Origin of the sequence: Chryseobacterium urinae, assembly GCF_030518295.1 — a bacterium.
GTDB lineage: Bacteria > Bacteroidota > Bacteroidia > Flavobacteriales > Weeksellaceae > Chryseobacterium > Chryseobacterium mucoviscidosis.
Genome location: NZ_JAULSJ010000024.1, coordinates 1 through 57671 on the forward strand (window position 1 = coordinate 1; position 57671 = coordinate 57671).

Here is a 57671-nt window from a genome sequence, read left to right on the forward strand (position 1 = left end):
GTTTAGAACATTAAATTCCCAGACTTTCTCTCACTCTTTTCATCGTTTCCGTAGCAATCACTCTCGTTTTTGCTGCACCTTCCTGAAGTTTTGCTTCAAGTTCATCAAGATTGTTCATATAATAAGAAAAAAGTTCTCTTTCTTTTTCAAATCTTGTTAAAATAAGATCCAGAAGTTCTTTTTTCGCATGACCGTAACCAAAGTTTCCTGCTAAATATTTCGTTCTCAGTTCCTCAGTCTGTTCCAGAGTGGCAATTAACTGATAGATGGCAAAAGTTTTATCCGTTTCCGGATCTTTAGGCTCTTCTAAAGTTTTAGAATCTGATTCGATGCTCATTACCTGCTTTTTCAGTTCCTTTTCAGGCAGGAAAATATTGATGATGTTTCCTCGCGATTTAGACATCTTGTGTCCGTCAACTCCGGGAACGTATTTCGTGTTTTCCTGAAGCTCAGATTGTGGCAAAACAAAAACTTCACCCATCTGATTATTAAATCTGGAAGCGACATCACGCGCAATTTCCAAATGCTGAAGCTGGTCTTTTCCTACCGGAACAATTTCCGCATCGTATAATAAAATATCTGCAGCCATTAAAATAGGGTACGTAAACAAACCTGCATTCACATCCTGCAAACGGTCTGCTTTATCCTTGAATGAATGCGCTAAAGTTAATCTCTGATAAGGAAAAAAACATGATAAATGCCAAGAAAGTTCACAGGTTTCAGGGATATCGCTCTGTCTGTAAAAAAATGTTTTTTCGGTATCTAATCCACAAGCAAGCCAAGCCGCAGCAATCTCGTAGGTATTCTGTTTCAGTTCTTTCGCGTCTTTAATCTGCGTTAAGGAATGCAGATTCGCGATGAATAAAAATGATTCGTTTCCTTCCTGTTTCGATAATTCTATCGCAGGAATAATTGCACCCAACAAGTTTCCCAAGTGTGGTGTTCCGGTGGCTTGAATGCCGGTAAGAATTCTTGACATTGTTTAAAATTTATATTTAAAAATTAATGAACTGCAAATTTAATTAATTCTCCCTCAGATTCCATGAATTTACAGAGATGTTTATGTTTTATTGTTTGTGGTATTCGTGAAAACATTAGTGTTATTTTGTGTTTGGAAAATTTAAACGCAAAGATTTTATTCAAAAGCTATTATTTTTAGAAGGTAAAGGCAAATAAATTTGCTGCACGAAGCTTGAAAACGGAGCTTCATCAAATCAACTTGTTGATGCTTCTTTGCACACTTAGAAAAGTAATTATTATCAAATTAAAAACTTTGCGTTAAAAATCTGCAAGAAAAAAACATTAAGGAATCAAAATCTTATCCCCGCCAAACTTCGGTTCAACTCCTAAAAGAAGATCCAGATACGCTTTTGCTTTCGCCAGATATTCTCTCAGATTCGTCTTCAGACCTGCGTATTTATTCACGTCGGAAGCATTGTATCCGAAAGCTTCCATGCCGTTTTGTTGGGCTAAAAATACCGCCCTTTCATTATGGAATTTCTGTGAAACAATAATTAATTGATTTTGCCCGAAAATCTCCTTCGCGCGTACAACAGAATCCAGTGTTCTGAAACCGGCAAAATCAAGAAAAATATTATCCTTTGGAACTCCGTATTCCATCAATGCCATTTGCATATCTTCAGGTTCATTATAGTTTTTCTGGCTGTTATCACCGCTTACAATAATGTATTTTACCTTTCCGCTTTTATAAAGATCTGCTGCCGCCTGAATTCTGTTATAAAAATAAGCATTCGGTTTTCCGTTGCTCAGTGTTTTTCCTGTTCCCAGAAGCAATGCCGTTTTCATATTCGGAACCTCTGAGATATTGTATGATATATAGGCTTCGCTGTCTTTTTTAATGCTGTAATTCGCCCAGGCAATAAAAATAATTCCTGCCACAAAAAGAAGCAGGAAAATTTTAAAAATGTTTTTAATTAATTTTTTCATCAACAGTATATTCTTTTAAAATTCCAGACCGTTCGGAAATGCTTTTTTTCTGAAAATCAATAATAAAGCAGCTCCCACTGTAATTGCCGAATCGGCTACGTTGAAAATATATTTAAAAAATTCTATATGTTTTCCTCCGATTAAAGGCCAGCTTTCAGGAACGTTCCAGTCTACCAGCGGAAAATGCAGCATATCAACTACACAGCCTTTCATGAAAGTAGAATATCCTTCCCCGAAACTGGTGAATTTCGAAATTCCTCCGTATCCGATCCATCTGTTGATGCTCTCATCGTAAACTGTTCCGCTGTCAAAAATAAGTCCGTAGAACATTCCGTCGATAAGATTTCCTATTGCTCCGGCAAAAATCATTGCCATCGGAATCAGAAGATAATTGGATTCTCCTTTCTGTAACCATTTTTTAAACAAATAGATCATTCCGCCGATCAGGATGATTCTTACCAGAACCAGAAAATATTTCCCGATAATGCCTCCGAAATGAAGTCCGTAAGCCATTCCCGGGTTTTCTACAAACGTTAATTTAAACCCCGGAAGTACAGAAATACTGTCATCAAGATTAAAATGCGTTTTTACATAAATTTTTGAAGCCTGATCTATCAATAAAATAAGCAAGGTTACAAATGCTATCTTCTTCATTATAATCCTTTTGGTTTGTAAGGTTTTCCTATCTTTTCGTTTCTTTTGTCAACGATCTTCTTTACCGTTTTCTCGTTGTGATGGGTATTCTTGGTATGGAATTTTTCGAACTTAATGTTCATTTCTTTCAAAACACTTTTCAGGGCAGTAAGCTCCATTGCGTTTTTGGTGTGGACTATTATGGATTCCATTTTTTTTAATTTAAATTTTACTTTTTAGACAATTCGTCAAGTCTTTTTCTGTCTTTTGCCGACAGATCATTCACTCCGTTTTTTCCCATCTTGCTCAGAAGACGGTCGATCTCTTTTTCCCTTTCCCGTTTATCAGAATTAAACTGATCGTCAATCGTATAATTGCGCTTTTCATCCGGAAAGAACCTGTTTTTAATCCGGTCTCTGTTGAAAAATGCCAATACGACGGCAACGATAATTCCTAAAATTAATAATTCGCTCATGGGTAGATATTAAAAATTAGGTTTATAAAGTATTCCTCGAAATACGATATAAACCCAAATTTATTGTAGCTAACCTTGTGGTTATTTCTGCATATTTTTCGCTTCGATGCTCAGCGTAGCATGAGGAACCGCCAACAGTCTTTCCTTCGGAATAAGTTTACCCGTTACTCTGCACACACCGTAAGTTTTGTTTTCAATTCTTATCAAAGCGTTCTTCAGGTCACGTACGAATTTCTCCTGTCTTCCGGCCAAAATAGAATTCTGTTCTTTACTCAACGTTTCAGCGCCTTCCTCAAATGCTTTGAAAGTAGGGGAAGTGTCATCCGTCCCGTTATTCTGGTCGTTGATAAAGCTCTCTCTGATCAGTTGTAAATCCTTTTCAGCCTTTTCTATTTTTTCCTTAATGATTGCTTTAAACTCTTGTAAATCAGCATCACTGTATCTTACTCTTTCGTCTGACATGTTCGTTTCTCTTTTTTAATAAAATTATGAAATGGAATTTGAAAAACAATAACTATAAGTTAATTTTTTTCAACATTTATCTTAAAATTAACCTCATCTATTTCGATTTCGTTAAAATTTGAAAGTGAAGATACAATTTCTATTTTATTTGACAAGACTTCGGATGAAATATATTCTTCATTTTTCTTGATGTCATCAATGAAAGGAGCATTTTCTTCCAAAGAGATCGTAATTCTGTCCGTCAAATCGAAATCTTTCTCTTTTCGCAGGTTCTGAACTCTGTTGATGAATTCTCTTGCGATACCTTCAGATTTTAATTCATCTGTTAGCGTCAAATCTAATGCCACAGTGGTTTTTCCGTCGGAAGTTACCGTCCATCCCGGAATATCTTTTGTGGAAATTTCCACATCTTCCGGTGTAATTTCGTAACCCTGCACATCAATTTTTCCTTCTTTTTCCAAAGTGGAGATCTGTTCTGCGGTGAAATTGGTAATTTCTCCACCCACCATTTTCATGTCTTTTCCTAATTTTGGACCTAAAGCTTTAAAGTTCGGTTTGATCTGTTTTATAATTAAATGCGACGCTTCTTCAGCATTAATTAACTGTAATTCTTTAACGTTTACTTCCTGCTTAATTAAGTCTGCAACCGCGGAAATCTGCTCTTCCGTTTTCTTATCCAAAACAGGAATCAACACTCTTTGAAGAGGTTGTCTTACTTTTAAACTTTCTGCACGTCTGATGGAAAGCACTAAACTTGTTATCGTCTGTGCTAAATGTGTTTTTTCAACCAGATCTGCATCAATTAAACTTTCATCAGCAACAGGGAAATCCGTTAAGTGGATCGATTCCGCAGTTTCTTTTCGGGTTACTTTATTTAAATCCTGATACAACTGATCCATAAAGAACGGAGCGATTGGCGCAGATAATTTAGCAACCGTTTCAAGACAAGTATATAAAGTCTGGTAAGCTGAGATTTTATCTTCAGAATAATCTCCTTTCCAGAAACGTCTTCTGCAAAGTCTTACGTACCAGTTAGATAAATTGTCATTCACAAAAGTATTGATCGCTCTCGCTACTCTTGTCGGTTCGTAATCTTCGTAGAATGCTTTAACTTCTTTAATTAACAAATTCAGCTCAGAGAGAATCCATCGGTCGATTTCCGGTCTGTTCTCAACTTCTTTTTCAGAATAATTAAATCCGTCCACATTCGCATACAATGCAAAGAATGAATAGGTGTTGTATAACGTTCCGAAGAATTTTCTTCTCACTTCATCAATTCCTTCGATATCGAATTTCAGGTTTTCCCAAGGATTCGCATTGGAAATCATGTACCAACGTGTTGCATCCGGGCCGTAAACCGCTAAAGTTTCAAACGGATCTACCGCATTTCCTTTGGATTTTGACATTTTCAGCCCGTTTTTGTCCAAAACAAGCCCGTTACTCATTACATTTTTATAAGCAACAGAATCAAAAACCGCTGTTCCGATTGCATGAAGCGTATAGAACCATCCTCTTGTCTGGTCAACACCTTCCGCAATGAAATCTGCAGGGAACGCTTTATTATTATCAATTAATTCTTTGTTTTCAAAAGGATAATGCAACTGCGCATAAGGCATTGAACCGGAATCGAACCAAACGTCGATCAGATCGCTCTCACGCTTCATTGCTTTTCCTGAATCTGAAACCAGAACGATTTTGTCTACAATGTTTTTATGCAGATCCACAGATGCATAATTATTTTCAGACATATCTCCGATGATGAAATCCTTAAACGGATTTTCAGTCATCAATCCTGCTTCTACAGATTTTTCAATCTCGTTGTATAATTCTTCTACAGATCCGATAATCTTTTCTTCCTTCAGATCTTCTGTTCTCCAGATTGGCAAAGGAATTCCCCAATATCTTGAACGCGAAAGATTCCAGTCGTTTACATTCTCAAGCCAGTTCGCAAAACGTCCTTCTCCTGTAGATTTCGGCTTCCAGTTGATTTCTTTGTTTAAATCTACCAAACGGTCTTTTACAGCCGTCATTTTCACAAACCATGAATCCAACGGATAGTATAATACAGGCTTGTCTGTTCTCCAGCAATGAGGGTAGCTGTGAACATATTTTTCTACTTTGAAGGCTTTATTTTCAGTTTTCAGCAAAATTGCCAGTTCTACATCCCATGATTTTTCGGGTGCAGTTCCTTCATCGTAATATTCGTTCTTGATGTATTTTCCTGAGAATAATTCAGGAACATTCTCTCCTTTGATAAATCTTCCCTGTAAATCTACCAGCGGAACAAGATTATCATTTTCATCTTTTACCAACATGGGCGGAACTCCGGCTTCTTTTGCCGCTTTCGCATCATCTGCACCAAAAGTAGGCGCAATGTGAACAATACCTGTTCCGTCTTCAGTGGTTACAAAATCTCCCAAGATCACTCTGAAAGCTTTTTCAGGAGTGTCGTTTGGAGTAAACCATGGAACCAACTGCTCGTATTGAGTTCCTGTTAATTTTTCTCCCGTAAATTCTTTTAAAATCTGGTAAGGAATGGTCTTGCTCTCCGAAGTATAGTTTGCGAAATCTTCATCTGTTCCTTCCGCATATTTTTTCCCGAAATTTTTATTCAGAAGAACTCTTGCCAGAACTACAGTTACCGGCTGGAAAGTATATTGATTAAAAGTTTTAACCACAACATATTCAATGTCTCTTCCTACAGCCAAAGCCGTGTTGGAAGGTAAAGTCCAAGGTGTTGTCGTCCATGCAAGAATGTTTACATCTCCTTCAACATCATTAAACAGATCGGTAGATTCTTTTTTTACTTTAAACTGCGTCACAATCGTAGTGTCCGAAACATCATGATACGTTCCCGGCATATTTAACTCCGCAGAAGAAAGTCCTGTTCCTGCTTTTGGAGAATACGGCTGAATCGTGTAACCTTTATACAGCAGATCTTTGTTGTACAATTGCTTCAGAAGCCACCAAACCGTTTCCATGTATTTTGATTTGTACGTGATGTACGGATCATCAAGATCTACCCAATATCCGATTTTCTCGGTAAGGTTATTCCATACATCTGTATAACGCATTACCGCTTCACGACACGCTTTGTTGTAATCCTCAATTGAAATTTTTCTGCCAATATCTTCTTTAGTGATTCCTAATTCTTTTTCCACACCAAGTTCTACCGGAAGTCCGTGCGTATCCCAACCCGCTTTACGGAAAACCTGCTTTCCGTTCTGGGTCTGATAACGACAGAAAATATCCTTCAACGCTCTGGCCATTACGTGGTGAATTCCGGGCATACCGTTTGCTGAAGGCGGACCTTCATAAAACACAAACTCAGGTTGCCCCTCACGAATCTCAACACTCTTATTGAAAGTTTTATTCTGTTTCCAGAATTCTGCGATGTTCTCGGCTACGTCAATAAGGTTGAGGTTTTTGTACTCTTTAAATTGGCTCATTGTAATATATCAATATCGTTGATTAATTAAGTTGGCAAATTTACTAAAATTTGTCGGTTTATAATATATGTTTTATTTTGATATTTCCTATTAAAAACTTCTGTTTCAGAAAAATAAATGAAAAGATTAATTTTTTGTGAATTGTAAATTGTGAAATTTGCCTTTTTTGAATTATTTTGTCCCACAGATTTCAGGGAGTTCCATAGATGATTGAGCATATTTTAAACACAAATAGCATTAATATTTTCACAAATGTCACAGATTTTTTGTAAAGTGACGGATCAATAGGAGCGGGCTTTAGCCCGCTTTAACAATAAACGTCTTGAATTTGGTTTTAATCAAAACTTAAAATATTCTCTCGCAGATTTCAGTAGATTACGCAAGTTTATCACAAAATTATCAGTGAAAATCTGGGAAATCTGGGGAAAAATAAATCTGCTGGAATAAAAAATAAACTAATAAATTTGTCTTTTAAAAAATAAAAACCATTGGAATTCTATCCATTCATCGAAAGATCAGACATTCAGGAAATAAAAAAGTTTCAGGAGCAGAAGCTTCAGGAGCTTTTGGTTTATCTTGAAACTCATTCGCCATTTTATCAAAGATTATTCAAAGAAAACCATATGCATATTGCTGATATTCAGACTTTGGAAGACCTGCAGAAAATTCCGACCACAACGAAGAACGATATTCAGCAATATAACGATGATTTTTTCTGTGTCAATCCTGATAAAATTGTAGATTACAGCACGACATCCGGAACGTTGGGAGATCCCGTAACGTTCGGATTGTCAGATAACGATCTTGAAAGATTAGCGTACAACGAAGCCATTTCTTTTGCCTGTGCCGGAATAAAAAAAGGAGATGTGGTACAGATGATTACCACGATCGATAAAAGATTTATGGCGGGACTTGCCTACTTTTTAGGGCTTAGAAAAATGGGAGCGAGCGTGGTAAGAATGGGACCGGGAATTCCCGAACTTCAATGGGATTCCATTTTCAGATACAAACCGAAATATTTAATCACCGTTCCGTCTTTTTTGCTAAAAATGATCGATTATGCCGAAAAACACGGGATAGATTATAAAAATTCCAGTGTTTACGGAGCTGTGTGCATCGGGGAAAGCATCAAAAATCAGGATTTTACGGATAATATTCTTTCACAGAAAATTAAAGAAAAGTGGAATATTAAACTTTTCTCAACCTACGCTTCGACGGAAATGAGCACCGCTTTTACAGAGTGTGAAGAACAAATTGGCGGACATCACCATCCGGAATTAATTATCACCGAAATTCTTGATGATGAAGGAAATCCCGCGAAAGAAGGCGAAAGCGGAGAATTAACGATCACTACTTTGGGCGTTGAAGCGATTCCGTTGCTGAGATTTAAAACAGGAGATATTGTAAAAGCACATTATGAGCCGTGTAAATGCGGAAGAAATACAATGAGACTCGGACCTGTCATCGGAAGAAAGCAGCAGATGATCAAATACAAAGGAACCACCTTGTATCCGCCTGCGATGAACGATATTTTAAATGATTTCAATAAAATCCTCTGTTATCAGATTGTTATTCAGTCAAACGAAATCGGGTTGGATGAAATTATCATTAAAATAAGCACAGACAGCGATTCCGAGAGTTTTGTAAATGAAGTAAGAGATCATTTCAGAGCAAAATTAAGAGTGAGTCCGAAAATTGAACTGATAGATTTTGATATTTTATCTAAAACGGTATTTAACCCGAACAGCAGAAAGCCGATCACATTTGTGGATTTAAGATAAAAAATAAATAAAAACAACCATGAAAAAAACGATATTTCTACTTTTACTGGCTTTCTCGTCATGCTTGATGGCACAAAGAGTAAAAGTCATTACTGGAGATTATAACTTTTTAAAAGATCAAAAATTCATTAAAGTTGTTTTCAAATTTGAAGGTGTTACTTTTGCTAAAAAGAAAATTACCGAAGAACAATATATCGATGAGAGAATGCAGGAGATTGAAAAGAGGGCAGGAAAAAAAGAAGCTGAAAAATGGAAAAATGACTGGGAATTTTCAAAATCTAAAACTTTTCAGGATAAGTTTTTAGCTTCATGGAATAAGAATGCCAAAATTGAAGCATCTACAGATTTCAAAAGAACAAAATACACTCTAATTGTTGAGCCGAAATGGATCTCTCAAGGTGTTTTTGGAGGAATTGGCAGTATTCCTGCGGAAATGAATTCTAAAATGACCTTTGTAGAATCAGACAATCCCACGAATATTTTAATGGTTGTTGAAGGAATAAAAGCAACCGGAGATAATGGGATTGGTATTCCGAATAATAATGATCGAATTGCAGAATGCTACGCAAAAACGTCTAAAATGTTGGCGTTAAAAGTAGATCATTATGTTAACAAAAAATAGATCTTAAAATTTAAATAAACGATGAAAAAAACATTCCTATCCTTTCTGGTTTTTTTAGCTTGTGTTCTACATGCACAAAAGATGAAAGTGATTTCCGGAAATTTCGATTTCCTGAAAGGGCAGACTGAACTGAACCTTAAGATGGATTACAGCCACATAACATTTTATAAAGAAAACATAGATGAGGCAGGCTACATTGCCAAACAGGAAAAAGCGATCCAAAAAGCAGGAAAAAGTCCTGAGGAATTTGAAAAGTGGAAGAAAGACTGGGAATATTCTAAAAATACTCAGTTTGTAGACAAATTTTTAGCATCCATGAGTAAAAACACGGATATTAAAACTTCTGTGAACAATTCATCTGCAAAATATACTCTCATTGTAGAAACTGTCTGGATTTATCCGGGATGGTTCGGAGGAATTATGAATCAGCCTTCAAAACTGAGTACCCTTTTAAAATTTGTAGAAACAGAAAATCCTTCTCATGTTTTACTGGAAATCGAAAGTAAGAATGCTCCCGGCGATAACTTTGTGGGACTTCCAAATAATAATGACAGAATTTCGGAAGGATACGCCAAAACAGCAAAGACTTTGGCTCATATGATTGAAAAAAAGATTAAATAATCTGAGTCGGGATAAGTCTTCTTAACCGCAATGATAAACAAAGAGATTCAATTATCAAGGATTCAGCTTTTAAGATATACAAAGGCGTAAAACTTATCAAAGTAATACCATTTTTGTGTTTTTTAAATAAACGAAGTGCCTTTGTTTAGCTTGCAAACTTTAAATAAGTAGAAAAATTTTTTGTTTTTCTTTGCGATAAATTAATCTAATGCTATAAATCAATTATTTAAATTTATTTCTTATCCCGAACTCAGGTAAAATAAAAATAATACAAAACCACTTCATATTTCAGAAGCGGATTTTTTTATGCTTGTTGCTTTTCTGTTTTAATAAATTCTGCCAGATTTTTAATCGCCGTATCATGAATTCTCACAAAAGTATTCTTCTTGTTCCAGACATAACCCGCCAAAACCGCACAGATTTTTCTTTTCACATCAGGATTTTCCGGCTGGTGGAAAAATAATTCCTGAAGATTTCCGGTGTACCATTCTTTTACATACGTTGTGAAAACATCAACTCCGTATAAAATATAGTCTGCAAATTCCTTTTGCCAGTCTACTTGTTCGCCGTTCAGTTGCCGTAAGGCTAATTTTGCTGCGGTCATTCCGCCTTCTGTGGCAAAAGCCATTCCTGAAGAGAAAACCGGATCTAAGAATTCCGAAGCATTTCCTGTAAGCGCAAAACCGTCACCATACAATTTTTTTACTGAGCACGAATAATCTTTCAGATGTTGAGGTTCAAAAAGAAAATCTACATCCCCGAAACGTTTTACATAATAATCCGAAAGGGAAATTGCTTTCCTCAAAGCTTCCGTTGTATCGCCGTTTTCAGAGAGTTTATCAATAAAATCGGTTGGTCCTACAATTCCTACACTTGTGTTTCCGTTAGAAAAAGGAATTACCCAAAGCCAGACTTCCGTTTCGATAATATCAAAAGAAATCAGAGTTCCTTCCGTTCCTTCTTCCCGGTTAATGTCTTTTACGTGAGAAAAAATTGCAGAATGAGGAGAAAGCTTTGAAGGTTTTTCTAAATCCAAAAGTCTCGGTAAAACCCTTCCGTACCCGCTGGAATCGATCACAAATTTGGCATGAATTTCTTTTATTCCGCCGTCTTTATTTTTTACAGTCGTTACAGAATCTGTTCCGTTGAATTCAATGCCGATTACTTCCGTTTCGAATTCAAGATCAATTCCTTTATTAATGACTTCCTGAGCTAAAACATTATCAAAATCCGCTCTCGGAACCTGCCATGTCCAGTCCCATCCTTCCCCGAATTTATTACTGAAATCAAAAATACAGACCTCGTTGCCTCTTAAAAAACGTGCTCCCAGTTTCTTCTCAAAGCCCATTTTATCAAGAGCAGGAAATAGTCCAGCTTCATCAAAATGATCCATCACACGCGGAATTAAGCTTTCTCCAACAACCAGTCTCGGAAATTTCGTTTTTTCAACAACTTTCACGTTGACGTTGTTCTTCTTTAAATATGAAGAAGATACGCAGCCGGACGGTCCTGCGCCGATTACAAGAACGTCAACAAATTCTTTACTCATCTTTGATTTTTTATTTTAATAATAACTTCTATCTTTGCCGCAAAATTAATGACAATTAATTAATAATTACAAAATTATCTTATTACTTTTTAATTGATGAAAATAAATAACTTTTTAGAACTGAGCGACTTTAAGAAAGTCATCATCAACAATGAGAAAATAGAACTGGATGAAACACTTCTTGCCAGAGTGGATGAAAGTTTTCAGTTTTTAAAAGAATTTTCAAAAAATAAAGTAATTTATGGGGTGAACACAGGTTTCGGACCCATGGCGCAGTTCAAGATCAGCGATGAAGACACCCATCAACTTCAGTATAACTTAATCAGAAGTCATTCTTCGGGGATCGGGAATCCGCTTCCTGCAGACGAAGCAAAAGCCTGTATGTTGGCAAGACTGAATACCTTATCATTAGGGAAATCGGGCGTTCATCATTCTGTAGTAAATTTACTTAAAGAATTAATAAACAGGGATATTACGCCGCTTATTTTTGAACACGGAGGCGTTGGAGCAAGCGGAGATTTGGTTCAGTTGGCACATCTTGCGTTGGTATTGATCGGGGAAGGAGAAGTTTTCTATAAAGGAGAAAGAAAATCAACAAAAGAAGTTTTTGAAATTGAAAACTTACAGCCGATCCAGGTAGAAATCCGTGAAGGATTAGCTTTGATGAACGGAACATCCGTGATGTCCGGAATTGGAGTCGTTAATGCGCATAAAGCGAATCAGTTAACCGATATTTCAATCAAATTATCTTGTGCGATCAACGAAATTGTTCAGGCGTACGACGATCATTTATCAGAAGTGCTGAACGGAACCAAACTTCATGAAGGACAGCAGAAAATTGCAGAAAAAATGCGCGCTCACTTATCTGACAGTCAATTAATCAGAAAAAGAGCCGATCATTTATATACTCACTTTGAAGAGCAGGAAAAAGTTTTCAAGGAAAAAGTTCAGGAATATTATTCTTTACGATGTGTTCCTCAGATTCTGGGACCTGTTCTGGATACGTTGGAATATACTGAGAAAGTATTGGAAAACGAGATCAATTCAGCAAATGATAATCCGATCATTAATGTTGAAGATCAGCACGTTTACCACGGCGGAAATTTCCACGGCGATTACATTTCCCTTGAAATGGATAAGCTGAAAATTGTGGTCACCAAATTAACAATGTTGGCAGAAAGACAATTGAATTATTTACTGAATTCTAAAATCAACGAAATTTTGCCTCCGTTTGTTAATTTAGGTAAATTAGGATTCAATTTCGGAATGCAGGGTGTTCAGTTTACAGCAACTTCTACAACGGCAGAAAGCCAGATGTTATCAAACCCGATGTATGTTCACAGTATACCTAACAATAATGATAATCAGGATATTGTAAGTATGGGAACCAATGCAGCGGTGATCTGCAGAAAAGTAATCGAAAATGCATTCGAGGTGTTGACAATTGAAGCCATTACCATTGTTCAGGCAATAGAATATCTTGGTTTTCAGGATAAAATTTCATCGGCAACTAAAGAATTGTACGATGAAATAAGAAAGATTATTCCTGCGTTTTCTGATGATATGGTGATGTATCCTTATCTGGAAGAAGTAAAGAAATATTTAAAGACAAAATATTATGAAATCTAAATCTTTATTTTTTCTCTTTATTTTTTGGAATGTTATGCTTATGTCTCAAACTAATTTAGGTGTTAGATATCAATTATTTAGCCAACAAAATAGTAATGTTGCAATAAATAATAACATTGATTTATCTGGAATTTCCAATGAAATAGCTTCATTTAGAAATATCATAGATAAAAAAAATAAAGTTGATGGAAAAATTGAGACTTTAAAGAATACTTTTTCTGCTATAAAACATTTTCCAGACAGAATAATTGACGGATGGCATTTAGTAAAAGCAACCAACAATTATAATATTTGTTCAGATGCAAAAGTATTAATTCAGAATAATGAAATAAAAAAGTTTGTTGTTGGCAATTGGATTAAAAATTCATTGGCTTTTGTTACTATTTCATCTATTAAAGATGCAAAAGCTGTTATCGAAGTTGGTTTTGATGATAAGTCAGAAACGTTAGAATTGTATTTTATGTATGATTTGGAAAAACAAAATCTTGTAGAAAAACCTTTTGAATCTGCATATATTTGTTTTTGGTCAGACTTAAAAAAAGCAGAACATATAAAAGTCTGGCTAAATAAAAAATTATTAGGTACTCTGAAAGGTGTAATTGTTTCACAAGCTAATTGTTATGATCCTTTAGCTATAACATTAGAAGTTAAACCAGGTATTTATGATTTTACAGCAGCAGGAAAAGGATCAATAGCGTGGGAAGGGGCAATAAATGCTAAAGAGAATGAATGTTTAAGTTTACTTCTTAACAAAGAAAATCAAAAAAAATAAAACATAATAACAACACATGAAATGTGCAATCGTCACAGGAGGCTCAAGAGGAATTGGAAGAGCAATCTGTATAAAACTGGCTGAAGAAAAAAACTACCATATCTTAATCAACTACACTTCAAACGAAGCAGCAGCTAAAGAAACGCTGGCTAAAGTTGAAGAATTGGGATCTACCGGAGAAATTTTGAAATTTGATGTAGGAAATGCCGAAGAAACCCAAAAAGTTTTAACAGAATGGCAGGAAAATAATCCTAAATCCGTTGTTGAGGTGATCGTAAATAATGCCGGAATTACAAGAGACGGATTGTTCATGTGGATGCCAATTGAAGACTGGAATGCGGTGATTAACACCAGTTTAAACGGTTTTTTCAACGTAACGAATTTCTTTATCCAGAAACTGTTACGCAATAAATACGGCAGAATCATCAATATGGTTTCTGTTTCCGGAGTAAAGGGAACGGCAGGACAGACCAATTATTCGGCGGCGAAAGGAGCTTTGGTAGGAGCTACAAAAGCGCTGGCTCAGGAAGTGGCGAAAAGAAACATCACCGTAAACGCTGTTGCACCTGGATTCATAAAAACGGACATGACGCAGGAATTCAATGAAGACGAATTAAAAGCAATGATTCCTGCAAACCGATTCGGGGAAGCAGAAGAAGTGGCAGATTTAGTCGCATTTTTAGCCTCTAAAAAGTCATCGTACATTACAGGCGAAGTCATCAATATTAACGGAGGAATCTACTCATAAAATCAGGTGGCAGGTAAAAGGCAGCAGTTGTGAGCTGCAATCCAAAACCTAAAACCTAAAACCTTGAACATTACATGGAAAATAGGGTTGTCATTACCGGAATGGGAATTTATTCCTGCATCGGAACTTCTTTGGAAGAGGTGAAAGAATCTTTATTTCAGGGAAAATCCGGAATTCATTTAGTAGACGAAAGAAAAGAATTTGGTTTCAGATCGGGATTAACGGGCGTGGTTCCGAAGCCGGATCTCAAAAATCTTCTCAGTCGCAGACAGCGCGTAAGCATGGGCGAAGAAAGCGAATATGCCTATATCGCAACGCTTGATGCACTGAAACAGGCAAATATAGACCAGGATTTTTTAGACAATAACGAAGTCGGAATTTTATATGGAAACGACAGTGTTTCCAAGGCGGTGGTAGAATCTATTGACATTGCGAGAGAGAAAAAAGATACAACGTTAATGGGTTCAGGAGCTATCTTTAAATCCATGAACTCTACGGTTACCATGAACCTTTCGACCATTTTTAAACTGAGAGGGATCAATTTAACCATCAGTGCAGCCTGTGCAAGCGGTTCTCACTCTTTGGGACTGGCTTACATGATGATTAAAAACGGTTTTCAGGAGATGATTATTTGCGGAGGAGCACAGGAAACCAATAAATATTCAATGGCGAGCTTTGACGGTTTGGGCGTTTTCTCAGTACGGGAAAATGAACCCACAAAAGCATCCAGACCTTTTGATAAAGACAGAGACGGATTAATTCCGAGTGGAGGAGCGGCAACTTTAATTGTTGAAAGCTTAGAATCTGCTCAGAAAAGAGGCGCGAATATCATTGCAGAAATTGTAGGGTATGGTTTTTCTTCCAACGGAGGGCATATTTCCACTCCAAATGTAGACGGACCTGCTTTAGCAATGGATCGCGCTTTAAAACAATCAGGATTATCGGCAAAAGATATCGATTATATTAATGCTCATGCGACGTCAACGCCGATTGGTGATGCCAATGAGGCGAAAGCCATTTTCGAAATTTTCGGAAGTGAAGTTCCGGTAAGTTCCACGAAATCCATGACCGGTCACGAATGTTGGATGGCGGGTGCGAGTGAAGTCATTTACTCGATCCTTATGATGCAGAACGATTTTGTAGCCCCGAATATCAATCTGGAAAATCCTGATGATGAGGCGAAAAAGATAAATTTGGTTGCTGAAACAAAAAGTCAAAAAATTGATGTATTTTTGTCGAATTCTTTCGGATTTGGGGGAACCAATTCTGCATTAATTGTTAAAAAATTTAATTAAAAACATGGAAAGGGAAAAGATTATTGCGATTGCCAATGACTTTTTAGTCAACGAATTTGAAGTAGACGGCGATGAAATCAGCAATGATGCAAACTTTAAAAAAACGCTGGGTTTAGACAGCTTAGATTATATTGATCTTGTAGTGGTTATCGAATCTAATTTCGGAGTGAAATTAGGAGAAGCAGACTTCAAAAACATCGTGACTTTTGACGATTTTTATACCGTGATCGAAAACAAGATTGAAGAAAAAAGCGTATAATCGATTTTGCTTCTTTGCTGAGTAAAACGCCCTTGCGAACTTAAAAAACAGGTAGTAGTTAAAAATTTCTTACGAACTTTGCGTTAAGAACAAAAAATATGAACAAGTGGAAAGGTAAATCTAAAGGGACGATTCTGGGCTACAAAATTTTCGTCTGGTGTATTAGAAATATCGGGATCAGAAGTTCATATGTAGTGCTTTATTTTGTTGCATTCTATTATTTTTTATTCGAAAAAAACAGCAACAGATACTACCGTTATTATTTTTCAGAAAGACTGAAATATGGCTTCTGGAAAACAAAACTTTCTCTGTTTAAAAGCTATTTCACTTTCGGAACCGTTCTTATTGATAAAACTGCCATTTCAGCAGGACTACGCGAAAAATACACTTACGAATTCGATGGCATCGAAAACCTCAGGAACCTTTTAGCCGAAAAAAAAGGCGGCGTTCTCATCAGTGCGCACATCGGAAATTTTGAAATTGCCGAACATTTCTTTGCCGATATCGATTTCGACTGTCAGATAAATTTAGTGACGACAGATCAGGAAGTTACAATTATTAAAGAATATCTTGAGAGTGTTTCCGTTAAGAAAAGCACTGTCAAATTCATCTACGTTAAAGACGATATGTCGCATATTTTCGAAATCAATGAAGCCTTGTCCAAAAACGAGCTCATTTGCTTTACCGGAGACCGATATTTCGAAGGCTCAAAGTTTTTAGAGGGGGAATTACTGGGAAAAACGGCAAAATTTCCTGCAGGACCCTTTCTCATTGCTTCCAGATTAGGCGTTCCGGTCGTATATGTGTATGTGATGAAAGAAAAAAATCTGCATTATCACTTGTACGCAAGAGTTGCCGAAAATATCAAAAAACGCGATGCACAGGGACTTTTGAACTCTTACACCCAAAACCTTGAATCCATGATCCGAAAATATCCGCTTCAATGGTTCAATTATTTTGATTTTTGGGACGATATTAATTAAATTTCCTACTTTTACCTTCAGAAAACTAATATTTAACTCAAACATTAAATGATTTAGAGATTTAAAATAAAGTCCTAAGTTTCCCTTTATCTTTGCTGAGTGTTAACGCCTTTGCGAACTTAAAAACAGGAAGTGATTAAAAAAAATCTTCGTGGACTTTGCGTTTTAAAATTCAAAATCATAAAAGACACTTTCCTCCTTGAAAAAAGAATTTGACATACTCGTCATCGGCAGCGGATTGGGCGGTCTTGTTTCGGCGCTTGTTCTGGCGAAGGAAGGCTTGAAGGTATGTGTTTTGGAGAAAAATAATCAGTACGGTGGAAATTTACAGACCTTTTCCCGTGACAAGCTCATCTTCGATACGGGAGTTCACTATTTAGGCGGACTTTCCAAAGGGCAGAATCTTCATCAGTATTTTTCCTATCTGGGAATTATGGATGAACTTCAGCTTCATAAGATGGACGAGAACGGCTACGACAAAATCACTTTCGGAGACGATGAAACCGAATATCCTCACGCACAAGGCTACAGGAATTTTGTTGAACAATTATCAAAATACTTTCCCGAAGAAAAAGACAATTTAGAAGACTATTGTGAAGAAATTCACAGAGTTTGCAGTCAGTTTCCCAGATACAATCTGGTGGGAAAAGACAATTACAACGAAGAAATCCTTCACTTAAATACCAAAAGATTTATCGAATCTTTAACCACGAATAAAAAGCTGCAGTCTGTTTTATTAGGATCCAATTTTCTGTATGCCGGAGATTCTGAAAACGTTCCGTTTTACGTTCATGCGCTCACTGTAAATTCCTATATCCAAAGTGCTTACAAATGCATAAAAGGAGGAAGCCAGATTTCAAAACTGCTGATTCGCAGACTTCGTGAACATGGAGCAGAAGTACACAAACATGCTGAAGTTTCCGAATTTATTTTTGATGAAAACAATATGTTATCCGGAGTAAAAACCTCAGAAGGAAAAGAATATTTTGCAAAAAAAATCATCTCAAATATCGAAATTCGCACAACCCTGAAACTTCTAGGCGAAGAAAGGCTTAAAAAATCATTTGTCAACAGAATTATAAGCTGGGAACCCGTTCCGTCATGTTTCAGCGTTTATCTGGTGATGAAACCACAATCTTTTCAGAATTTTAATTATAATATTTACCATTTTGTCAATGAGGAAATGGTCTGGAATGCCCATCATTATCAAAAAGAAAAATGGCCCGAAACGTATATGCTTTCTTCCACAGAATCCAAACACAATCCCGGTTTTGCAGAAAGTCTCACCGCTATTTCCTACATGGATTTTCAGGAAGTAGAAGAGTGGAAGGAAACCGTCAATACCGTTTCAGACAAATATGAAAGAGGAGCATTGTATGAAAAATTCAAGCTGGAAAAAGCTGAAAAAATGATGGATGCTTTAGAAAAGAAGTTTCCTGATTTAAGAAAATCGATTAAAAGTTTTTACACTTCTTCACCGCTGTCTTATCGCGATTATATCGGAAGTTTTAACGGAAATATGTATGGTTACATGAAAAGTTCCGAAAATCCTCTGAAAACAATGGTTTCTCCACGCACGAAAATCGACAATCTTTTTCTTACGGGACAGTCTGTGAATATGCACGGAATTTTGGGCTGTACGATCGGAGCATTCAATACCTGCGCAGAAATTCTCGGAAAAGAGCTGATTGATGAAAGATTAACACAATTGATTAATAAAAATAAAGGTGAAAAATAGCGAAAATGATATACCGTTTGTTGTCATCCGGAACGAAATGAAATGGAGTGAAAAATCTAAATTTATAAAAATAGATTTCTCCTTTCGTCGAAATGACAAAACTCTAATCTTAATTTTTCTCAGTCTAAAACTTATCCTTTTCCTCAACTCTTGCGGAATAAGAAAATCCATCAAACATATTCCCGATGTAAAACAATATTCGCTTGATGTTCCGAAGGTTAACAAAATAAACGATTCCACTTTTAGTTTTAATCAGAATTATTTAACAAAAAATAAGCAGCAGATCTGGGAACTGTATATTCAGGGAAATCCTCTGCAATTAGGTTATAATAACGGAGCTTTAACCCAAAATCTGATGCAGAAACAGGAAGAAATTTTCTTTTCGAAAATTGAAGGATTTGTTCCGTCTAAGTTTAAACAAAACTTACTGCGAGGTTTCTTGAAATGGTACAACCGGAAAATGTATCTTAACGTAAGGGAAGATTTTCAGGCAGAAATCTACGGAATGTCTCAATATTCTTCGGACAAATACAATTTCATCGCGCCAAAGTTTCTGCGGAGTATGTATTTGCACGGAGCGCACGACATTGGTCATGCCATGCAGGATTTAATGATGGTGGGCTGTACTTCTCTTGCGGTCTGGAATGAAAATACAGAAGACGGAAATCTGCTCATCGGTAGAAATTTCGACTTTTATGTTGGAGATGATTTCGCTAAAAATAAAGTCATTGAATTCGTTCAGCCTGATGACGGAATCCCTTATCTTTCTGTGACTTGGGCAGGAATGATCGGTGTAGTTTCAGGCATGAACAAAGAAGGAATTACCGTTACCATTAACGCCGGAAAATCTAAAATTCCATTGACCGCAAAAACACCGATTTCTCTGGTGACAAGGGAGATTTTACAATATGCCAGAACCATTGATGAAGCAATTGCCATTGCAAAAAAGAGAAAAGTTTTCGTTTCGGAATCGATTTTAGTGGGAAGTGCGAATGATAAGAATGCGGTGATTATTGAAGTTTCTCCGGATAATTTTGGTGTTTACAAAGTGGAAAATACGAGCCGTGTTTTATGTACCAATCATTTCCAGTCGGAGGCTTATAAAAATGATAAAAGAAATCTGAAGCATATTGCGGAAAGTCATTCAGAGTACCGTTATGAAAAGCTGCAGGAACTTTTAGCGGAAAATAAAAAGCTCAATCCCGAAAAAATGGCTACGATTTTAAGAGTCAAATCCGGCTTGAAAGGAGAGAAGATAGGGTTTGGAAACGAAAAAGCCATCAATCAGCTTATTGCGCATCATGCTGTAATTTTTTCACCTCAGAAAAAACTGGTGTGGGTTTCTGCAAATCCTTATCAGTTGGGAGAATTTGTCTGTTATGATCTGAATGAAATTTTTTCGGATAAAAGATTAAAAAGCGGTGCGTTTGCAAAATCTGAACTGAATATTGCAAAAGATCCTTTCCTCAATTCTCAGGAATTTGAAAATTACGAACAGTACAAAATAATGAGTGAAGAAGTGGAAAAGGGAATTGAAGGAGATGTTTTACTCACCGAAGATTTTCTGCCCCATTATCAGTCTTTAAATCCGGATTTCTGGCTTGTTTATTATCATGCCGGGAAATATTATTATAGTCAGAAAGAATATGCAAAAGCAAAAACAGAATTTGAAAAAGCATTAACCAAAGAAATTACAACCGTTCCGGATAGAGAAAATGTGGAGAAATATCTGAGAAAAACAGTGAAAAAACTGAAATAAAGGGTTTAATTTTTATCAGGGCTCACCTTATTCAGAAAAAGAAAAGTGGCTGCACCTAAAATCGCAGAGGCAGAAGTCGCCAGAATAAAGCTTCCGATAACGTACTGCAAAAGATTATTTTTCACCAAATCAAAATTTAATTCCTGACTGAAAATATTGCTGTCTCCGTGCACAAAAGGAGAACCCAAAAACAGCGAAGCGGCAATAATGAAGGGAATAAAAGGCGGTAAACTTACATTGGATGTAAAAAAGGCAAGCACTTTATTCAGTTTGAATAATACAGCCAGAGAAATTACAATCAGCGTATGAAATCCCCAAAATGGAGAAAAGCCCACAAAAACGCCCAAAGCAATAGAAAAAGCTTTAATCCTGTTGCTTCCGTCACTTTCAAGAACATCTTCTTTTATGAATCTTTTAATGCTTTTTTTTTTGAAATTATTCACGAAGTTTCGCGGAATAATATAAAGCAAAGTAATGGTTACCAGAATGGTATTCAGGATACTGATCCTCGTAAAATCTTTAAAAGGTCTGAAGTGAGAAACTCTTTCCGCAGGATCGTAAAGCACCTTCACCGGAACATTTTTTACCGGAACGTGTCTCCACGCAGTTCTCACAATGATTTCAATTTCAAATTCAAATTTTGGCGTAAAATATTTCTTGGGAATTTTGTGTAAAGGATATAATCGATAGCCGGATTGGGTGTCTTCAAGCTTGATTCCCGTTTCAAACCAGAACCAGAAATTAGAGAAACGGTTTCCGAAACTGCTTTTCTTGGGAATTCCGTCCTGAGACATATTTCGGTTTCCGATGAGCAGAACATCTTCCTTTTCATTCAGCAAAGCCTCTACAAAAACAGGAATATCATCCGGATAATGCTGTCCGTCGGAATCAATCGTGATCGCATAATCGTAGCCCAGTTCTTTAGCCTTTCTAAAGCCGATTTTTAAACCATTTCCTTTTCCTTTATTCTCCGGTAAATCAATAACTTCGATCTGCGAATAACTTCTTAAAATTTCTCTCGTAGCATCCGTAGAACCGTCATTTACAACAATAATGTCTTCCGTATAATCCAGAACACCGTCGATTACCCTTTTCAGAGTTTTTTCATTGTTATAAGTAGGAATTAAAACACAAATTTTCTTTTCAGAGATTGCATTTCGTACTTCAGAAAGATTCATGTAAATGATTGATTAATAATATTTTATTTAAAATTTGACTTTTCAGTCTCCGTCATGGTTTTAGACTGTGCTGCAAATTTTTTAATATAACTTTTTAAAGCAGAATTCTGTTTGCTGTAATTATTAATGAGAAATATTTTATCATCTTTAAGGCTTCCTCTGTATCCGACGATTTTCGGAATGTTTTCCTGAACGCTCATGCGGATCAGTCTTAATTCAGCATTATTCGGATTGCTTTTAATAACCGCTTCAAGATTGGTTGCTCCGGATTTTACCAAAGCTTTTCGGTTATTTTTGGAAATTTTTGCCTCCATAATCTGCGCCGCCGCTTTATATCCCTGAATTGCCGCATCCGATCCCGAAGTTTTTTCGGCTAAACTGATGAACGCTTCTGTATTGGCATTAGAGCTGCTTGCTTTGGTGTAACTTTCTCTCAGAGATTCAAGACCCGACTGAAAAAAAAGCATAAAAGCGGTGATAAGTGAAAATAATACTTTCATTATGTCAATTTTTGATAATTTACCGACATTTTTAATGCAATAGTCTCGCCAAAAGAAGTCGTGTTCTTTACCTTTACATCTCCTTCATTCTCAGTAATATCGAGCTGAATTTTAAGATCCGGCGTTTCAAAAGGATTGATGATTGCCATAAACTTTACATTCGATGCCGTTTTTAAAAATAATGAAGATCCGGTAAATTCTTCCGTAAGTTCCTTCACGATCTGCATCATACAAACTCCCGGTGTTACAGGATTTCCCGGAAAATGTCCCTTAAAAATATCGTGATCTTTATTCAGGGAAATCTGCGCGGTGAAACTTCCGTTTTCCGTTTTTTCGTAGGATTGTAACGTATAAAAGTCTGTAAGTATTGTCTGCATGATGTATTCTGTTTCAGTTATTTGAAATCTTTTTCTGAATTTTAAAATTTCAAAAAATTTAATATTTAAACCTTCGCGAAGATATGTTTTTTTGAAAGGAAAAGAAAATGGTTTTGGTCATCAACATCAATTCTATTTCTTAAAATGGAACGTGTAATAACCGCCAATCTGAAAAACCATATTTGAATTGGAAAACAGGAAAGAAGAATTTTCATGATCCAGCATTGATGCAAAACCTTTTTTAATTCTTACTTCAACCCCCAGATTTTTAAAAATATCATAACCAAGACCTCCCGAAAAACCAAGATCGAGTCCGGAATTGTTTTCGCCGACAGCCAAATCCAGAAACGGACCGGCAAAAACACTGAAATTTTTGATATAAATTTTGTTTGTAAGCTGTACCCCGATAAAATTATAATGCAGTCTTTTTTCCGGAAGAACTCCGTTTTCTGTAGTGTACTGTAAATTGGTTCCCTGTCTGGAATAGTTAACTTCCGGTTGCAAAGCATAACGTTCTGTAAATCTAATGTTTCCCTGTAATCCAATATAAAAATCGGTTACCGTTTTCAGACTTGTATGAAGTACTTTTTCCGGGTTTTCATCTTCATGGAGATAAAAGGTTTCATTACTTCGGTTCGTAAGATTGGCAAAATTTACTCCCGCTCTTATTCCGGGATTGAAAGTAACCTGAGCTGATAAAAATCCGGAAATCAGAATCAGCAAGGCAAAAATCTTTGTTTTCATGTAAGGTTATTGGTTTTCGGTGATCTGGAATAGTTTTATATTGATTTTAAAATCTTTATGTTGTAAATTAAGACTGTCTGCAAACGTATTTTTCTTTGCATCAAATGTAAAATCGATCTTTTCCTTATTATTTTTGGTGTAAACGATTTGTTTTAACAGATTATTTTCTTTGCTGAAGAACAAATAATACTCCTTCTTATTCATTTTAGAAAGGTAAATCTTAGAATTTTCGTTTTCAAAACTTTCTGTTACAGGATATTTCTGCTTCAGAAGCTGCTGAAAATCATTCCTCAAAAAATTAATTACGATTTTCTTATCCAGATCAGGAAGAACATAATTCAGCTTGAAATCATCCTCAGAAATCTCAAAATCAATCAGTTTATTCCCAAAATCAGAAGTCAGAACCACACGATGGGTCGTTTCGCTGATTTTTTTGATAATTAAAATTCCGCTCACATGATTTTTATAAATATCCATCTGACATTTATACACATAATCTTCTTTGGATGAAAAATATAAGTTTTCAACCGCTTTTTCAGAAAACGGAATCGGTTTTACATCAGTAAGTCTGTACGTTTTACACGAAGCAAACAGAATGAAAATCAGGCTATAAGCTAAATTCCGAAGCTGCAACAGGCGCATTGATCTTGGTGTTTTTGAAAACAATATTCGTGGTGTCTCCGGAAGCTTCCGTCATATTAACCTGTGAAACCGTAGATTGATTTTTAGGAAAATGCAGCTCGATCTGCTTGATGTATTTTAAAAGCTGAGCCGATTTCGGAGTGAATTTGGCGATATTCGAAGTTGCGTTCTTTAGGTAAGAAACAGAGAATTCAGGATCGTTGAACATCTGTCCGTTTGAGCTTCCTACAATTAATTTGTTGATTTTTTCAAACGTTTTGCTTTTTGCATCCACCGAAGATTTTTTACCCTGATCATTAATTAATATTTTGTTGTCTTTAAAAACAATACTGTATTGATAGGGTTTTGTGTACTTCCAACTCAGCATATTCGGTGTTTTCAGAGACATTCTTCCGTAGGTGACAATGTTCTTATCCAAAAAATCCATCTTTTTGGTCTGGATAAAATCTGCCTGTAATGTTTTTATTTCTTTGGTTTCCGAAGAAACTTTGGTTACAAACGCTTTCGCTTCCGCTCCCGACATCGCCATGTTTTGAGCAAAGACAAAAGTCGAAATTAATAAAAGAGTGCTTAAAGCTATATTTTTAATCATTGTTTAACGTCTTTAAATTTAACCACATGGATGAAAAGGGTTTCACAAAGGACACTATTAAAGAATATTTATTAATAATTCCTGTCTTCCTGGTGAAATCCTTTTGGACTTAGTGGCTTTCAAACTTATCAATTGTAAAAGTTGAATAATTTTTCTGCCTCAAAAATACTAATAAATCCTCCAAAACATTATACGTTTTTTGTGAAGTATCATGAAGAAGTACAATGCTTCCTTTTTTTAAATTTTTCGTTACTTTCTGGTAGATTTTTTTCTCATCTTCTGTAATCGTATCCAGAGAACGGACGTTCCATCCGATGCTTTTTTTCCCAGTTTTTTTGATCGCTTTGGCAATATTCGGATTGGTGACTCCGAAAGGCGGTCTGTACAAATTGGTTGTTAAATTTCCAGTTTTAAGCATCACTTCATCACATTTCTCAATTTCCTCAACCATTTTTGAAGTCGATAAAAAACCGGTGTTGTTAGAATGTGAAAGAGTATGATTTCCAACGGTATGACCTTCGGCAATGATTCGTTGAAAAGTTTCAGGATATTTTTCAATCTGTTTTCCGATGCAGAAAAAGGTTGCTTTTACCTCGTTTTCTTTTAAAAGATCTAAAAATTTGGGAGTGAATTCAGTCGGGCCATCATCAAAAGTCAGTGCCACTTCCTTTATTTTTGTTCTTTTATGCGTGATGCTGTTGACAAAATATCCCAATTCAATATCAAAAGAACCCCAGATTACAAGCGCAGAAAACAGTAAAAAACAGAACAGATACACCCAAAAACTTCCGTGAAACGCGAAAATAATAACGTTGCAGAAAAGATAAAATAGGATAAATAGATAGTGCTTCATCTTTATTGTCTTTAAATTTTGGGTTTAAAATATTCAGAATCTGTATCCATGCTGTCATTCTTAATGGTGCTAAGCGGAATGAAGAATCTCAAATTAATATTCTTAATGTTTGCGCTAAAATTAGCCATTAAGTTTTAGTTTAGAAGTTAAAATTATTAAGAGATTTCTTCTTCGTCGAAATGACAATTATGCTGTTTTTCTTTGCTAAATAAAATGCTCCTGCGAACGGAGCCTTCAATCAAACCTAACAGGTTTCAAAAACCTGTTAGGTTTTACTTTTAAGCCTTTCTTAACAAAACCAGACTGTGATCATTTCCTCCTAAATGATTGTAAAGCAGAATATTTTTAATTTCTTCTTTTTTAAGATCGTTAATCATCATCACTTCCGGAATCTCCTGATTTTTAAGAATATGACAAGCCATAAACGTCGAAAAACCACTTGCCGTATTAAATTCACCACTCAAATGTTTATAATACAGCAAAGCCGAATTTTCAAACAGATCCATTGCATTTTTGTAATAAACATCCGATTTTACATCTCCACTGAATCCTAAAATAACCGCATCAATATCATTACTTGTCAAATTATTTTTAGCTAAAAAATCTTCAATAAACTGCTGAGCTTCTTCTAAATCTAATTTGTTAGTAATCTGAATATCCGTTAATTGGGCGTAAGAGTTTTCTGTTTTATCTTTTCCTAAGACAAAAAAACTGGCACCTTCTCCCCACATGACACCTTCTGTTTCAGAATTCAGAAAATCAACGGGAAGATTTTCTTCTTTTTTAATGGTTTTATTTAATTTGTACAGTTCCATTACTCTTTCGGTCTGTTCGTCTGTGGAACCGACCAGAACGTTTTCAGCTTCACCGTCATTGATCTGTAATTTTCCATCTAAAAACGAAAATTCCAGAGACGACGAAGTATTCACATAGGTGAAATTGTACGCGTGACATTGCAAACCTAAAGCGATTTGTCCTGCAACCGTATTGTGGGTAGACTGAATAAAATAGGTCGGAGTCAGAAACTCTTCATGATTATCCAGCACATTTTTCAGAAACTTTTCAGAATCCTGAGAACAGCCCATTCCGGTTCCTGTGATGATCGCATCTGGATTTTTAATTCCTGCTTCTTTTAAAGCATATAGAGAAGCTACGGAGCTCATTTTTACCGTTTTAGACATTCTTCGGATCATTGCCGGAGGAATGAATTCTTTGTAAACAGGTTCAATAGCTTTTAAAACCTGAACTGAATTTTCAGGTTTGAGATTCCTGAAAAAATTTTCGTTTAAAGTGTCCTGAGCTGAAATACAGGCTGCACTGTTGATGTAAACGGCACTCATGATTTTGAGAAAATTAAAGTTGAACAATTTCCTCCAAAACCAAACGAATTGGATAGAACGTGGTTGATGTTTTTCTCTTTAAGTTCCGTTACCGGCGTTAAATCAAATTCTGCCATTTTTGTTTTAAAGTTCAGATTCGGGAAAATGATATTATTTTGAATCGCCAAAAGAGAATACACCGCTTCGATTCCCGCCGCCGCCGCGAGCGTATGACCGGTAAACGCTTTTGTAGAACTGAATTCCGGAACGTTGTTTTCCCCGAAAATCCGGATCATTGCAATTCCTTCCGATAAGTCATTATTTGGCGTTGCCGTTCCGTGAACGTTGATGTAATCGATATTTTCTTTATCTAAGCCCGAAACTTTTAATGCTTTTTCCATCGCTAAATAAGCTCCCTGTCCGTTTTCCGAAGAAGCAGTTTGGTGATGCGCATCATTGGCATTTCCGTATCCCGAAAGATAACCCAGAACTTTTTTATTTTCTTTTTTTACGACTTCATCAGATTCCAGAACGATGAAAGCGGCAGCTTCACCCAGATTCAGACCTTTTCTGTCGTTGTCAAAAGGGGTGTTGTAAGAATCCGTAAGAATCATCAACGTATTGAAACCGTTCAAAGTAAATTTTGAAAGAGAATCTGTTCCGCCGACAATTACACGGTCTAAAACACCGTTTTTAATGAGTTTTGCGCCCATCATAATGGCGTTTGCCGCCGATGAACACGCGGTACTGATGGTGGAAACCATACCTTTTAATCCGAGATAATCAGCGATTAACAAAGACGAATTTCCCGCGTCGTGAGAGTCAATATATTTTTGCTTTTCAGGAAAGTCTTCATAGGAATAGAAATATTTTTCGGTAACATCCATTCCGCCAACGCTGGTCGAAGAAATCAGTCCCGTTTTATATTCATTGATATCCGAAATTCCGGCACTTTCCACAGCTTCTTTTGCCGCCATCATTCCTAACAGAGCGGTTCTTGTTGCATGATGATCTTCTTTAAGCTGAAGTTTTGCGGCTAGTTCCTTATTAGACAGTTTGATTTCGCCTGTTTTGATGTTTCCTTTATGACGTGTTTCAAACAAAGTAATGTCCGAAATCCCGTGCTTTCCGGAAGTCAGCGAACTCAGATTTTCCTCCACATTGTTTCCAATGGCGGAAATGATGCCCATTCCTGTTATGGCAATTTTTTGACCCATCTTTTAATAATGTACCAATGTATCAGTTTAACAGCATAACAATATTGCTATATTGCTAAATTGATACATTGTTAGATTGAATTATTTTGTTCTGTTTTCTTCGATGAATTTTGCCATGGTTTCGATGGACGTAAAAATCTCCTTTCCTTTTTTCGGATCGGCTAATTTTATTCCGTATTCTTTATCCAAAAGAACGATAAGTTCTAACGCATCAATAGAATCCAAACCAAGACCACCGCCAAAAAGAGGATCTGTATCTTTGATTTCTTCTACTGCAACGTCTTCTAAATTAAGAACTTCTACGATTTTGTGTTTTAATTCTTCTCTTAAGTTTTCCATAAAATTAATTTGAAAATATGTTAATGAGACAATTTGAAAATGTATTAAATGTTATGCCTTATTGATATGATTTTACATTTTCAAATCAGCGCATTTTCAAATTATCAAATTTATAATGTCAGCAAATATACAAAAGCTTTGTAACTTTCCTGATATAGTTCTATCCAGCCGCACAATACTTTATCTGTCTTTCCGGACTGTAAAAGCTGTGCTGAATAATTGTTTAAAAATTCTTCATCCAATTCATCCAAAACAAAAAACGCATTTTCGGTCTGCATTTTGTGTCTGATGCTGATTTCACCCACGCAGATATTCGGTAAAGTATACACAAAAACCGCAGGACTCGGAAAGTAATTTTCCTGAGAATTGATGCTTTCCTGATATTTAAAATCGGTATCTAAGCTTGATGATTTATTAGCAAAAACCAATGCTGTTCTATGATGATCGCCGTCTTTTAGAATCATTTCAGAGGCAAGAAAAGCGAGTTTGCTTAAATGATCCATTTTATGAAATTTCGGATAATTCAATGCTAAACTTTTATAGGCTTCTTTCGCAAAGTCTGAGAAGTTTGCAGTCGGGGTTTCAAAAATAACCTCGTTGTTGAGAACAATTTTTGAATTTTCTATTTTGCAGATGTCTGTTTTCTTCATGAATAAAGTTTAAGGCTTTTTTGTTGGATTTTGATGGGTGTTGAAAACAACAAAAACAATAATATTATCCCCGATAATTTGATAAATGATAACATAAGGAAACTTCTGAAAGTAAGCCTCACGCAAGTTTCCTTTTTTTAAGGGAAAGTGAAATGGATGATTTTGAATTCTTAAAAAATAGGATTCAACTTTTTTTATAAATTTTTCACCAAGCCCGGTTTGCTGACTTTCATACCATAATGCAGCTTCCAGTAAATCGGCTTCAGCTTTTGAAGATAAAGAAAAGTGGTAAATCATAATTTTTTCATCAGTCTTTCTTTAACCTCTTCCCAGCTCGATGTTTTTACTTCTCCTTTCATATATTTTTCACGTTCTTCTTCAATCCGATCATAAATATAATCAGGAACTTGTGGATAATCTGAAGATTCTAATTCTTGATCTCCCTCTTCAGCATCAATAATTCCTTTGAAAATGCGTAAAATTCTTTCATCGGCAATATCGATGAAATCGTGAATTCTTTTTCTGATGTCTACGGTGGAGTCCATTTTTAAAACTTTAATTTTATAAAATTACAAAATTATTTTCAGCATTTTTCCAAAACAATTGCTGCATTACATCCCCCAAAACCGGAAGCTGTTTTCAAAATATATTTAATTTCTGCGGATTGGTTTTCTCTGATAATGTTCAAAGGTTGGGAAGTTCCTGTTTCTTTAAAGTTTTTAGAAGAAATTAATGTTTTATGCAATGCACTTTCCATGGAAACGATACTTTCCAGCAGTCCCGATGCGCCCAAACAGTGTCCGTAATAGGCTTTTAAACTATGTAGAGGAATGTTTTGTAAATTCATTCTGTTGAAAGCGATCGCTTCCATTTCGTCATTATAAATGGTTGCCGTTCCGTGTGCGGAGATAAAGTCTATTTTTTCTGCTGAAAGCTGAGCTTCTGTCATTGCGTTGTTGATGCTTGCAAACAATCCGTCTCCTGTTCTCGAAGGTCCGGAAATATGGTTTGCATCGTTAATTGCAGAGTCTCCCAGAATTTTAAAACTAAAGTTTTCGTTCTCATCTCGTTTTGAAGTAATGTAAACCGCCGCTGCTGCTTCGCCGATATTGATTCCGTCACGGTTTTTATCGTAAGGTTTACAAATCTCGGTTCCGATTGCCTGAAAAGAATTGAAACCCGAAATCACAAATTCTGAAATTTCGTCTCCGGCAATGACAAAAGCATCTTTATATTTTCCTGCCTGAATCATATTTTTGGCAACACTTATTGCCATTACTCCCGAAACACAGGCGTTGGAAACCACAATGGGCTTTGTTGGAAATCCGAAAAAATAAGCTATTTTTTGAGCTAAATTGGAAAGAAAAACGCTTTCCGGTAAAGCCTTCTCATTTTTTAACAAGCTGATATTTCCTTTTGTGGTAGATAGAATTAAAGCGGTTTCTTCTGAAATCAAGTGTCTTTCAACCAAAGGTTTTAAGCTCAGTAAAAACATTTTTTCAAGCCTTGTAAAGCTCATGTTGCCATTGGCTAAACGCTGAATCTCTGACTTCTGTGCGGAGTTGAAAAATCTGTTAAATTCATCATCTAATTTTTCAGAATCAATCATCGAAGCATAAAAAGGCTCCTGATTTTCGATGATTTTATGTAAACCTACGCCGGATTTTCCTTCTACAAGAGCATTCCAGTTTGAAGAAACATCAAAACCTAAAGGCGTGACGCAGTTGTAGTCTGTAATGTAAACTTCTTTCTTCATCAGAGTCCCATTTTATCTTTCCATTCCTGAAAAAAATCAGGATTATACAAGCATAAATTGTTGTCGGAATCCAGAAAAACCTGAATGGTTTCACCTGAACAGACCAATTTATTTTCTTCGTTGAAAAGCTCGTATTTGTAAATTAATTTCGCAGAATTTGAATTGACGAACGTTGTGACAATTCTAAAGGTTTCGCCATATTTTAAAGGCAAAAAATGTTCGCAGGTGCTTTTTACAATCGGCGTTACAAATCCCGCTTTCTGAATATCAAGATACGTTAAACCGTGCTGTCTTCCGAAAGCTTCTCTTCCGTCTTCAAAATAAACGATATAATGTCCGTGCCAAACAATTCCCAACGGATCTGTTTCGTTGAATCTTACGCGGACTTGTTCTGTACAGCTTAATATATTTTGACTTTTAGCCATTTTTCTATTTGAAACATTAAGATTTTATTTTAAGAAGTTAAGCGATTTAAGCTTAATGTTCTTAAATAAAATCAATCTATTGATTTCTTAATTATAGTTTAAATTCTTAGAGCCTGTTTAAATTTTAATAAAAAATTTTGTTAAAGGTTTTCCGAGGTTGGATATTTGAAAAAAAATAAAATGTACCCAACAGATTTAACAGAAAGCCAATGGCAATATATAAAGAAAACGATGAATCTGAAAGAGCGAAAAAGAAAATATTCTCTTATGGTAATTTGGAATGCGTTATTATATGTCATAAAAACAGGCTGCCAATGGCGTATGATGCCTAATGATTTTCCCAAATGGCAGTTGGTTTACTACTATTACAATAAATGGTCTGATGCTGAAGATTTTGATTTATTGCTAGCCCAACTACGAGAAAAAGTACGTTTAAACAAAGGTCAAAACAGAGCCCCAAGCTTAGGGATTATGGATAGCCAAAATGTAAAATGGGTAAATAACCTTTCATTAAACGGATTTGACGGGAACAAAAAAGTAAAAGGAAATCGAAGATTCGACGAAGTCAATTAAGCGGCATATAATGGTAGACAAAAACGGATTTCTATTAGCAATAATGGTAACTGTAGCCAACGTTTATGATGGTAAAGCGGTGGAATTATTAATGAGAACCCTGTATTACTTTTTAAGTCCTGTAAAAGTTATTCTCGCTGATGGCAGTTACAGAGGAGAGGTTATAGAGGCTGTAAAGAAAAAATTTGGGTATCTTATTAAGGTTGTCATGCGTTCAGACGAGAGAAAGTCAGGCTTTAAGCCTGTTCATAAAAGATGGATTGTAGAACGTACATTTGCATGGTTTGATAATAACAGGAGATTGTCTAAAAATTACGAGTTATTAATGGAAACATCGGAAAACATGGTCAAATTATCTGCTATAAAACTTTTATTGAACAAAATTTAAACAGGCTCTAATTTTCCTAATGCATTATAGTCAATTATCAATTTTTAAAAGAAAAAGATTTAGGAATTATAAAAAAATCTATAATATATTGAGATTGTGAATATTTACTTATTTACTTTATTTGTGATTTAAATTTGTATTGAATTTAAATAACTTTAAGTAGTTTAAATTATTTTTAATGATTTTTATAATTTTGTGATATTTTTTTTAGTTTATTTAGTTGTTATTTGTTTTTTTTATTTTTTAAAATGAAATAACTTTGAAGGTTAACATAAATGATTTTATTTTTTTTAAATTTTTAACATTAAAAAGTTGTTAATGTTAAAATTTATTAACATTTTTGTTTTTCTTAAATATTAAAATTTGTTAATATGAATGTGAAATTACGTGTCTTAAGTGCAGGAGTACTATTTTTTTTAGGCCAAACTGCTTATGCACAAAAAACAAAGTCAGATACACTTCCAAAAGAAAAAAATATTGAAGAAGTGGTAGTGACTGGTTATCGTACAAAAAAAGCTGATGAGATTACTCAAGCACAGTCTGTTATTGGTAGTGAAGAGCTAAAACAACAGTCAAATACTTTATCTTTAACAAATATGTTGCAAGGTAAAGCTCCTGGAGTTTTTGCTCAAACCCTTAGCGGACAGCCTGGTAGTTCAGGCTCTATTACAATTAGAGGTTTTTCTAACTTCTCTAACACTGGTGCTTTAGTTGTTATTGATGGTCAATATTCAACTTTCGCTCAATTAAATGCTTTAAATCCAAGTGATGTAGAATCTCAAGTAATTCTGAAAGATGCTGCTGCAACTGCGCAATATGGATCAAGAGCTTCTGCGGGGGTTATTGTTGTTACAACTAAAAGAGGAGCTAAAGGAAAAACTAACTACAGCTTTGAGTCTAGATTTGGAACTTCTTGGAAGGTTTCAGATAAGGAGATGAATTTCCAAATGATGGATGCTGGGCAGAAATTAGCTTATGAAAATGCAATAGCTCCTCTTGTGGGTAATACTCCATGGACAGATGCTGAGGTTGCTACATTAACAGCTCAAAATCACGACTGGCAAAAAGATGTTTTGAAAAACTCTACAGAAGAATCATATTTTTTTACTGCAAATGGAGGTACCGACAAAAGTTTATTTTACTATTCTTTAGGATATGATAGTAATTCAGGTATTATTCAATATCTAAATGCTTTAAAAAGATATAGTGCAAGATTTAATTTTGAAAACCAATTAAATGATAAAATAAGAATTGGAATCAATACATCTTTACAATATCAACAGACCCAAAATCAGAGAGATTTAAATAATGCTCAGAATCCATTTAGATTTATGTATTCTGCAAACCCTTATGAGGCTGTATTTTTACCGGATGGTTCATATAATCCAACAAGTGCAGGTTTCCCTGTATTAGAGGCATTACAGAGAAATAGATCAAATAATAGCAATCTTAGAATAAATGCTAATATTTTTGGAGAATATAAATTCACCAATTGGTTAAAATTCAGATCATCTCTTTTCAATACTTTTGCGCAACTAAAAGGTAAATCTATTTTGGAACCGGGTTCATATCTTGATGTTATTCTTGGATTAAATGGTCAGGTTAGTCAGTCAAATAACGATTTATACTATCTTACAGCCAATCAAAGGCTAGACTTTGATAAAAAGTTTGGCTTACATAAAGTTAGTGCAACAGCATTTTTTGAATATAGTACAGAGGATACTAATACGATGACTGCTACTGGAAGAAATTACAGAACACCAGGATTAGATATTCTAAGTAATATGGTTACTCCATTTGCTACTGCGGGTGGAAGAACACAGACCAGAAGAACAGCCTTAGCGTTATTAGCTGATTACAATTATGATTCTAGATATTTGGTAAGTGGATCAATTAGAAGAGATGGTAGTTCGAGATTTGGTTTGGATAACCAATATGGCGTATTTTGGAGTGCAAGTGCTGCTTGGAACATCGCAAAAGAATCATTTATTGATATTCCAAACTTAAGAGCGTTAAAGTTAAGAGGTTCTTATGGTATTGCGGGTAATGATGCTGCTATTCCTGACTATGTAAACCAACCTTATGTAGGATTTGGATTATACGGGCCGAGTGCAACTACGGTTGTTCCAACAACTATTGGAAGTAGACAATTGGAATGGGAGAAGGTTAAAATCACAAACGTTGGTTTAGATTTTAATTATTTTGATAGATTTAGAGGATCAGTTGAGTACTTTATTAACAAGCGAAGCGATTTCTTACAGCTAATTCCTAATGCTACTGTTCAAGGGAGTTATACAGCTTATTCAAATGCTGGAGAGTTAGAAAATAAAGGTATCGAAGTTGATCTTTCTGCTGATATTATCAGAAAGCAAGATTGGAATATTCAGCTGAGAGGAAATTATTCTAATATCAAAAATAAAATCTTAGCTTTGAGAGAAGGTGAAACATCTAGGAATATTGGAAACAATAATAAGCTGGAGGTTGGAGAGATGCCTTATTATTTCAGAATGGTAAGATATGCAGGTGTAAATCCTAATAATGGAGAAGCTTTATATTTTACAAATAGAACTACAGCTAATGCGGGAGAGACATTCTATGATTTGCCAGAAGGAAGGGTGACAAATTTTTATTCAACGGCAGATATTCAGGATATTAAAGATAAGTCGCCTTATCCTAAATTTTTTGGTGGATTTGGAGCTACATTCTCATACAAGAATTTCAGTATTGTTGCTGATTTTACCTATAAATTTGGTGGCTATGCTGTAAATAATGAGGCTCTAAATAGATTAGACCCATCACAATTTAACACTAACAAATCTGTAGATGCTGTAAATTATTGGAGAAATCCTGGAGATACAAATGTTCTTCCTGCACCTAATCCAGATGGTATTTGGATGACAGATTATTTCTTGCAGAAAACAGATTATATTAGATTTAGAAGTTTAAATGTAGGATATACTTTTGATAAAAATTTCTTAGGAGAGAAAATTCCTTTAAACTCAATTAGAGTTTACGCACAGGCTCAAAATCTTGTTCTATGGACTAAATTCCAAGGAGATCCTGAGGTTGCCATAGGTTCGGGTGAAGGTAATACTGATGTTCCAGGATCGTATACATTATACACTTATCCTACTCAAAAAACTGTAACTTTCGGTGTTGAATTACAATTTTAAAATTGGTTAAAGATTATGAAAAATAAATTAATTAAAATAGCAATATTAAGTGTTTTCACACTAGGTGTTTTATCTTCATGTGAAAGAGAATTAGATCAAACATCATTTAGCCAGATTCCATTGGATAAAGCTATGGATGGAAGTAGTCAGGCCAACTTCACTCAGGCTATTAACGGTGCCTATTCAGCAATTAAGGGGAGTGGATATTTTTCAGTAGATACTGGAAACCAGATTATCGTTCCTGATTTAACAACTGATAATTTAATTTACAACCCTCAAGGTAGAGGGTCAAACTTTACTGCTTACAACTGGAGTTTCTCAGCAAATAATGGCTCTGTTACTGGGTTATTTACTCAGGCTTATTTTGTTATTTCAAGAGCAAATATGCCACTATATTATATTAATAATCTTCCGGCGGGTGCTTTTAGAAATAATATTGAAGCAAACGCCAGAGCGATCAGAGCAGCAGCGCACTTCGATTTGGTTAGGGCTTATTGTAAGATACCTACTCAATCTGCAGATGCTAATGCTTCATTGGGAATTCCTTACATCACAGAATTTAACCCTCTTGAAAACTCAACCATTAGAAATCTAACTGTTGCTCAGGTTTATGATAATATTATTAGTGACTTAAATTTTGCTGCTAATAATATAACTGACTCGCCGTCTGATAAGTCAAAGTTTTCTAAAGCTGCAATTTATGGCCTTTTGTCAAGAGTTTATTTATATAAAGGAGATTATAATAATGCTGTTTCTGCTGGAAATCAAAGTATTTCATTATCATCTAGTGTTGGAACCAGATCAACTTTTACGAATATTTGGGCTTCAAACAATGTTGATGGGGTTCTTTTTAAAGTTTTGAATTCTACACAGGAAAACGTAACCGTTGGTGTAGCTTATCAGCAGGGAGCGACTTCTACAGGTGGAAGTGTTAGATCTGAATACGTTGTTCCAAAATCTTTAAATGATTTATATACATCAACTGATATCAGAAAGACAGCTTATATTAGAACTAGTGCATATCAAGGAGTTCAAAGAAACCATGTTATTAAATGGGCATTTAATACTGGTGGAGCTACTCCTCTAAATGTTGTAGAAGTTAAATATTTAAGAACTGCAGAGGTATATTTAAATGTTGCAGAAGCTGCATATAGATTAGGAAATGAGACTCTTGCTAATTCCTTGCTTAACAATTTGAAAGCACAGAGATATAGTCCGTACACTCCTGCAACTTTAACTGGAACAGCTTTATTTAATGAAATAATGCTTCAAAGAAGACTTGAACTTGCATTTGAAAATGATAGATATTATACCTTCAAAAGATTGGGGCTTCCTATGCAGAGGACTGGTGAAGGACCAAATGTCGATGGTACCGGTACTGCTTCAGTTGTTCAAACAATTCAGCCAGCAGATACAAGATGGCAATGGCCGATTCCACAATCAACTATTAATGTTACTCCATCTTTCCAGCAAAACCCTGGTTACTAATTTCAAAAACTAAATTGAATATTTTTTATCAACCCCGCAATTCAAGCGGGGTTTTTTATTCCCTATTATTTCTTATTTTTGCTTTACAATAAAAATAAATGAAATACCTATTTTCCATCATATTTTTCCTGAGTGTAGCAGCTCAAGCCCAGGTCGTCAACAAAACAGACTTCAATAAGCTTCCCAAAGATAAAGACACGCTCGTTATCGATTCCGGGAAAAAAGACTCTTTAAAAATATTTAAACCAACTATTAATGATTATCTCTATCAGAAGCAGTTTTCTGAAAAGAAAGTCTTTGATACCGTGATGACTTTCGATAAAACGTATATTTTTTCTCAGTATAACAATAAAGATAACTTTGGAAGAGCGCAGGTCGCAAACATAGGAGCAGGATTTAATCCGCTAACATATGAAGTGAATGCCGAACAAAATTTAGCACTATTACCAACCAACAAATCATATTGGATTTTAGGCGTTAATGATATCAATTACTATGACGTAAAAACCCCCACCGCAACCTTCATTTATCATAATGCAATGAAAAATGGAGCGGCTTTAAGATCTTCTTACACGCAGAACATTGGAAAAAGATTTAATTTTTCTCTGGAATACAGCGGATTACGTTCACAGGGAATGTACAGAAATTCATTGGCATCCAATAACAATACTTTGTTTACAGGACATTATGTCTCAAAAAGCGGAAATTATGAATTGTTTGCACATTATCTCCATCAGAATGTGAACAATCAGGAAAATGGTGGAATTGCAGTCGACAGTTTATTTCAGAACGGCGACAGCAATTCAAGAAACAGGCAGAATATGCAGGTAAATCTTACCTCTTCAAGTTCCCAGTACTCCTATAGAAGATATTATTTAACCCATCAGTTTGCCCCTTTTAAATCAGAAAAAATTCCTTTTAAAATAAGACATACCATTTCTCATCAGGGAAACAAATATTATTATGCCCAAAGTTCCGCTGAAACTTACTGGTACGATGCTCCGGATGAACTGGTGACAGGAGCTCCGCTTACTTCAAAAAAATATTCAGACAACTTCAGCAATACGGTAAGTCTGGTTTGGGACAATGAGAAATTTAAACTTGATGCCGGTCTCCGTTACCAGATGCTGAAATTTGGCTCCAATGAAATTACACTTCCGATTTTAGTTATTCCTACAGAAATTAAAGAAAGCCGAATCGGGGCAGTCGGAAACTTACAGATTAAACTTTTTGATAAAATCCAGTTAAATTCATTTTTGGAATTTTCTAACGGAAGCCAGTTCGGAACCTATTTAAAAACAACCAATAATCTGAAATTTGAGCCGGTAAAAGATTACTTTGTGAATGCAAAAGTAAACTTTCAAAGCGCTTATCCGTCCTTCAATTATCTGTTGAATACTTCTGTGTATAATAATTACAACTATTATTTTCAGAATGCCCAGAACCAGACCATCTCAGAAATTGGAGGAAGCGTCGGACTAAAGTGGTTCAAAACAGAATTGTTCGCGAACTATTTCAGAATAGATAATTATACATACTTTGATGCTATTGCCATGCCTCAGCAAAGCGGAAGTTCCGTTAATATTTCGCAGATCGGAGGTGACGCTACATTCAGCTATGGTAAATTTCATTTAAATACAAGACTGCACTTCCAGAACGTTTTAACCAACAAAGATTTGCTTCCGTTACCAAGTTTTATAGGTCGTGCCAATTTCTTCTTCCAGTCCAAAGCCTTTAAAAATGCGGCGGAAATTCAGACAGGAATTAAAGTATATTATTTTTCGAAATTTGCATCACGGGAATTTTTTCCAATTCTTAACGAATACATCTTACCGGGTTCTAATTCATTTTCTATCGGAGGACAGCCGATTGCCGATGTTTATTTCAATCTGAAAGTTAAAAAAATGTTCTTTTTTATTGAAGGACAACAGGTCGGAACTTTCCTTTCTAACAACAAAGCATATGCATTTCCAAGTTATCCGGTCTACGATTTTAGGCTGAATCTGGGAATCGTATGGTATTTGTTCAACTAAAATATATATCAAGTTGAAAACTATAAAAAAAATATCTTTTCAGGATATCCAAAGCATCCCTCAGTTAATCAAAGATTTTTTAAATCATGATATCGAGGGATTTGAAGAAAAAACATTTTCTTTAGACCATTTTAAGAAACAGATCGCGCAGAAACAGAATTCTTTCACGGCGGATCAGAGAAATATTTTAGCCGGTAATTTAGAAAGGCAGCTTGCCCATCTTGAACTTTCTTCAAGGCAGAATGAAAATATAGATCATTTAAGACTTTCTAATACCTTCACCATCACCACCGGTCATCAGTTGAATCTCTTTTCAGGCCCCGTTTTTTTTATATACAAGATTTTGCAGACCATTAAAACCTGTACTTATCTAAAAGAAAATTTTCCTGAATTTAATTTTGTTCCTGTATACTGGATGGCTTCCGAAGATCACGATTTTGCGGAAATCAACCATTTTAAAACCGAGAACAAATTTTACGAAATCAACGAAAAATCAGGCGGTTCGGTTGGAAGAATAGAAATTAACGATACATTTTTCATATCTGAATTTGAAAGAGAATTCAAAGACTATGTTTTTGGGACGGAACTGATTTTAATGCTGAAAGAAGCTTATAAAACCGGACATACATTAACTCAGGCAATCCAGATCTTAGTCAACAGACTGTTTTCAGATTTTGGCTTACTGATTTTGGATGGTGATTCTAAAGCTCTTAAAAATCAGGTCAAAGAAACCTTCAAAGATGAACTGCTGAACTTCAGTCTCCATAAAAGCTCAAAGGAAAAAGTAGATTTCTTAACTCGTAAATACGGAAAAGTTCAGGTAAATCCGCGCGAAATTAATTTATTCTACCTTTCGGACACGAGAGACAGAATAGATTTTGACGGTCAGAAATACTTTGTGGTAGATAAAAATATTCAGTTTACCAAAGAAGAAATTTTAAATGAACTTGAAAATTCTCCGGAAAAATTTAGTCCGAATGCACTGATGCGTCCAGTTTATCAGGAAACTATTCTTCCCAACCTTGCTTACATTGGAGGAAATGCAGAAATCATGTACTGGCTGGAACTCAAAGATTACTTTTCAAACATAAATGTTCCTTTTCCGATCCTGATTCCCCGAAATTCCATGCTGTTTTTAAAAGAAAAAACACTCGGGAAAATAGAAAAACTGAATCTTAAAGTAGAAGATTTCTTCCAGAACTTTACGACGGTCATCAACAATAAAATGCTGGAAGATAATTCCATTCTGGAAATGTTGGAACAAAAGGAAAATATACTCATCAGTCAGTTTGCCGAACTTAAAAATATCGCCGAAACAACCGAAAAATCTTTCGGAAATATGGTGAAAGCCGAAGAAATAAGACAGTTGAAATCATTTAAAAGAATGAAAAAACGTCTTCTTCATGCAGAAAAGATTAAAAAAAGCGAATTGATGGAAAGACTGGAAAAACTGTTTTTAGATGTAAATCCTTCTAAGAATTGGCAGGAAAGAGTTTATAATTTTAGCGTATTTTTTGCAGATCATGGATATCAGTGGTTAGATTTTTGTTTAGAAAAAATAGAAATAGAAAAATCAGAATTTATAATTATTGCTTATTAAGGATAAAGAATCTATTATTGCGTTTTAAAAATAAATGAAATGATGCAGAAAAATTCTTCTCTTTCGTCTACAAAAAAGATGTTCTGAAATTCTTAGGATAATAATTCTGAAACTGAAAGATCTATTATTCGGAGCATAACGAAGAAATTCAATTCTATCCCAAAGTAACACTCTGAATGTTAACAGAAAGTCTTTTCAAAACCAATAATTATTGCCATTTAATTTTAAAGAAGTATTTTTGCATTTATAATCACCGAATATGATAAAGAGGTTTTTTATTCTATCCAGTTTATGTATGGTTTTGGGTATGTCTGCCCAGAAATCGCACACCGTTGTAAAAGGAGATACTCCTTATAATATTGCTAAAAAATACGGACTTACTGTAGAAGAATTGCTAAAACTAAATCCTAAAGTGAAGGACGGTAAATTGGCGCTTGGAGATGTTCTTACAGTAAAAAATGATAAAGCAGCTCCTGCTTCATCAAAAACACCTGCTGCTTCAAAGCCTGTAAATAATTCTCAGCTTGGAAAAATAATTCTTCAGCCAAAACAAACCATCTACGGAATCACAAAACAATACAGAATATCCGAAACAGACCTCAGAAAACTGAATCCTGAATTGGATGCTCACATGAAGATCGGAGATGAAGTTACCCTGCCTCTTGAAAGCATTAAAAAATATGGCGGAGAACAGAGTATTGCCGTACATACTTCTCCGGTAGAAAAAACTGTTGAAACTGTTGCCGAAACTCACACTATAAAAGCTTCGGAAGACGAATATATTGTACAGCAGAAAGACAATTACTACAGAATTTCAAGACAGTTCAATATTACAAAAGAAGAATTGTTTGCCCTGAATCCCGGATTGGAAGAAAAAGGATTAAAACCGGGGGAAACAATTAAAATAAAAAAAGCAGGAACAAAAAATTCCGGAGCTGATATTTTTGAAGAAAATTCAAATCCGAAAACCAAAGTAGATTCAGGGAATGAAAAATCTTCATCGAACACGGTTTCTTCGGAAGACGATTATGTAACCTATACTGTTCAGCAGGGAGATACCGTTTTCTCGATTGTGAATAAATTTGGAGTTACAATAGATGAACTGATTGCGCTGAATCCTGAACTTTCCAAAGGACTAAAAACAGGAATGGTTTTAAAAATTAAAAAACTGGATCCTGCCTATGTAAAGAAAAATGGTGATGCTTTAAGCGTTGTAATGATGCTTCCTTTTGGCTACAGCACAGGAGAAACACAATATCGTACCATGGCTTTAGATTTCCTTACGGGAGCAAAACTTGCTATTGAAAGAAATGCCAGAAACGGACAAAAATTAGATATAAAAATTGTGGATTCAGGAAATGAAGCTTCGTTCCGAAATTCATTAACCCAGATAAATCCGGATAATACAGACTTAATTATCGGTCCGTTCTTCAAGTCGAACGTTGTAGATGTTCTGGACTTCACGAAAAACCAGAAAATCCCGATTGTTGCACCATTTGCCAACTCTCCGGAATTGTACAACTACAGCAACCTGATTATCGTGGAAACCAACGATCAGACCTATGCCGATAAAATTGTAGAAGAAGTGAAATCTGCGTTCTCGGATCAGAAAATCTATATAGTTGCAGATTCTAAAAAAGAAAATGCCAATTACATTAAAGCCGGTCTTGAAAAAACGCTTAAAAATCCAAACATCACCATCGTAAATTCATCAGCAGATATTCAGCTTGATAAAAATATGATGACAGGACAGTCTGCTCCGGTGATCGCGATTTTAGCAAGTGATAGTGATTCGGCAGGTGAAGCTTTCGCCAACAGAGTAATCGCTTTATCCAAAGAAGTTCAGGGAGTAAAAGCTTTCAGTATGCATTACGCTCCGGTTTTCGAGAAAAAAGTAGATGATCTTAGCCAGGCAAATCTTGTCTATTTAATGGACAGAAAGATCAATACAGAAGGAAGCTTCGAAAAAGAAATTCTTGCCGCTTATAAAAATAAATACTGTAAAACACCTCCAAAATTTGCCATCGTAGGTTTTGATATTGTGAATGATATGCTGACCAGAGAAAACAAAAAAGGAGAAATTTTCAAACAGATGAATAAGGTACAGACTCAGCTTGCCACAAAATTTGAGTTTGTAAAGTCCAAAGCAAACGGAGCCTATGTAAACACAGGGTACCGCGTTATCAGATTGGTTCCTTAATCATTTGATTGTGTTTTAAAGAATATTGTTAACATTATAATTATATTTGCATAATATTTTAAATTAATACATGAAAGCACTTGTATTTCCAGGGCAGGGTTCTCAGTTCGTAGGAATGGGAAAAGAGTTGTACGATTCTAGAAAAGACATCAAAGATCTGATGGAATCTGCCAACGAAATTTTAGGGTTTGATATCCTTTCGATGATGTTCAGAGGAACGGATGAAGATCTTAAAAAAACGGAGGTTACCCAGCCTTCAATTTTTATCCACTCGGTTGCTGCTTTAAAAGCCGTGAACGGTCTTGGAGCTGAAATGGTTGCAGGACATTCTTTAGGAGAATTTTCAGCATTGGTTGCCAATGGAGTTTTATCTTTTGACGACGGTCTGAAGCTGGTTTCCGAAAGAGCAAAAGCAATGCAGGAAGCCTGTGATGCCAATCCAAGTTCTATGGCAGCTATTTTAGGAATGGAAGATGCTAAAGTGGAAGAAATCTGTGCAGCAATCAGCGGAGTTGTTGTTCCTGCAAATTATAACTGTCCGGGACAGTTGGTTATTTCCGGCGAAACAGCATCTGTAGAAGAAGCTTGTGCAAAACTGAAGGAAGCAGGAGCAAAAAGAGCCTTACTTTTGCCGGTAAACGGAGCATTCCACTCCCCATTGATGCAGCCTGCACAGGAAAGATTAGCGGCGGCAATAGAAAATACAAAATTCAGAAAAGCAACTATTCCGGTTTATCAGAATATTACTACCACTGCAATCTCTGATCCTGAAGAAATTAAGAAAAACCTAATTGCACAGCTTACAGGTCCTGTAAAATGGACGCAGTCTGTTCAGAATATGATTAAAGACGGTGCCAATAACTTCGTGGAAGTAGGACCGGGAAAAACATTACAGGGACTCATCAAAAAAATTGATTCTTCTGTAGATGTAGCTTCTGCAATCTAATTAATAAAAATCATGGGCGAGATATTTTCACCGGGAAAGCTGATGCTTACTTCAGAATATTTCGCAATGGACGGAGCTCTTGTCTTAGCGGTACCTACCAAGCTGGGACAAGAGTTTTCTTTTGAAGAAATTCACGATGAAAAATCTCTCATTTTCTGGGAAGCCTATCATCAAAATAAATTATGGCTGAAAGCTGTCATCGATTATCAGAACTGGCAGATTTTAGAAACCAACATTCCGGCAAGTGCTGAATTTATTTTAAAAACCTTAAAAAATGTTCAGTCACTTTCTGCTATTACATTCAAAAATAATTTTACTTACCATTTAAAGACCAACCTTCAGTTTCCTGCGGATTACGGACTTGGAAGCAGTTCTACTTTAATGACCAATCTTGCGGAATGGGCGGAGATCGATCCGTTTTATTTAAATAAGATAAGTCTGGGCGGAAGCGGATACGATATTGCTGTGGCAAAAGAGAAATCGGCAGTGCTGTATCAAAGTGTTCCTGAAATTAAATATGAAAAGGTAAATTTTAATCCTTCTTTTAAAGATGAATTGATTTTTATTCATTTAAATCAGAAACAGGACAGCCGCGAAGGAATTAATTTTTACAAGTCTAAAACCAGGTCTCAAAAACGGATTGATGAATTTTCGGATATTACAAGAAATATTTTACTATGCAACGAATTGGAAAATTTTTCTGAACTAATGTTGATTCATGAGCAAAAAATATCGGATTTTCTTGAAATTCCTACAGTTAAGGCTAAATTTTTTCCAGATTGCCCTGTTTTTGTCAAAAGTTTGGGAGCTTGGGGAGGAGATTTTGTAATGAGCTCAAAATTTGATGGCTTTAAGGACTATTTTTGGGGAAAAGGTTTTCACACGATTTTCGAATGGTCTGAAATAATTGCTTGATTTTCAATTTTTTACAAGGTTTATTTTTTATTTGTCATTCTGACTTATATCATTATATTTAACCACCTTTAACAATTAATTAATATTTAATTTTGTTATACCCAAAAAAGAAATAGAAAATATAAGTAAAATGAAACACGCTAAAATCATCCAAGATTTAGAAAAATTAGGGATTAAAGGAAATTACGAAGTAGTGTACAATCCGTCTTACGAAGAATTGTATCAGGCTGAAGTTTCTCCTGAAAATCAGGGCTTTGAGAAAGCTGAGCTTACGGAATCTGGTGCAGTATCAGTAAAAACAGGAATTTTCACAGGTCGTTCTCCTAAAGACAGGTACATAGTTCAGGATGATGTTACAAGAGAAACCATTTTCTGGGACGGGAAAGTAAACTTGCCGACTACTCCGGAAATTTTTGCGTCTTGTAAAGATTTAGTGCTGAACCAACTTGCTGCTGCAAAGAAAATTTATGTAGTAGATGCTTTCTGCGGAACCAATGCAGATACGAGACTAAAAGTGAGGTTCATCGTTGAAGTAGCGTGGCAGGCACATTTCGTTACCAATATGTTTATCCGTCCTTCTCATTATGAGCTGGAAAACTTTGGTGAGCCGGATTTTACCGTAATCAATGGTTCTAAAACAACGAATCCAAACTGGGAAGCACAGGAACTGAATTCTGAAAACTTCGTTATGTTCAACCTTACTGAAAAACTTCAGATTATCGGAGGAACATGGTACGGCGGAGAAATGAAAAAAGGAATGTTCGCAATGATGAACTATTACCTTCCGCTGAAAGGAATGGCTTCAATGCACTGTTCTGCAAACGTAGGAGAAGAAGGAGACGTAGCTCTTTTCTTCGGACTTTCAGGAACAGGAAAAACAACTTTGTCTGCAGATCCTAAAAGATATCTGATCGGAGACGACGAACACGGTTGGGATAACAACGGAGTTTTCAACTATGAAGGAGGTTGCTACGCAAAAGTAATCGATCTTTCGGAAGAAAAAGAACCGGATATTTTCAGAGCCATTAAAAGAGATGCGCTTTTGGAAAACGTTGTCGTAAACAATGGTGTTTCAGATTATACAGATGGATCAATTACAGAAAATACAAGAGTTTCTTATCCTATTTATCATATCAATAAAATTGTTCTGCCTTCAAAAGCAGGACACGCAAAAAAGATCGTTTATCTTTCAGCAGATGCTTTCGGAGTATTGCCTCCGGTTTCTATTCTGGATGAAGATCAGGCACAATACCATTTCCTTTGCGGGTATACATCGAAATTAGCGGGAACTGAAAGAGGAATTACCTCTCCGGAACCGTCTTTCTCTCCTGCATTCGGGGAAGCTTTCTTAACATTGCACCCAACAATGTACTCTAAAACATTAATCGGGAAAATGAAAGAACACGGTGCAAAAGCATATCTGGTAAACACAGGCTGGAACGGAACAGGAAAGAGAATTTCTCTGAAAGATACAAGAGCCATTATCGATGCGATCATCGACGGATCTATCGAAAATGCTCCGAAAACAAGAATTCCGATTATGAATCTGGAAGTTCCTACCGCATTGCCAAATGTTTCAGAAGGAATCTTAGATCCGAGAAATACTTACAATGATGCTTCTGAATGGGAAGAAAAAGCAAAAGACTTAGCTTCAAGATATATTAAAAACTTTGAGCAGTACTGCAATACCGAAGAAGGTAAAAAATTAATTCCTTCCGGTCCTCAGTTACAGGAGCAGACAACCAACTAAAAATAGAAATCCTCATCGTGCGATGAGGATTTTTTATTTGTATTCCTGCAGATTTTCGTTGAAAAATTACCTCAGGCTCAGAATAGCCAGTCTGTAACCTTCCATCCCGAAACCGGATAAAACAGCATCCGTATTTGCCGCAGTTACAGATTTCTGGCGGAATTCTTCTCTTTTATAAATATTGCTGATGTGAACCTCAACTTTTGGTTTTCGGATATTCTTTAAACAGTCGGCAATAGCATAAGAATAATGCGTAAAAGCTCCCGGATTAATAATCAGGGCATCAAATTCATCTTTCTGAAGCTGATTGATAATTTCACCCTCGATATTAGACTGATAATATTCCAGTTGATGCGAAGGAAAATCGGTTTTTAGACGATCCAGATAATCCTCCATGGAAACTGTTCCGTAAATTTCGGGCTCTCGGGTTCCTAATAAATTCAGATTGGGACCATTCACGATAAGAATTTTCATTGAAAATAATTTATCCAAAGATAGCACATTTTAAAAACACAATTAAATGGTATTTTTAAGATGTTTCTGGAAATATTCCGAAGGCGTTATCCCTTCAATCTGTTTAAAAGCACGGTTAAAAGTCGACTGGTTCGAAAAACCGGCTTCCGTGTACAAATACATTAACGTTGCTTTCTGAAAATCGATTTCGGTGAATAGTTTTTTCACATAATTTACCCTGCACGTATTCAGATAACTGTTAAAATTAGGATATCCTTTGTAACGGATTGCTTTTGAAATATAACTGCTGTTAACTTCCAATGCAACACTCAAAGCAGAAAGGTTGAATTTCATATCCTTAAACAACAGTTTTTCGTTCATGGAAATTTCAATTCTGGAAAAAAGTTTTTCCATACTCTCTATGTTTTCGGCAGTACTTTCGGCAGAGATATCCGCTGTTTTTTTATCCTCTGCAATTATTATCTCTTCTGTTTTCTCAAATTCCGAAAGAATTTCCAGCCTTCTTATTTTGTCTTTATAATAAATAAGCAGCGTAACCACTAAAATATTAGAAATAATGATGATAATATCTGTAAATAAAACCGTTTTCTGGGTCCGTTCAGGAAATTCCAGATTGAAATTTGCGGTAATAAAATAACAGGCTAAAATAATAAGTACGGTATAAAGCGTGTAAAGAAAAACCTCTTTTTTTGTAAAGAAAATGTAGGCTCCGATAGGAATTGGTAGATACCAGCAAAAACTTACCACAGAATAATCCCAAAATGCCAGTACAATATAAATATTGAAAAGAGGCGCAATTAAAAGATGAAGATGAACAATTGTAGATTGTTTAAATCTTCTTCTCATCAGAAAATAAGTGTATCCCAGAAAAAATAATGCCGATCCCAAATACCAGATAAGAAAATTATCATAAGTATAAAATGTAAAGATAAAAATATAAAAAGCTAAAATGGCAAGCATGAGAATCACATACCTGTCCATGAGTTCCTGTTTCAGTTTTTCAATTTGTTCAAATTTTGTACTCATTTGTATTTTACTTCATTTTTACAAGTTTAAGCAGGCATTTTCAATAAATGACTTTTTTAAAGTATTGATATGTAAGCAAATATAATCATTGTAAATCATTTTCAGAATTATGATTTGCATAGCTCTTTTTTTGATTTATCAGAGGAAATAACTTTGCAAAACAATTTTTAACTAAAAAATGTACAAGATCAATGCTCCTAAGAATAGGGCATTTTTGTGACAAGGTGATGAAGATCTTTTTTTATTTATTACAAACAAAAAGAACAATAGAGTTCAAAATTAGAGAAAATAAATTGATAATGAATATTAATTAAACACGTCATTCCGATTTTTCATAAAGTCAGTATATAAAGAATATTTAATCTGCATAAAAAATAAACAGATCAATCAGAGTCTATAAATTCTAAAAACAACAAATGAAGCAAAACTGAAAATGAGTTTTTAAAAAGTCTTTTTCAAAATCCCTTAAAAAAACATTCTTATGAGAAAAATTATTTTATCGATGACCATCGTGGCCTTTAATCTTTTTTATTCCCAAGTGGGGATTAATACATCCAATCCAAAAGAGATTTTCCATGTAGACGGAGCAAAAGACAATCCATCAACAGGAAATCCTACGGCTGCACAACAGGCAAATGATTTTGTGGTAACCTCTTCCGGTAATGTTGGGATTGGAACCAACTCACCGAATTCTTCTGCACTGTTGGACGTGAATGCAGACGGATTGGCTTCAGGAAGCAAAAAAGGTTTTTTGGGTCCGAAAGCAGCGCTAACTTCACAGACAGACCAGATCACCATCCCTTCTCCGGCAACAGGACTCTTGGTTTACAATCTAGGAACCGGAGGATTAGTCTATAACGGCTATGTTTTTTGGAACGGAACAGAATGGAGAACCTTCAACAACGGATCTTTAGCCCCCGGAACAGTAGGAACAATTACCTGTAACGGAATTACCCTCTCTCCAAGTACATACACAACAGGAGTTCCTTATACCGGAACAATGAATGTCCCTTATACCGGAGGAAACGGAGGAATTTATGCTGCACAGACGATCGGTCCTGTAAACGGACTTACCGCAACTTTATCTGCAGGAAATTTTAACTCCGGTTCAGGAACGCTGAGTTATACCGTTTCCGGAACACCTACCGTAACAAGTCCCATTACAACTACATTTTCTTTAAATATCGGAGGCAAAATATGCAATGCCGTAATTGGAGCAGGAGACGGACTGGCTCCCGGAGATCTCGTATTTTACAAAGCCGAATTTTCCGCAAATGTCTTTGGCTGGATGAGTGCTTTTGTTGCAGATTTGCCGATTATCGGAGGGAAAGTAAGACTTGATGCATGGTTCAACAGAGCTTCCAACGGAGGAAACGGAAGCGTAACGATGTGGCCAAGACTGGTAAATACATCTTCATCTCCCGTGAAACTGTGGTTTAGTGCCTTAACCAACGTAGACCGTTTTAATGCCTCAAATTATCTGTTGGCTCCAAGTACACCTACAGGTTCAGGAGCTACCCTTGCTCCTTCTGCGTACATGGAACTCGATAACGGAATTTACTATGGAGTAGGATATAATGATATCTTAGGATCTACAATACCAAGAACAGAAGGAAGCGGGCAAGGAGGACATCAGGAAGTACTTACAATGGATCTTTCTTTAGATAATAAATGGTACAGAGTCTATTATTTCCCAACAGTTGATAACATGAATACAACAAGTACAGACGATAATATGAGAGTAATTTATCTGTCGATCCAAAGATTATACTAACACTTCAGTATTTTGAAGCAGTGTGTTTTTCATGAGTGGTTTGTAATGAACCGCTCTTTTTTGCTGTTTAGCTTTTTTTATTAAAATAGAATGAACATTCACAGAAACAAATTTTAAAACCACTAACTTTGAAATGGATATGCTAAATAGAATCGTATGAAAAAGGACATTGAGAATAAATTAATAAATAAAAATACCAAACCTACAAGCATGAGGATTTTGGTGTATGATTTTTTAAGTTCTCAGGAAGTCGCCCTTTCTCTGTCGGAAATTGAAAATTATTTTGAAAATGCAGACCGCACCACAATCTACCGAACCTTAAAAACATTTGAAGAAAAAGGAATTGTTCACAGCATTCAGGAAAATACAACAACAAAATACAAACTCTGCCACGATGGATGTGATGAACATACCCACAAAGACTGGCATCTTCATTTCTACTGTAAAATCTGCAAACAGACCACCTGTAAAGAAGATATTTCGTTTCCCGAAAACATTCAGACCCAATTCAGGATCGACGAAATAAGGCTTTTTGCAAAAGGAATCTGCGAAAACTGTCTGGAAAGTTTGCAATAGTATTGCACGGGTTCTGTCTGTAATTTTGAATAAAAATTTAACTTATGGAAGAATGCTGCAGCACAAAACCGAAAAAAGAACACCAACATCATCATGAAGGTCACGACCACGATCATTCTCATGAGACGGGAGATCAGTCTGCTTATAGTCTGTTTCTTCCTGCAATCATCTCTTTTGGATTGTTATTAATAGGAATCGCTTTGGATAATTTCATCAAAGCTGAATGGTTTTCCGGCTGGATTCGTCCGGTTTGGTACTTCATCGCCTATATTCCGGTTGGTCTTCCGGTTTTGAAGGAAGCGTTCGAAAGCATAAAAAGCGGAGATATATTTTCCGAGTTTTTCCTGATGGGAATCGCAACCGTGGGCGCTTTTGCGATCGGAGAATATCCGGAAGGCGTTGCGGTCATGCTTTTTTATTCCGTTGGCGAGGTTTTTCAGGCAATGGCAGTAACAAGAGCCAAAAGCAATATCAAATCGTTACTCGATCAGCGTCCCGACGAGGTGACCGTTTTAAAAGATGGAAAACCTCAGATTATGAAAGCCGAAAAAGTAAACATCGGAGATATTATTCAGTTAAAATCTGGAGAGAAATTAGGATTAGACGGAGAATTATTATCTGAAACCGCATCATTTAACACTTCTGCTTTAACCGGAGAAAGTAAACCCGATACCAAAACAAAAGGCGAAACTGTTCTGGCCGGAATGATCAACCTCAATACAGTAAGCGAAGTAAAAGTGACAACCGCTTACAAAGACAGCAAACTGAGCAAAATTTTAGAACTCGTTCAGAATGCGACTGCTCAAAAAGCTCCCACCGAATTATTCATCAGGAAATTTGCGAAAATCTACACCCCGATTGTCGTATTTCTAGCAATCGGAATCACATTTATACCTTATTTATTTATAGAAGAGTATCAGTTCAGAGCGTGGCTGTACAGAGCATTGGTTTTCTTAGTGATTTCCTGTCCGTGTGCGTTGGTGATTTCTATTCCTTTGGGATATTTCGGAGGAATCGGAGCAGGAAGCCGAAACGGAATTTTATTTAAAGGAAGCAATTTCTTAGATATTCTGGCAAATGTTCAGAACGTTGTTATGGATAAAACCGGAACCATGACGGAAGGCGTATTCAAAGTACAGGAATTTAATTTTAATGATGAATTTAATACCGATGAAATTTTAAAACTCGTCAATGCTCTTGAAAGCAAAAGCTCACATCCTGTAGCAACCGCCATTCATGAATATGTGGGAGAAGTCGATCACTCAATTCTGTTGGAAAATGCAGAAGAAATTGCGGGTTACGGTTTGAAGGCAGTTATCAACGGAAAAGAATTGCTGGTCGGAAACTTTAAACTGATGGATAAATTCAACATCAGATATGATATTCAGACTGAAAATATCGTGTACACTTTAATCGCTGTTGCATATGACAACAAATTTGTAGGGTATTTAACAATTGCAGATTCTGTTAAAACTGATGCACAATTAACCATCAATAAATTAAAATCTTTAGGAGTAAAAACCACAATGCTCAGCGGAGATAAATCCTCTGTGGTGAAACACGTCGCCGATATTTTAGGCATTCAGAATGCTTACGGAGATCTGCTTCCCGAAGACAAAGTGAATAAAGTAAAGGAAATAAAAGCAAAAAATCAAACCGTTGCTTTTGTAGGCGACGGAGTGAATGATGCTCCTGTTGTAGCGTTAAGCGATGTCGGAATTGCGATGGGCGGATTGGGAAGTGATGCGACAATTGAAACAGCAGATGTTGTCATTCAGGATGATATGCCGAGTAAAATCCCGATGGCAATCAACATTGGAAAACAGACAAAAAAAATTGTGTGGCAAAATATCATTCTGGCATTTTCTATCAAAGCCGTTGTTCTTATTCTCGGGGCAGGAGGTTTGGCAACCATGTGGGAAGCTGTTTTCGCCGACGTCGGAGTCGCTTTACTTGCCATTTTAAATGCGGTAAGAATTCAACGGATGAAGTTTTAATAAGCCGGAAGAGGGAAGTAGGATGATAGAATTTTATTATATCGCGCACATATTGTTAAAATATGTTTACTTATCAATAGGAACGGGCTTTAGCCCGTTTGCAAGGATAAATTTTTCAATCCGGCTTTAGCCAAAATTTATTTTCTCCTACAGATTTCGCAGATTCCTTTAATCATCATAAAGCATTTTATTCATCTGTGAAAATCCTTGGTTTTCGCGGTAGAATATTAATCAACTTTATCTGCAAACTCTGCGGGAGAAAATATAAGCTCTCGCAGATTATCTGGATTACGCAGAAAAATCGGCGAGTCGTGGTAAAATAATAATCAGCATTATCAGCAAAATCCGCGGGAGAAAATAGAAAATTTCCTCGCAGATTTTGCGGATTTTTAATGCTTTAAATTATTTATCCGAAGCTGTGGAATTTGAGAAATCTCTGCGAAAATAAAGCGTACAATTAAACCATTGCCAAAACTGACTTTCATCATAATCTGTCTTAAAAACAAAATTTCATTAGTATATTTGTAAAGTAGAATACATCATTGAAGTTTTTCGTTTCCATATTTATCATTTTTACGATTGCATTACGTCCCGTTTTGCCTTTGATTAATTATGCCGTTAATTATGACTACATCGTAAAAAACCTTTGCGAAAACAGAAACATTCCGCAATCCACCTGCAAAGGAAAATGCTACGTTGCCAAAGAACTGGCAAAAACAGAAAAACAGTCCAATACCAATCAGACGGTAAAGATTTCAGGACTCGATGTATTTATATCCCATGAAATACTTTCCTTTTCAGATAACAGTCAGTTGAGTGTTTTAAACAAAAACTCAGACTCACGTTACATCAATTTCCATACTTCAGAATATTTTTCCAGAATATTCCATCCTCCTTTAGTGTAAAGTTTTAAACTAAATTTTCAGTAATTATTTTAACGGATAAATTTCAATAAGCTTTTAAGAGTTTTAGACTTGCTTTATATATATCAGAAGCTTGAAATCAATATGATTTCTTAATAAGACTTAACTTCTTCAATCTTCTTAATGGTTTAAATTAATTCAGTAAGTATTAAATTTAGTTTAAAATTCAATCAATTTTTTATTCAAATATCATTACTAATTCCAATGTAAATAAAAATGAAATCAAAACTTATCTTAACAGTACTATTGTCTGTTTCATTAATGGCATGTGCACAGGAAACCCCTAAAGTAAAGCATAAAAAAGCAAAAACAGCCGCAAATTCCGGAACAAAAACAGTGAAATTTGCCAATGCAGTAGATCCCATCTGCAATATGCCCACCGAAGCCGATATGAAAGATACGGCAGTCTATAAAAATAAAACGTACGGTTTTTGCAGTGCTTACTGTAAAGACGAATTCAAAAAGAATCCTGAGAAATATGCCAAAAAATAAAAAGACCAGCAATTCCAAAAGCAAAGTAATCGTTCCGATTGTGATTATTGCTTTGCTTTTTCTGGGAATAGGTGTCGGAATGGGGTATTTCAAAAAGAATCTGTACACCGTAATGAAAGTTCCCGATTTCAAATTAACCGATCAGAACAACAAAACGGTTACCAATAAAGATATGCTCGGAAAAGTCTATCTGGTAGAATTTTTCTTCAGCAAATGTCCCACGATTTGTCCTGTGATGAATACCAACATGAGAGCCATTGAAGATGAAATCAACAATCCGGATTTCGGAATCATCTCTATAAGCATTGATCCGGAAAATGATACTCCGCAGACATTAAAAGAACACGCACAAAGAATTGGCGTAAAATCTCCGAACTGGCATTTTTTAACCGGAAACAGAGATTATATTGGTAAATTAGCAGATCAGTTCAATATTTATGTCGGAGATAAGGAAGATGAAAGCGAAAGTCTTAATCATAGCGGAATGATTGCCCTTGTAGATAAAGAAGGAAATATCCGTTGCCGATACAATAAAGACAATATGCCGATCCTGTATTATTCGGGATTAAATTATGAAGATCCGGAAGGAAAAACTCCGAAACTGACAGGAAAATACCATCCCGACAGAGAAATATTGATAGAGGATATTAAAAAATTATTGAAATAGAGGTTTGGAAAATGGAAGTTAGAGGCTGGAAGTTTTATGGAGTATGTAAAAGAACTTCAGGCTTCCATCATCTGTCTCCCAGCCAAAATAAATCACATAAAAATAAAATAGTATGAAGATTTTGAAAGTAGCTGCTCTGAGTGCAGTTTTTGCAGCGCAGTTTGCGTTTGCACAGTTTAAGCAGACACCGTTGCCGTATGCTTACAATGCGTTGGAAGGAAATATCGACGCACAGACAATGGAAATTCATTATTCCAAACACGCAGCAGCCTATGTTGCAAACCTGAATAAAGCAATCGCAGGAACGCCGCAGGAAAAACAGACCCTGTTCGAGATCATGTCCAATGCTTCAAAATTACCGGCTGCCGTAAGAAATAACGCAGGAGGACATTACAATCACGAGTTGTTCTGGACCGTCTTAACTCCGGAAAAAAATACACAACCTTCTGAAAAACTGGCAAAAGCAATCAATGAAGCATTCGGAAGCATGGATGCTTTTAAAGCGAAGATGGCAAAAGCAGGAGCCGACCGTTTCGGATCAGGTTGGGCATGGCTTTCTGTGGATAAGAGCGGAAAATTATTTGTTTCCTCAACACCCAATCAGGATAACCCTTTAATGGACGTTGTAGAAGAAAAAGGAACCCCTATTTTCGGGATCGATGTTTGGGAACACGCATATTACCTGAAATATCAGAACAAAAGAGCAGATTATTTAACCGCGATCTGGAACGTAACCAACTGGAAAGAAATCAGCAGAAGATACGAAGAAGCGACGAAAGCAAAAAAAGGGAAATTTGACGATTGGCAGGCTATGAAAGATTTTCATACCGTGATGTCTCAGACTTTCCATCCTGCGGAAGAAGGCAATCTTCAGCCTATCAAAACAAGAGCAGCAGAAATGGCGGCAAAAGCAAAAGCATTGCAAACTTCGGCTGTTCCTGCTGAATTTAACAAAAAAGGCGTTAAGGAAGCCATTGCAAAACTTTCTAAGGACAGTCAGGATCTTGAAAAACAAATCAAGAAAAAAGATTCTGATGCAAATATTACAAAATCTCTTACTGCTCTGCACGATACTTTCCATACAATTGTAGGATTGTGTTCTGCTGAGGATGAACATTAATTGATTGATATAAAAGGCAGCTTATTAATTTTTGTAAGTTGCCCTTTTATGTTTAATATCATATAACAAAACAAAAAGTATTATTAAATTTGCTCCGTGAAATATATCATTTCTATTTTCATGATTATTCAGATGACAATACGTCCGATATTGCCATTTATAGATTATACAGTTAATTACGACTATATAACTAAAGAACTTTGTGAAAACAGAATGAAACCAGAGTTAATGTGTAACGGTAAATGTTACCTTTCAAAAGAACTCTCAAAAACTCAGGAGCAGGGAAACAAAAGCAGTCAGAAAATAAGTCTGAATTCCATAGATATCTTTATCGTAAATGAAAGTTTAGACGACAGCTTCATCCTCAAATCAAATATTCTGAAAAATACTGTCGGTACATTCAGTGCCGATTCTTATCATCATTTACACTATTTTCAGGTTTTTCATCCTCCATTAGTGTAGCATAATCTCTTCTGTTTCTGAAAATGCAGAAGAATAATTTTCCGGACAATCTATAAAGGTTTTTCTGATATTGTTTTACAATGTCAATGTTCAGCAATTGCATAAAATTAAACGTTTAGCTGTAATGCCACGGCTGTAATCGCTGGGCTTTGGTCTCCTTATATTTCAGAGGATACGCAATGCTGAAAATAAAAACTGTGTTTTTTATAAAATCCTGTAAAATAGTGTTCAGAAAATTCCTCAAAAATATCAACAAAACTTTTTTCTTCAAGAGAATCGGGATCTGCTCATAACAGAATGGGTTTAAGAAATCGTTTCGTTTCCATAATTGATTTTTACAGATCAGTTCATTAGAGCATTTTGCCGATTCTCTTATTTGTTTAATATATATCCGGAGCAAAAATATCCCGGATCGAAATTTTATAAAGATATGTTTCAAAAAATATTATCTGTAATAGTTTTCTCTTTTTTCAATCTTATTTTCTCCCAGCAATATTCGTGGAATACTCAGGGGATTACCGTTGCCGGAGGAAACGGAGCGGGCGGTGCAAATAATCAGCTTAATTTTCCTTACTCTGTTTTTATTGATAGCAGCAGCAATCTATATATTACAGACACTCAAAACCATAGAATTGTAAAATGGGATTCGGCATTAAATCAGGGAGTTACTGTTGCCGGAGGAAATGGTTCGGGAGGCAATTCCAATCAGCTTAATACTCCTACTTGTGTTTGGGTAGACGATAATAAGAATATCTATGTTCTGGATTCGTTTAATGCAAGAATTCAAAAGTGGGACCCCAATGCCGTAACAGGAATTACTGTTGCCGGAGGAAATGGAGAAGGAGCAGCACTTAATCAACTAAACAAGCCCGGTGGATTTTATCTCAGAGGAAACACCTTCTATATTGTTGATGCAGGAAACAGCAGAATTGTGAAATGGGCAATAGGAGATTCTTCCGGAACTTTGGCTGCTGCGGGTACTTATGGCGCAAATGCAGATCAGTTAGCCAATCCTTCTGTTAACGGAACCATCTATGTAGATAACAATGAGAATCTTTATGTAACAGATTATATTAACAACAGGGTACAGAAATTTTCTTCAGGCAGTACAAATGCAGTAACAGTTGCGGGAGGCAATGGTTCCGGAACCGCTAATAATCAAATGAAAGCACCCAACGGTATTTTTATGATGAACAACGGAACAATGATTATTGCTGAATACACAGGAAGAAGAATCCTTTCCTGGAAAGAAGGACAGACCAGCGGAAATGTGATTGCAGGAGGAAACGGAAATGGAAGTGGAGCAGATCAATTCAAAAGTCCAAGAGGAGTTTTTGTGGCACCAAACGGAGATCTTTATGTTACAGACATGGGAAACCACCGCATCCAGAAATTTATCTTCAACGGAACACTTTCTACTCAGGATGAGATTAAGCATACCGTTTCCAGTTCCATATATCCTAATCCGGCAGATGAGGTCATTCATATAACTGCGAAATATCAGATTAAAAGCATCAAAATTTTTGATGGTTCAGGGAGAGATGTTACAGGAAACAATTCCGTTCAAAACAATTCTGTACTTACCGTTCAGAGTTTAGAACCGGGAGTATACTTCCTTCAGCTTTTTGGGAAAAAAGAACATGAAACTTTAAAATTTATCAAAAAATAAATACTAAACAATAATAATTTTTACAATTAAATTTAATCAAAATGAAAATTTACAAATTCTTATCATTACTCTTCGTAGCAATTACATTACTTACCGTTTCATCTTGCAGCA

General features: G+C 35.7%; 55 protein-coding genes and 1 pseudogene (1 of these 56 running past the window's edge). 31 read left to right on the top strand and 25 right to left on the bottom strand.

All coding sequences use genetic code 11. The annotated features are described in order from the left end of the window. Nucleotides 1-10 precede the first annotated feature (10 nt). The 7 genes from trpS to ileS all read right to left on the bottom strand — a co-directional run bounded on the left by trpS (nt 11) and on the right by ileS (nt 6966). The gene (gene trpS, locus QWT87_RS14705) at nt 11-979 is read right to left on the bottom strand and encodes a tryptophan--tRNA ligase (RefSeq protein WP_302716813.1); all 969 of its coding nucleotides are present in this window, start codon (nt 977-979) and stop codon (nt 11-13) included. Nucleotides 980-1302: 323 nt separating this feature from the next. Then, nucleotides 1303-1947, bottom strand: coding sequence for a SanA/YdcF family protein (locus QWT87_RS14710; protein WP_302716815.1), 645 nt, complete (start codon nt 1945-1947; stop codon nt 1303-1305). A gap of 15 nt (nt 1948-1962) precedes the next feature. Then, a complete protein-coding gene (locus QWT87_RS14715; protein WP_235131598.1) occupies nt 1963-2601 on the bottom strand; it encodes a lipoprotein signal peptidase in 639 nt (212 codons plus the stop codon). Then, entirely contained in the window at nt 2601-2792 is a 192-nt protein-coding gene (locus tag QWT87_RS14720) for a DUF2683 family protein (protein WP_076396253.1), read from the bottom strand. The genes QWT87_RS14715 and QWT87_RS14720 overlap by 1 nt, the downstream gene beginning before the upstream one ends. 17 nt (nt 2793-2809) lie before the next feature. Further along, nucleotides 2810-3055: a DUF6576 domain-containing protein gene (locus QWT87_RS14725; protein ID WP_087708319.1), complete on the bottom strand. Its 246-nt coding sequence runs from the start codon at nt 3053-3055 to the stop codon at nt 2810-2812. An 81-nt stretch (nt 3056-3136) separates the two neighbouring features. Beyond that, nucleotides 3137-3517 (bottom strand): TraR/DksA family transcriptional regulator, encoded by a 381-nt coding sequence (locus QWT87_RS14730; RefSeq protein ID WP_002983772.1) that lies wholly within the window; start codon nt 3515-3517, stop codon nt 3137-3139. Between the two features lie 59 nt (nt 3518-3576). Further along, nucleotides 3577-6966 (bottom strand): isoleucine--tRNA ligase, encoded by a 3390-nt coding sequence (gene ileS / locus QWT87_RS14735; RefSeq protein WP_302716824.1) that lies wholly within the window; start codon nt 6964-6966, stop codon nt 3577-3579. Between the two features lie 488 nt (nt 6967-7454). Between ileS and QWT87_RS14740 the strand changes: the two genes are divergently transcribed. The 3 genes from QWT87_RS14740 to QWT87_RS14750 are packed head-to-tail and all read left to right on the top strand — an operon-like array spanning nt 7455 to nt 9990. Then, entirely contained in the window at nt 7455-8747 is a 1293-nt protein-coding gene (locus QWT87_RS14740; RefSeq protein WP_302716826.1) for a phenylacetate--CoA ligase family protein, read from the top strand. A 19-nt stretch (nt 8748-8766) separates the two neighbouring features. Next, nucleotides 8767-9369 (top strand): hypothetical protein, encoded by a 603-nt coding sequence (locus QWT87_RS14745; protein ID WP_302716827.1) that lies wholly within the window; start codon nt 8767-8769, stop codon nt 9367-9369. Nucleotides 9370-9390: 21 nt separating this feature from the next. Beyond that, nucleotides 9391-9990, top strand: coding sequence for a hypothetical protein (locus QWT87_RS14750; protein WP_302716828.1), 600 nt, complete (start codon nt 9391-9393; stop codon nt 9988-9990). Between the two features lie 304 nt (nt 9991-10294). Here QWT87_RS14750 and QWT87_RS14755 read toward each other — a convergent pair whose 3' ends face one another. Then, nucleotides 10295-11539, bottom strand: coding sequence for an NAD(P)/FAD-dependent oxidoreductase (locus QWT87_RS14755; protein ID WP_302716830.1), 1245 nt, complete (start codon nt 11537-11539; stop codon nt 10295-10297). Between the two features lie 96 nt (nt 11540-11635). Here QWT87_RS14755 and QWT87_RS14760 point away from each other — a divergent pair, with 96 nt between their 5' ends. From QWT87_RS14760 to QWT87_RS14795, 8 genes are all read left to right on the top strand, one after another. Then, the gene (locus QWT87_RS14760; RefSeq protein ID WP_302716832.1) at nt 11636-13168 is read left to right on the top strand and encodes an HAL/PAL/TAL family ammonia-lyase; all 1533 of its coding nucleotides are present in this window, start codon (nt 11636-11638) and stop codon (nt 13166-13168) included. Continuing rightward, nucleotides 13158-13940 (top strand): hypothetical protein, encoded by a 783-nt coding sequence (locus QWT87_RS14765; RefSeq protein WP_302716833.1) that lies wholly within the window; start codon nt 13158-13160, stop codon nt 13938-13940. The genes QWT87_RS14760 and QWT87_RS14765 overlap by 11 nt, the downstream gene beginning before the upstream one ends. A 16-nt stretch (nt 13941-13956) precedes the next feature. Beyond that, nucleotides 13957-14688 (top strand): 3-oxoacyl-ACP reductase FabG, encoded by a 732-nt coding sequence (gene fabG, locus QWT87_RS14770; RefSeq protein WP_288459824.1) that lies wholly within the window; start codon nt 13957-13959, stop codon nt 14686-14688. Nucleotides 14689-14762: 74 nt separating this feature from the next. Further along, nucleotides 14763-15983, top strand: a complete 1221-nt coding sequence (locus QWT87_RS14775) for a beta-ketoacyl-[acyl-carrier-protein] synthase family protein (RefSeq protein ID WP_302716836.1) — start codon at nt 14763-14765, stop codon at nt 15981-15983. Nucleotides 15984-15987: 4 nt separating this feature from the next. Next, nucleotides 15988-16242 carry an acyl carrier protein gene (locus QWT87_RS14780; protein WP_302716838.1) on the top strand — a complete coding sequence of 85 codons (255 nt, stop codon included), beginning with the start codon at nt 15988-15990 and terminating at the stop codon, nt 16240-16242. 98 nt (nt 16243-16340) lie between these two features. Next, entirely contained in the window at nt 16341-17225 is an 885-nt protein-coding gene (locus tag QWT87_RS14785) for an LpxL/LpxP family acyltransferase (RefSeq protein WP_302716840.1), read from the top strand. Between the two features lie 199 nt (nt 17226-17424). Then, complete coding sequence (locus QWT87_RS14790; protein WP_302716842.1) at nt 17425-18963, top strand: phytoene desaturase family protein; 1539 nt, start codon at nt 17425-17427, stop codon at nt 18961-18963. Between the two features lie 37 nt (nt 18964-19000). Beyond that, the gene (locus QWT87_RS14795; RefSeq protein ID WP_302716907.1) at nt 19001-20722 is read left to right on the top strand and encodes a C45 family autoproteolytic acyltransferase/hydolase; all 1722 of its coding nucleotides are present in this window, start codon (nt 19001-19003) and stop codon (nt 20720-20722) included. A gap of 5 nt (nt 20723-20727) precedes the next feature. Here QWT87_RS14795 and QWT87_RS14800 read toward each other — a convergent pair whose 3' ends face one another. The 15 genes from QWT87_RS14800 to QWT87_RS14870 all read right to left on the bottom strand — a co-directional run bounded on the left by QWT87_RS14800 (nt 20728) and on the right by QWT87_RS14870 (nt 31314). After that, on the bottom strand, nt 20728-21900 hold the full coding sequence (locus QWT87_RS14800) for a DUF2062 domain-containing protein (RefSeq protein ID WP_302716843.1): 1173 nt from the start codon (nt 21898-21900) through the stop codon (nt 20728-20730). Nucleotides 21901-21923: 23 nt separating this feature from the next. Beyond that, a complete protein-coding gene (locus tag QWT87_RS14805) occupies nt 21924-22400 on the bottom strand; it encodes a hypothetical protein (RefSeq protein WP_302716844.1) in 477 nt (158 codons plus the stop codon). Further along, nucleotides 22400-22777, bottom strand: a complete 378-nt coding sequence (locus QWT87_RS14810) for a 3-hydroxyacyl-ACP dehydratase (protein ID WP_302716845.1) — start codon at nt 22775-22777, stop codon at nt 22400-22402. Before QWT87_RS14810 ends, QWT87_RS14805 begins: the two co-directional genes overlap by 1 nt. A gap of 132 nt (nt 22778-22909) precedes the next feature. Beyond that, nucleotides 22910-23521, bottom strand: coding sequence for a porin family protein (locus QWT87_RS14815; protein ID WP_302716846.1), 612 nt, complete (start codon nt 23519-23521; stop codon nt 22910-22912). Nucleotides 23522-23527: 6 nt separating this feature from the next. Beyond that, nucleotides 23528-24163 (bottom strand): hypothetical protein, encoded by a 636-nt coding sequence (locus QWT87_RS14820; RefSeq protein ID WP_302716848.1) that lies wholly within the window; start codon nt 24161-24163, stop codon nt 23528-23530. Beyond that, nucleotides 24129-24755: a LolA family protein gene (locus tag QWT87_RS14825; RefSeq protein WP_302716850.1), complete on the bottom strand. Its 627-nt coding sequence runs from the start codon at nt 24753-24755 to the stop codon at nt 24129-24131. Before QWT87_RS14825 ends, QWT87_RS14820 begins: the two co-directional genes overlap by 35 nt. A gap of 109 nt (nt 24756-24864) precedes the next feature. Beyond that, nucleotides 24865-25608 (bottom strand): polysaccharide deacetylase family protein, encoded by a 744-nt coding sequence (locus QWT87_RS14830; protein ID WP_302716852.1) that lies wholly within the window; start codon nt 25606-25608, stop codon nt 24865-24867. A gap of 278 nt (nt 25609-25886) precedes the next feature. Next, the gene (locus QWT87_RS14835; protein ID WP_302716854.1) at nt 25887-26948 is read right to left on the bottom strand and encodes a beta-ketoacyl synthase N-terminal-like domain-containing protein; all 1062 of its coding nucleotides are present in this window, start codon (nt 26946-26948) and stop codon (nt 25887-25889) included. Continuing rightward, nucleotides 26945-28144, bottom strand: coding sequence for a beta-ketoacyl-[acyl-carrier-protein] synthase family protein (locus QWT87_RS14840; RefSeq protein WP_302716856.1), 1200 nt, complete (start codon nt 28142-28144; stop codon nt 26945-26947). Before QWT87_RS14840 ends, QWT87_RS14835 begins: the two co-directional genes overlap by 4 nt. 81 nt (nt 28145-28225) lie before the next feature. Next, the gene (locus tag QWT87_RS14845; protein WP_116099687.1) at nt 28226-28483 is read right to left on the bottom strand and encodes a phosphopantetheine-binding protein; all 258 of its coding nucleotides are present in this window, start codon (nt 28481-28483) and stop codon (nt 28226-28228) included. 110 nt (nt 28484-28593) lie between these two features. Next, nucleotides 28594-29133: a 3-oxoacyl-ACP synthase gene (locus tag QWT87_RS14850; protein WP_302716859.1), complete on the bottom strand. Its 540-nt coding sequence runs from the start codon at nt 29131-29133 to the stop codon at nt 28594-28596. A 9-nt stretch (nt 29134-29142) separates the two neighbouring features. Further along, nucleotides 29143-29430, bottom strand: a complete 288-nt coding sequence (locus QWT87_RS14855) for a type II toxin-antitoxin system RelE/ParE family toxin (protein WP_302716861.1) — start codon at nt 29428-29430, stop codon at nt 29143-29145. After that, the gene (locus QWT87_RS14860) at nt 29427-29678 is read right to left on the bottom strand and encodes an addiction module family protein (protein ID WP_302716863.1); all 252 of its coding nucleotides are present in this window, start codon (nt 29676-29678) and stop codon (nt 29427-29429) included. The genes QWT87_RS14855 and QWT87_RS14860 overlap by 4 nt, the downstream gene beginning before the upstream one ends. Before the next feature lie 38 nt (nt 29679-29716). Further along, nucleotides 29717-30889: a beta-ketoacyl synthase N-terminal-like domain-containing protein gene (locus QWT87_RS14865; RefSeq protein ID WP_302716865.1), complete on the bottom strand. Its 1173-nt coding sequence runs from the start codon at nt 30887-30889 to the stop codon at nt 29717-29719. Beyond that, nucleotides 30889-31314 (bottom strand): acyl-CoA thioesterase, encoded by a 426-nt coding sequence (locus QWT87_RS14870; RefSeq protein WP_302716866.1) that lies wholly within the window; start codon nt 31312-31314, stop codon nt 30889-30891. Before QWT87_RS14870 ends, QWT87_RS14865 begins: the two co-directional genes overlap by 1 nt. Before the next feature lie 180 nt (nt 31315-31494). Between QWT87_RS14870 and QWT87_RS14875 the strand changes: the two genes are divergently transcribed. The 10 genes from QWT87_RS14875 (at nt 31495) to pckA (ending at nt 46380) form a co-directional block, all read left to right on the top strand. Next, nucleotides 31495-31887: a transposase gene (locus QWT87_RS14875; protein WP_302716867.1), complete on the top strand. Its 393-nt coding sequence runs from the start codon at nt 31495-31497 to the stop codon at nt 31885-31887. A 10-nt stretch (nt 31888-31897) separates the two neighbouring features. Beyond that, the gene (locus tag QWT87_RS14880) at nt 31898-32275 is read left to right on the top strand and encodes a transposase (RefSeq protein WP_302716869.1); all 378 of its coding nucleotides are present in this window, start codon (nt 31898-31900) and stop codon (nt 32273-32275) included. Nucleotides 32276-32646: 371 nt separating this feature from the next. After that, on the top strand, nt 32647-35448 hold the full coding sequence (locus tag QWT87_RS14885; protein WP_185207749.1) for a SusC/RagA family TonB-linked outer membrane protein: 2802 nt from the start codon (nt 32647-32649) through the stop codon (nt 35446-35448). A gap of 15 nt (nt 35449-35463) precedes the next feature. After that, nucleotides 35464-36936, top strand: coding sequence for a RagB/SusD family nutrient uptake outer membrane protein (locus QWT87_RS14890; RefSeq protein ID WP_185207746.1), 1473 nt, complete (start codon nt 35464-35466; stop codon nt 36934-36936). A gap of 98 nt (nt 36937-37034) precedes the next feature. After that, nucleotides 37035-38969, top strand: a complete 1935-nt coding sequence (locus QWT87_RS14895) for a putative porin (protein ID WP_302716872.1) — start codon at nt 37035-37037, stop codon at nt 38967-38969. Between the two features lie 13 nt (nt 38970-38982). Further along, nucleotides 38983-40569, top strand: a complete 1587-nt coding sequence (bshC, locus tag QWT87_RS14900; protein WP_302716873.1) for a bacillithiol biosynthesis cysteine-adding enzyme BshC — start codon at nt 38983-38985, stop codon at nt 40567-40569. Between the two features lie 259 nt (nt 40570-40828). Next, the gene (locus tag QWT87_RS14905) at nt 40829-42769 is read left to right on the top strand and encodes a LysM peptidoglycan-binding domain-containing protein (RefSeq protein ID WP_302716875.1); all 1941 of its coding nucleotides are present in this window, start codon (nt 40829-40831) and stop codon (nt 42767-42769) included. A 70-nt stretch (nt 42770-42839) separates the two neighbouring features. Then, entirely contained in the window at nt 42840-43715 is an 876-nt protein-coding gene (fabD, locus tag QWT87_RS14910) for an ACP S-malonyltransferase (RefSeq protein WP_302716878.1), read from the top strand. 12 nt (nt 43716-43727) lie between these two features. Continuing rightward, nucleotides 43728-44630 carry a GYDIA family GHMP kinase gene (locus QWT87_RS14915; RefSeq protein ID WP_302716880.1) on the top strand — a complete coding sequence of 301 codons (903 nt, stop codon included), beginning with the start codon at nt 43728-43730 and terminating at the stop codon, nt 44628-44630. Nucleotides 44631-44760: 130 nt separating this feature from the next. Then, the gene (gene pckA / locus QWT87_RS14920) at nt 44761-46380 is read left to right on the top strand and encodes a phosphoenolpyruvate carboxykinase (ATP) (RefSeq protein WP_185207735.1); all 1620 of its coding nucleotides are present in this window, start codon (nt 44761-44763) and stop codon (nt 46378-46380) included. A 66-nt stretch (nt 46381-46446) separates the two neighbouring features. Here pckA and QWT87_RS14925 read toward each other — a convergent pair whose 3' ends face one another. Both QWT87_RS14925 and QWT87_RS14930 read right to left on the bottom strand, forming a co-directional pair. Next, on the bottom strand, nt 46447-46854 hold the full coding sequence (locus tag QWT87_RS14925; protein WP_302716882.1) for a type II 3-dehydroquinate dehydratase: 408 nt from the start codon (nt 46852-46854) through the stop codon (nt 46447-46449). Between the two features lie 42 nt (nt 46855-46896). Then, nucleotides 46897-47880, bottom strand: a complete 984-nt coding sequence (locus QWT87_RS14930; RefSeq protein WP_302716885.1) for a helix-turn-helix domain-containing protein — start codon at nt 47878-47880, stop codon at nt 46897-46899. Between the two features lie 481 nt (nt 47881-48361). Here QWT87_RS14930 and QWT87_RS14935 point away from each other — a divergent pair, with 481 nt between their 5' ends. The 10 genes and pseudogenes from QWT87_RS14935 to QWT87_RS14980 all read left to right on the top strand — a co-directional run. After that, nucleotides 48362-49654, top strand: a complete 1293-nt coding sequence (locus QWT87_RS14935; protein ID WP_302716888.1) for a hypothetical protein — start codon at nt 48362-48364, stop codon at nt 49652-49654. Nucleotides 49655-49810: 156 nt separating this feature from the next. Then, nucleotides 49811-50230, top strand: a complete 420-nt coding sequence (locus QWT87_RS14940) for a Fur family transcriptional regulator (protein WP_302716890.1) — start codon at nt 49811-49813, stop codon at nt 50228-50230. 44 nt (nt 50231-50274) lie between these two features. Beyond that, on the top strand, nt 50275-52227 hold the full coding sequence (locus QWT87_RS14945) for a heavy metal translocating P-type ATPase (protein ID WP_302716892.1): 1953 nt from the start codon (nt 50275-50277) through the stop codon (nt 52225-52227). A 542-nt stretch (nt 52228-52769) separates the two neighbouring features. After that, nucleotides 52770-53132, top strand: coding sequence for a hypothetical protein (locus tag QWT87_RS14950; RefSeq protein ID WP_271160220.1), 363 nt, complete (start codon nt 52770-52772; stop codon nt 53130-53132). Nucleotides 53133-53366: 234 nt separating this feature from the next. After that, nucleotides 53367-53642: a YHS domain-containing protein gene (locus tag QWT87_RS14955; protein WP_302716893.1), complete on the top strand. Its 276-nt coding sequence runs from the start codon at nt 53367-53369 to the stop codon at nt 53640-53642. Beyond that, nucleotides 53629-54309 (top strand): SCO family protein, encoded by a 681-nt coding sequence (locus QWT87_RS14960; protein ID WP_302716895.1) that lies wholly within the window; start codon nt 53629-53631, stop codon nt 54307-54309. Before QWT87_RS14955 ends, QWT87_RS14960 begins: the two co-directional genes overlap by 14 nt. A 112-nt stretch (nt 54310-54421) precedes the next feature. Then, nucleotides 54422-55081 (top strand): annotated as a pseudogene (locus QWT87_RS14965) (superoxide dismutase); the annotation flags it as partial. Nucleotides 55082-55525: 444 nt separating this feature from the next. Then, the gene (locus QWT87_RS14970) at nt 55526-55891 is read left to right on the top strand and encodes a hypothetical protein (protein WP_123891948.1); all 366 of its coding nucleotides are present in this window, start codon (nt 55526-55528) and stop codon (nt 55889-55891) included. A 430-nt stretch (nt 55892-56321) separates the two neighbouring features. Then, nucleotides 56322-57560 (top strand): T9SS type A sorting domain-containing protein, encoded by a 1239-nt coding sequence (locus QWT87_RS14975; protein ID WP_302716899.1) that lies wholly within the window; start codon nt 56322-56324, stop codon nt 57558-57560. Nucleotides 57561-57601: 41 nt separating this feature from the next. Continuing rightward, nucleotides 57602-57671 carry the 5' portion of an MbnP family protein gene (locus QWT87_RS14980; protein ID WP_116097412.1) on the top strand. It continues 758 nt past the right edge of the window, so the window shows 70 of its 828 coding nt (coding positions 1-70); the start codon lies at nt 57602-57604; the stop codon falls past the right edge of the window.

Excerpts from the sequence above, each read along its gene's own strand:
- trpS (WP_302716813.1), bottom strand. The coding sequence starts at position 979 with ATGTCAAGAATTCTTACCGGCATTCAAGCCACCGGAACACCACACTTG.
- QWT87_RS14710 (WP_302716815.1), bottom strand. The coding sequence starts at position 1,947 with ATGAAAAAATTAATTAAAAACATTTTTAAAATTTTCCTGCTTCTTTTT.
- QWT87_RS14715 (WP_235131598.1), bottom strand. The coding sequence starts at position 2,601 with ATGAAGAAGATAGCATTTGTAACCTTGCTTATTTTATTGATAGATCAG.
- QWT87_RS14720 (WP_076396253.1), bottom strand. The coding sequence starts at position 2,792 with ATGGAATCCATAATAGTCCACACCAAAAACGCAATGGAGCTTACTGCC.
- QWT87_RS14725 (WP_087708319.1), bottom strand. The coding sequence starts at position 3,055 with ATGAGCGAATTATTAATTTTAGGAATTATCGTTGCCGTCGTATTGGCA.
- QWT87_RS14730 (WP_002983772.1), bottom strand. The coding sequence starts at position 3,517 with ATGTCAGACGAAAGAGTAAGATACAGTGATGCTGATTTACAAGAGTTT.
- ileS (WP_302716824.1), bottom strand. The coding sequence starts at position 6,966 with ATGAGCCAATTTAAAGAGTACAAAAACCTCAACCTTATTGACGTAGCC.
- QWT87_RS14745 (WP_302716827.1), top strand. The coding sequence starts at position 8,767 with ATGAAAAAAACGATATTTCTACTTTTACTGGCTTTCTCGTCATGCTTG.
- QWT87_RS14750 (WP_302716828.1), top strand. The coding sequence starts at position 9,391 with ATGAAAAAAACATTCCTATCCTTTCTGGTTTTTTTAGCTTGTGTTCTA.
- QWT87_RS14755 (WP_302716830.1), bottom strand. The coding sequence starts at position 11,539 with ATGAGTAAAGAATTTGTTGACGTTCTTGTAATCGGCGCAGGACCGTCC.
- QWT87_RS14760 (WP_302716832.1), top strand. The coding sequence starts at position 11,636 with ATGAAAATAAATAACTTTTTAGAACTGAGCGACTTTAAGAAAGTCATC.
- QWT87_RS14765 (WP_302716833.1), top strand. The coding sequence starts at position 13,158 with ATGAAATCTAAATCTTTATTTTTTCTCTTTATTTTTTGGAATGTTATG.
- fabG (WP_288459824.1), top strand. The coding sequence starts at position 13,957 with ATGAAATGTGCAATCGTCACAGGAGGCTCAAGAGGAATTGGAAGAGCA.
- QWT87_RS14775 (WP_302716836.1), top strand. The coding sequence starts at position 14,763 with ATGGAAAATAGGGTTGTCATTACCGGAATGGGAATTTATTCCTGCATC.
- QWT87_RS14780 (WP_302716838.1), top strand. The coding sequence starts at position 15,988 with ATGGAAAGGGAAAAGATTATTGCGATTGCCAATGACTTTTTAGTCAAC.
- QWT87_RS14785 (WP_302716840.1), top strand. The coding sequence starts at position 16,341 with ATGAACAAGTGGAAAGGTAAATCTAAAGGGACGATTCTGGGCTACAAA.
- QWT87_RS14795 (WP_302716907.1), top strand. The coding sequence starts at position 19,001 with ATGAAATGGAGTGAAAAATCTAAATTTATAAAAATAGATTTCTCCTTT.
- QWT87_RS14800 (WP_302716843.1), bottom strand. The coding sequence starts at position 21,900 with ATGAATCTTTCTGAAGTACGAAATGCAATCTCTGAAAAGAAAATTTGT.
- QWT87_RS14805 (WP_302716844.1), bottom strand. The coding sequence starts at position 22,400 with ATGAAAGTATTATTTTCACTTATCACCGCTTTTATGCTTTTTTTTCAG.
- QWT87_RS14810 (WP_302716845.1), bottom strand. The coding sequence starts at position 22,777 with ATGCAGACAATACTTACAGACTTTTATACGTTACAATCCTACGAAAAA.
- QWT87_RS14815 (WP_302716846.1), bottom strand. The coding sequence starts at position 23,521 with ATGAAAACAAAGATTTTTGCCTTGCTGATTCTGATTTCCGGATTTTTA.
- QWT87_RS14820 (WP_302716848.1), bottom strand. The coding sequence starts at position 24,163 with ATGCGCCTGTTGCAGCTTCGGAATTTAGCTTATAGCCTGATTTTCATT.
- QWT87_RS14825 (WP_302716850.1), bottom strand. The coding sequence starts at position 24,755 with ATGATTAAAAATATAGCTTTAAGCACTCTTTTATTAATTTCGACTTTT.
- QWT87_RS14830 (WP_302716852.1), bottom strand. The coding sequence starts at position 25,608 with ATGAAGCACTATCTATTTATCCTATTTTATCTTTTCTGCAACGTTATT.
- QWT87_RS14835 (WP_302716854.1), bottom strand. The coding sequence starts at position 26,948 with ATGAGTGCCGTTTACATCAACAGTGCAGCCTGTATTTCAGCTCAGGAC.
- QWT87_RS14840 (WP_302716856.1), bottom strand. The coding sequence starts at position 28,144 with ATGGGTCAAAAAATTGCCATAACAGGAATGGGCATCATTTCCGCCATT.
- QWT87_RS14845 (WP_116099687.1), bottom strand. The coding sequence starts at position 28,483 with ATGGAAAACTTAAGAGAAGAATTAAAACACAAAATCGTAGAAGTTCTT.
- QWT87_RS14850 (WP_302716859.1), bottom strand. The coding sequence starts at position 29,133 with ATGAAGAAAACAGACATCTGCAAAATAGAAAATTCAAAAATTGTTCTC.
- QWT87_RS14855 (WP_302716861.1), bottom strand. The coding sequence starts at position 29,430 with ATGATTTACCACTTTTCTTTATCTTCAAAAGCTGAAGCCGATTTACTG.
- QWT87_RS14860 (WP_302716863.1), bottom strand. The coding sequence starts at position 29,678 with ATGGACTCCACCGTAGACATCAGAAAAAGAATTCACGATTTCATCGAT.
- QWT87_RS14865 (WP_302716865.1), bottom strand. The coding sequence starts at position 30,889 with ATGAAGAAAGAAGTTTACATTACAGACTACAACTGCGTCACGCCTTTA.
- QWT87_RS14870 (WP_302716866.1), bottom strand. The coding sequence starts at position 31,314 with ATGGCTAAAAGTCAAAATATATTAAGCTGTACAGAACAAGTCCGCGTA.
- QWT87_RS14875 (WP_302716867.1), top strand. The coding sequence starts at position 31,495 with ATGTACCCAACAGATTTAACAGAAAGCCAATGGCAATATATAAAGAAA.
- QWT87_RS14880 (WP_302716869.1), top strand. The coding sequence starts at position 31,898 with ATGGTAGACAAAAACGGATTTCTATTAGCAATAATGGTAACTGTAGCC.
- QWT87_RS14885 (WP_185207749.1), top strand. The coding sequence starts at position 32,647 with ATGAATGTGAAATTACGTGTCTTAAGTGCAGGAGTACTATTTTTTTTA.
- QWT87_RS14890 (WP_185207746.1), top strand. The coding sequence starts at position 35,464 with ATGAAAAATAAATTAATTAAAATAGCAATATTAAGTGTTTTCACACTA.
- QWT87_RS14895 (WP_302716872.1), top strand. The coding sequence starts at position 37,035 with ATGAAATACCTATTTTCCATCATATTTTTCCTGAGTGTAGCAGCTCAA.
- QWT87_RS14905 (WP_302716875.1), top strand. The coding sequence starts at position 40,829 with ATGATAAAGAGGTTTTTTATTCTATCCAGTTTATGTATGGTTTTGGGT.
- fabD (WP_302716878.1), top strand. The coding sequence starts at position 42,840 with ATGAAAGCACTTGTATTTCCAGGGCAGGGTTCTCAGTTCGTAGGAATG.
- QWT87_RS14915 (WP_302716880.1), top strand. The coding sequence starts at position 43,728 with ATGGGCGAGATATTTTCACCGGGAAAGCTGATGCTTACTTCAGAATAT.
- pckA (WP_185207735.1), top strand. The coding sequence starts at position 44,761 with ATGAAACACGCTAAAATCATCCAAGATTTAGAAAAATTAGGGATTAAA.
- QWT87_RS14925 (WP_302716882.1), bottom strand. The coding sequence starts at position 46,854 with ATGAAAATTCTTATCGTGAATGGTCCCAATCTGAATTTATTAGGAACC.
- QWT87_RS14930 (WP_302716885.1), bottom strand. The coding sequence starts at position 47,880 with ATGAGTACAAAATTTGAACAAATTGAAAAACTGAAACAGGAACTCATG.
- QWT87_RS14935 (WP_302716888.1), top strand. The coding sequence starts at position 48,362 with ATGAGAAAAATTATTTTATCGATGACCATCGTGGCCTTTAATCTTTTT.
- QWT87_RS14940 (WP_302716890.1), top strand. The coding sequence starts at position 49,811 with ATGAAAAAGGACATTGAGAATAAATTAATAAATAAAAATACCAAACCT.
- QWT87_RS14945 (WP_302716892.1), top strand. The coding sequence starts at position 50,275 with ATGGAAGAATGCTGCAGCACAAAACCGAAAAAAGAACACCAACATCAT.
- QWT87_RS14955 (WP_302716893.1), top strand. The coding sequence starts at position 53,367 with ATGAAATCAAAACTTATCTTAACAGTACTATTGTCTGTTTCATTAATG.
- QWT87_RS14960 (WP_302716895.1), top strand. The coding sequence starts at position 53,629 with ATGCCAAAAAATAAAAAGACCAGCAATTCCAAAAGCAAAGTAATCGTT.
- QWT87_RS14975 (WP_302716899.1), top strand. The coding sequence starts at position 56,322 with ATGTTTCAAAAAATATTATCTGTAATAGTTTTCTCTTTTTTCAATCTT.